The 57,671-nt window shown below is 71.7% G+C and carries 49 protein-coding genes (2 of these 49 running past the window's edge); 26 read left to right on the top strand and 23 right to left on the bottom strand.

Going from position 1 to position 57,671, the window contains the following annotated elements:
* From BLR04_RS02920 to BLR04_RS02910, 3 genes are all read left to right on the top strand, one after another.
* Window positions 1-270, top strand: partial view of an ROK family transcriptional regulator gene (locus tag BLR04_RS02920; RefSeq protein WP_090759210.1) — the final stretch only. The gene continues 879 nt to the left of window position 1, outside the view; the window shows 270 of its 1,149 coding nt (coding positions 880-1,149); the start codon falls outside the window, past its left edge; the stop codon is at window positions 268-270.
* A gap of 12 nt (window positions 271-282) precedes the next feature.
* Entirely contained in the window at window positions 283-945 is a 663-nt protein-coding gene (locus tag BLR04_RS02915; protein WP_090759208.1) for a M15 family metallopeptidase, read from the top strand.
* Between the two features lie 74 nt (window positions 946-1,019).
* Window positions 1,020-2,105, top strand: a complete 1,086-nt coding sequence (locus BLR04_RS02910; RefSeq protein ID WP_090759550.1) for a carboxylate-amine ligase — start codon at window positions 1,020-1,022, stop codon at window positions 2,103-2,105.
* A gap of 136 nt (window positions 2,106-2,241) precedes the next feature.
* Here BLR04_RS02910 and BLR04_RS02905 read toward each other — a convergent pair whose 3' ends face one another.
* The 10 genes from BLR04_RS02905 to BLR04_RS02860 all read right to left on the bottom strand — a co-directional run bounded on the left by BLR04_RS02905 (window position 2,242) and on the right by BLR04_RS02860 (window position 19,356).
* Window positions 2,242-4,026, bottom strand: coding sequence for a gamma-glutamyltransferase family protein (locus tag BLR04_RS02905; protein WP_218128708.1), 1,785 nt, complete (start codon window positions 4,024-4,026; stop codon window positions 2,242-2,244).
* Between the two features lie 50 nt (window positions 4,027-4,076).
* Entirely contained in the window at window positions 4,077-5,045 is a 969-nt protein-coding gene (locus BLR04_RS42550; protein WP_342672253.1) for an ABC transporter ATP-binding protein, read from the bottom strand.
* On the bottom strand, window positions 5,042-6,007 hold the full coding sequence (locus BLR04_RS42545) for an ABC transporter ATP-binding protein (protein WP_090759204.1): 966 nt from the start codon (window positions 6,005-6,007) through the stop codon (window positions 5,042-5,044). The genes BLR04_RS42550 and BLR04_RS42545 overlap by 4 nt, the downstream gene beginning before the upstream one ends.
* Window positions 6,004-6,861: an ABC transporter permease gene (locus tag BLR04_RS02890; protein ID WP_090759202.1), complete on the bottom strand. Its 858-nt coding sequence runs from the start codon at window positions 6,859-6,861 to the stop codon at window positions 6,004-6,006. The genes BLR04_RS42545 and BLR04_RS02890 overlap by 4 nt, the downstream gene beginning before the upstream one ends.
* A complete protein-coding gene (locus tag BLR04_RS02885) occupies window positions 6,854-7,813 on the bottom strand; it encodes an ABC transporter permease (RefSeq protein WP_090759200.1) in 960 nt (319 codons plus the stop codon). Before BLR04_RS02885 ends, BLR04_RS02890 begins: the two co-directional genes overlap by 8 nt.
* On the bottom strand, window positions 7,813-9,432 hold the full coding sequence (locus BLR04_RS02880; protein ID WP_090759198.1) for an ABC transporter substrate-binding protein: 1,620 nt from the start codon (window positions 9,430-9,432) through the stop codon (window positions 7,813-7,815). Before BLR04_RS02880 ends, BLR04_RS02885 begins: the two co-directional genes overlap by 1 nt.
* Before the next feature lie 179 nt (window positions 9,433-9,611).
* Complete coding sequence (locus tag BLR04_RS02875; RefSeq protein WP_090759196.1) at window positions 9,612-10,274, bottom strand: GntR family transcriptional regulator; 663 nt, start codon at window positions 10,272-10,274, stop codon at window positions 9,612-9,614.
* Between the two features lie 221 nt (window positions 10,275-10,495).
* The gene (locus tag BLR04_RS02870; RefSeq protein ID WP_143021939.1) at window positions 10,496-12,286 is read right to left on the bottom strand and encodes a hypothetical protein; all 1,791 of its coding nucleotides are present in this window, start codon (window positions 12,284-12,286) and stop codon (window positions 10,496-10,498) included.
* A complete protein-coding gene (locus BLR04_RS02865) occupies window positions 12,277-13,026 on the bottom strand; it encodes an ABC transporter ATP-binding protein (protein WP_090759191.1) in 750 nt (249 codons plus the stop codon). Before BLR04_RS02865 ends, BLR04_RS02870 begins: the two co-directional genes overlap by 10 nt.
* 1,320 nt (window positions 13,027-14,346) lie before the next feature.
* Window positions 14,347-19,356 (bottom strand): ATP-dependent helicase, encoded by a 5,010-nt coding sequence (locus BLR04_RS02860; protein WP_090759189.1) that lies wholly within the window; start codon window positions 19,354-19,356, stop codon window positions 14,347-14,349.
* Between the two features lie 86 nt (window positions 19,357-19,442).
* On the opposite strand from BLR04_RS02860, the gene BLR04_RS02855 reads away from it, so the two are divergent.
* Complete coding sequence (locus tag BLR04_RS02855) at window positions 19,443-19,931, top strand: VOC family protein (RefSeq protein WP_090759187.1); 489 nt, start codon at window positions 19,443-19,445, stop codon at window positions 19,929-19,931.
* Window positions 19,932-20,172: 241 nt separating this feature from the next.
* Entirely contained in the window at window positions 20,173-20,367 is a 195-nt protein-coding gene (locus tag BLR04_RS02850; protein ID WP_090759185.1) for a DUF3046 domain-containing protein, read from the top strand.
* 10 nt (window positions 20,368-20,377) lie between these two features.
* On the opposite strand, the gene BLR04_RS02845 is transcribed toward BLR04_RS02850, so the two are convergent.
* Window positions 20,378-20,653 carry a hypothetical protein gene (locus BLR04_RS02845; protein ID WP_090759183.1) on the bottom strand — a complete coding sequence of 92 codons (276 nt, stop codon included), beginning with the start codon at window positions 20,651-20,653 and terminating at the stop codon, window positions 20,378-20,380.
* Between the two features lie 263 nt (window positions 20,654-20,916).
* Here BLR04_RS02845 and recA point away from each other — a divergent pair, with 263 nt between their 5' ends.
* The 3 genes from recA (at window position 20,917) to rny (ending at window position 25,898) form a co-directional block, all read left to right on the top strand.
* Window positions 20,917-22,005 carry a recombinase RecA gene (gene recA, locus BLR04_RS02840; RefSeq protein WP_090759181.1) on the top strand — a complete coding sequence of 363 codons (1,089 nt, stop codon included), beginning with the start codon at window positions 20,917-20,919 and terminating at the stop codon, window positions 22,003-22,005.
* A 971-nt stretch (window positions 22,006-22,976) separates the two neighbouring features.
* The gene (locus BLR04_RS02835) at window positions 22,977-23,453 is read left to right on the top strand and encodes a regulatory protein RecX (RefSeq protein WP_218128696.1); all 477 of its coding nucleotides are present in this window, start codon (window positions 22,977-22,979) and stop codon (window positions 23,451-23,453) included.
* A gap of 828 nt (window positions 23,454-24,281) precedes the next feature.
* On the top strand, window positions 24,282-25,898 hold the full coding sequence (gene rny, locus BLR04_RS02830) for a ribonuclease Y (protein WP_090759179.1): 1,617 nt from the start codon (window positions 24,282-24,284) through the stop codon (window positions 25,896-25,898).
* Between the two features lie 262 nt (window positions 25,899-26,160).
* On the opposite strand, the gene BLR04_RS02825 is transcribed toward rny, so the two are convergent.
* From BLR04_RS02825 to BLR04_RS02800, 6 genes are all read right to left on the bottom strand, one after another.
* A complete protein-coding gene (locus tag BLR04_RS02825; protein ID WP_090759178.1) occupies window positions 26,161-28,074 on the bottom strand; it encodes a S9 family peptidase in 1,914 nt (637 codons plus the stop codon).
* Window positions 28,075-28,112: 38 nt separating this feature from the next.
* Window positions 28,113-28,955, bottom strand: coding sequence for a glutamate ABC transporter substrate-binding protein (locus tag BLR04_RS02820; protein WP_245739975.1), 843 nt, complete (start codon window positions 28,953-28,955; stop codon window positions 28,113-28,115).
* A 139-nt stretch (window positions 28,956-29,094) separates the two neighbouring features.
* Window positions 29,095-30,006 (bottom strand): amino acid ABC transporter permease, encoded by a 912-nt coding sequence (locus tag BLR04_RS02815; protein ID WP_090759174.1) that lies wholly within the window; start codon window positions 30,004-30,006, stop codon window positions 29,095-29,097.
* Window positions 30,003-30,671, bottom strand: coding sequence for an amino acid ABC transporter permease (locus BLR04_RS02810; RefSeq protein WP_090759172.1), 669 nt, complete (start codon window positions 30,669-30,671; stop codon window positions 30,003-30,005). Before BLR04_RS02810 ends, BLR04_RS02815 begins: the two co-directional genes overlap by 4 nt.
* A 56-nt stretch (window positions 30,672-30,727) precedes the next feature.
* Window positions 30,728-31,600 carry a glutamate ABC transporter substrate-binding protein gene (locus tag BLR04_RS02805; protein ID WP_090759170.1) on the bottom strand — a complete coding sequence of 291 codons (873 nt, stop codon included), beginning with the start codon at window positions 31,598-31,600 and terminating at the stop codon, window positions 30,728-30,730.
* Window positions 31,601-31,618: 18 nt separating this feature from the next.
* The gene (locus BLR04_RS02800) at window positions 31,619-32,374 is read right to left on the bottom strand and encodes an amino acid ABC transporter ATP-binding protein (RefSeq protein WP_090759168.1); all 756 of its coding nucleotides are present in this window, start codon (window positions 32,372-32,374) and stop codon (window positions 31,619-31,621) included.
* 138 nt (window positions 32,375-32,512) lie between these two features.
* Here BLR04_RS02800 and miaB point away from each other — a divergent pair, with 138 nt between their 5' ends.
* Window positions 32,513-34,009, top strand: a complete 1,497-nt coding sequence (gene miaB, locus BLR04_RS02795) for a tRNA (N6-isopentenyl adenosine(37)-C2)-methylthiotransferase MiaB (RefSeq protein WP_090759166.1) — start codon at window positions 32,513-32,515, stop codon at window positions 34,007-34,009.
* 56 nt (window positions 34,010-34,065) lie between these two features.
* On the opposite strand, the gene BLR04_RS02790 is transcribed toward miaB, so the two are convergent.
* Complete coding sequence (locus BLR04_RS02790; protein WP_090759164.1) at window positions 34,066-34,386, bottom strand: hypothetical protein; 321 nt, start codon at window positions 34,384-34,386, stop codon at window positions 34,066-34,068.
* Between the two features lie 532 nt (window positions 34,387-34,918).
* Between BLR04_RS02790 and BLR04_RS02785 the strand changes: the two genes are divergently transcribed.
* The 3 genes from BLR04_RS02785 (at window position 34,919) to BLR04_RS02775 (ending at window position 37,357) form a co-directional block, all read left to right on the top strand.
* On the top strand, window positions 34,919-35,572 hold the full coding sequence (locus BLR04_RS02785; protein WP_143021938.1) for a hypothetical protein: 654 nt from the start codon (window positions 34,919-34,921) through the stop codon (window positions 35,570-35,572).
* A 97-nt stretch (window positions 35,573-35,669) separates the two neighbouring features.
* A complete protein-coding gene (locus BLR04_RS02780) occupies window positions 35,670-36,407 on the top strand; it encodes an isocitrate lyase/PEP mutase family protein (protein ID WP_090759160.1) in 738 nt (245 codons plus the stop codon).
* A gap of 299 nt (window positions 36,408-36,706) precedes the next feature.
* A complete protein-coding gene (locus BLR04_RS02775) occupies window positions 36,707-37,357 on the top strand; it encodes a class III extradiol ring-cleavage dioxygenase family protein (RefSeq protein ID WP_090759158.1) in 651 nt (216 codons plus the stop codon).
* On the opposite strand, the gene BLR04_RS02770 is transcribed toward BLR04_RS02775, so the two are convergent.
* Window positions 37,333-38,247 (bottom strand): ribonuclease Z, encoded by a 915-nt coding sequence (locus BLR04_RS02770; RefSeq protein WP_090759156.1) that lies wholly within the window; start codon window positions 38,245-38,247, stop codon window positions 37,333-37,335. The two genes, BLR04_RS02775 and BLR04_RS02770, sit on opposite strands and share 25 nt — an antisense overlap.
* A gap of 1 nt (window position 38,248) precedes the next feature.
* Here BLR04_RS02770 and BLR04_RS02765 point away from each other — a divergent pair, with 1 nt between their 5' ends.
* From BLR04_RS02765 to BLR04_RS02715, 11 genes are all read left to right on the top strand, one after another.
* Complete coding sequence (locus tag BLR04_RS02765; protein ID WP_090759154.1) at window positions 38,249-38,782, top strand: methylated-DNA--[protein]-cysteine S-methyltransferase; 534 nt, start codon at window positions 38,249-38,251, stop codon at window positions 38,780-38,782.
* 12 nt (window positions 38,783-38,794) lie between these two features.
* Window positions 38,795-39,700, top strand: coding sequence for a tRNA (adenosine(37)-N6)-dimethylallyltransferase MiaA (gene miaA / locus BLR04_RS02760; protein WP_090759152.1), 906 nt, complete (start codon window positions 38,795-38,797; stop codon window positions 39,698-39,700).
* A gap of 9 nt (window positions 39,701-39,709) precedes the next feature.
* Entirely contained in the window at window positions 39,710-40,522 is an 813-nt protein-coding gene (gene dapF, locus BLR04_RS02755) for a diaminopimelate epimerase (protein ID WP_090759150.1), read from the top strand.
* Window positions 40,523-40,573: 51 nt separating this feature from the next.
* Window positions 40,574-41,329 (top strand): SCO6745 family protein, encoded by a 756-nt coding sequence (locus BLR04_RS02750; protein WP_245739974.1) that lies wholly within the window; start codon window positions 40,574-40,576, stop codon window positions 41,327-41,329.
* The gene (locus BLR04_RS02745; RefSeq protein ID WP_090759148.1) at window positions 41,313-43,625 is read left to right on the top strand and encodes a hypothetical protein; all 2,313 of its coding nucleotides are present in this window, start codon (window positions 41,313-41,315) and stop codon (window positions 43,623-43,625) included. The genes BLR04_RS02750 and BLR04_RS02745 overlap by 17 nt, the downstream gene beginning before the upstream one ends.
* A 1-nt stretch (window position 43,626) precedes the next feature.
* Complete coding sequence (locus tag BLR04_RS02740; protein WP_090759146.1) at window positions 43,627-44,385, top strand: SDR family NAD(P)-dependent oxidoreductase; 759 nt, start codon at window positions 43,627-43,629, stop codon at window positions 44,383-44,385.
* A 232-nt stretch (window positions 44,386-44,617) separates the two neighbouring features.
* Window positions 44,618-47,068 (top strand): GcvT family protein, encoded by a 2,451-nt coding sequence (locus BLR04_RS02735; RefSeq protein WP_090759144.1) that lies wholly within the window; start codon window positions 44,618-44,620, stop codon window positions 47,066-47,068.
* Window positions 47,065-48,267, top strand: a complete 1,203-nt coding sequence (locus tag BLR04_RS02730; RefSeq protein ID WP_090759142.1) for a sarcosine oxidase subunit beta family protein — start codon at window positions 47,065-47,067, stop codon at window positions 48,265-48,267. The genes BLR04_RS02735 and BLR04_RS02730 overlap by 4 nt, the downstream gene beginning before the upstream one ends.
* Window positions 48,267-48,509, top strand: coding sequence for a sarcosine oxidase subunit delta (locus BLR04_RS02725; protein WP_090759140.1), 243 nt, complete (start codon window positions 48,267-48,269; stop codon window positions 48,507-48,509). Before BLR04_RS02730 ends, BLR04_RS02725 begins: the two co-directional genes overlap by 1 nt.
* Entirely contained in the window at window positions 48,506-51,637 is a 3,132-nt protein-coding gene (locus BLR04_RS02720; RefSeq protein ID WP_090759138.1) for a 2Fe-2S iron-sulfur cluster-binding protein, read from the top strand. The genes BLR04_RS02725 and BLR04_RS02720 overlap by 4 nt, the downstream gene beginning before the upstream one ends.
* 63 nt (window positions 51,638-51,700) lie before the next feature.
* On the top strand, window positions 51,701-52,372 hold the full coding sequence (locus BLR04_RS02715; protein WP_245739973.1) for an HNH endonuclease family protein: 672 nt from the start codon (window positions 51,701-51,703) through the stop codon (window positions 52,370-52,372).
* A 55-nt stretch (window positions 52,373-52,427) separates the two neighbouring features.
* On the opposite strand, the gene BLR04_RS02710 is transcribed toward BLR04_RS02715, so the two are convergent.
* A complete protein-coding gene (locus BLR04_RS02710) occupies window positions 52,428-52,811 on the bottom strand; it encodes a PepSY domain-containing protein (protein WP_090759137.1) in 384 nt (127 codons plus the stop codon).
* Between the two features lie 189 nt (window positions 52,812-53,000).
* Here BLR04_RS02710 and BLR04_RS02705 point away from each other — a divergent pair, with 189 nt between their 5' ends.
* Window positions 53,001-54,161, top strand: a complete 1,161-nt coding sequence (locus BLR04_RS02705) for an NAD(P)/FAD-dependent oxidoreductase (protein WP_176902902.1) — start codon at window positions 53,001-53,003, stop codon at window positions 54,159-54,161.
* Window positions 54,162-54,208: 47 nt separating this feature from the next.
* The gene (locus tag BLR04_RS02700; protein ID WP_176902901.1) at window positions 54,209-55,093 is read left to right on the top strand and encodes an RNA polymerase sigma-70 factor; all 885 of its coding nucleotides are present in this window, start codon (window positions 54,209-54,211) and stop codon (window positions 55,091-55,093) included.
* A gap of 1 nt (window position 55,094) precedes the next feature.
* On the opposite strand, the gene BLR04_RS02695 is transcribed toward BLR04_RS02700, so the two are convergent.
* A complete protein-coding gene (locus tag BLR04_RS02695; protein WP_090759132.1) occupies window positions 55,095-56,336 on the bottom strand; it encodes a sensor histidine kinase in 1,242 nt (413 codons plus the stop codon).
* On the bottom strand, window positions 56,333-57,010 hold the full coding sequence (locus BLR04_RS02690; RefSeq protein WP_090759130.1) for a response regulator transcription factor: 678 nt from the start codon (window positions 57,008-57,010) through the stop codon (window positions 56,333-56,335). The genes BLR04_RS02695 and BLR04_RS02690 overlap by 4 nt, the downstream gene beginning before the upstream one ends.
* Before the next feature lie 93 nt (window positions 57,011-57,103).
* Between BLR04_RS02690 and BLR04_RS02685 the strand changes: the two genes are divergently transcribed.
* Window positions 57,104-57,523, top strand: a complete 420-nt coding sequence (locus BLR04_RS02685; RefSeq protein WP_090759128.1) for a hypothetical protein — start codon at window positions 57,104-57,106, stop codon at window positions 57,521-57,523.
* Window positions 57,524-57,529: 6 nt separating this feature from the next.
* On the opposite strand, the gene BLR04_RS02680 is transcribed toward BLR04_RS02685, so the two are convergent.
* On the bottom strand, window positions 57,530-57,671 hold the 3' end of the coding sequence (locus BLR04_RS02680; protein ID WP_090759126.1) for a hypothetical protein. It continues 1,775 nt past the right edge of the window; the window shows 142 of its 1,917 coding nt (coding positions 1,776-1,917); its start codon lies off the right edge, out of view; the stop codon is at window positions 57,530-57,532.

Here is a 57,671-nt window from a genome sequence, read left to right as displayed (position 1 = left end):
GGCTTCCTCGACGAGGTGGCCGCGCGGCTCGCCGTGGGGGCCGCGGCCGTGGCCGTCGTGCTCGATCCCGGGCTCATCGTGCTCAGCGGCGAGGTCGGCCGCGCGGGCGGCGAGCGGCTGGCCGCGAAGGTGGAGGAGGCGGTGGCCCGCGTGTGCCCGAGCAGGCCCGCCGTCGTCACGACCCGCGTGGACGGCAACCCGGTGCTGCGCGGAGCGCTGGTCGCGGCGCTGGGACAGGCCCGCGAGCAGGTCTTCTCCGACACTGTGTGAGAATCCTTGCCCATGTGGAGCTCCCCGAACGACGTCGTGCTGATCTCCGACCCCCGTGTGACCTCGATCCCGGTGCAGGAGTGCGGCGAACCCCTGGCGGACGTGCGCGGACGGCTGCGCGTGGACACGCGGCTCGCCGACGACGCGGGCGCCTACGCGCACCTGCGGGCCGGTCTGCTGAGCCGCCTCGAGCACGCCGAGAGCCTGCTGCCCGACGGCTACCACCTGCTCGTCGTCGAGGGCTACCGCCCGATCGCCACGCAGCGCGACATCTTCGAGGGCTACCGCGCCGAGCTGCTCGCGACGTACCCCGAGATGACGGAGGCCGAATCGCACGTCGCGGCCAGCCGTTACGTCTCCCCGGTCGAGGTCGCCCCGCACACCGCGGGCGCCGCCGTCGACCTCACCCTGTGCTCGCCGGACGGCGTCGAGTACGACATGGGCACGCAGGTCAACGACAACCCGGAGCAGAGCGACGGAGCCTGCTACACCGGCGCCCCCGGCATCTCCGACGACGCCCGCGCCCACCGCAAGCTGCTCGCCGCCGCCCTCGAGCCGGCCGGCCTGGTCAACTACCCGACCGAGTGGTGGCACTGGTCGTACGGCGACCGTTACTGGGCCATGGTCACCGGCGCGCGCCACGCCGTCTACGGGCCCGTGGAGCTCACCGGCTGACCAGGTTCCCCCACACCGCCGCACGGGCACCAAACCTCCGTACGGAGAGTTCCGGACTCCCCTGCGAGGTGGACATGGTTCCGCTCATCGGGATCGAGGAGGAATACCTCGTCGTCGATCCCCGCACCCGCCACGTATCCCCCCGGGCGGCCGACGTGCTGGCCGCCGCCGCGGGCGTGCTGGACGTGGTTCACGAGATCACCCGATTCCAGGTGGAGGCCCGCACGCCGCCCTCCGCCGACCTCGGCGAACTGGGCGCGCAGCTGCGCGCCCTGAGGAAGGAGGTTTCGAGCGCGGCCCGCTCGTGCGGCCTGGCCGTCGTCGCCTGCGGCATGCCCGTCCTCGGTGACGTGATGCCGCCGCCGCTCACCGACGACGACCGCTACCTGCAAGGACGCGTGCTCTACGGCGCGCTGCAGGACGAGATCAGCATCTGCGCCCTGCACGTGCACGTCGACGTGCCCGACCCCGAGCACGCCGTCTACGTCGGCAACCATCTGCGGCCCTGGCTGCCGACCCTGATCGCCCTCGCCGCCAACTCACCGTTCTTCGCCGGCCGCGACACCGGGTACGCGTCCTGGCGGGTGATCAGCTGGGGGCGCTGGCCGGTCTCCGGGGCGCCGCCCTACTTCCCGTCCTACGGGGCGTACGAGGTGGCGGTGCGGTCGCTGGCGGAGTCGGGCGTGCTGCTCGACTCCAAGTCGGTCTACTGGGACGCCCGTCCGTCGCCCAATCTCCCGACGGTGGAGGTCAGGGTGGCCGACGTGCCGCTCGACGTGGCCGACAGCCTCACCCTGATCGGGCTCACCCGCGCACTCGTGATGACGGCTCTGGAGGCCGTCGCGCGGGGCGATCGGGGGATGCCCGTCCCGCAGGAGGTCCTGCGCGCCGCCTACTGGCGGGCGGCCCGCGACGGGCTGCAGGGCGACGGCCTCGACGTACGCCACGGGACGCGCGTCCCGGCCGCGGTGCTGGCCGGGCGTCTTCTGGAGCACGTACGGCCGGCGCTGGCGGAGGCGGGCGACCTGGCGTACGTCCAGGAGGGCCTCGACCGGCTGCTGCGCGCCGGGTCGGGAGCCGCGCGCCAGCGACGGGCCTACGCCAGGGATCACGACCTCACCGAGGTCGTGGACGATCTGATCACGGCCACCGTCGCCTGACCAGGGCGACCGGCACCAGGCCCAGGCGAGGGCCAGGCCGGGGCGAGAACCCCGGCGCGAGAGATGGGCCAGGCGGGTGCCGAGGAAGCCGCCCGCCGGGCTTGGCCGGATCCCGGCCCCCACCCCACGTGAACGGTCAGCGGCCGACGGCGTACCCCTGCGAACCGCGCGGGTTGGCCGCCGCCTTGAGGAAGTCGCCGTCCCTGGCCACGGCGCTCAGCCGGCCGAGCGACCATGACTCCTGCACCTCCACCTCGTGCCCACGGCGGCGCAGCTCGGCGACGACGGCGGCGTCCACGCGGTCCTCGACGTGCAGCACGCCGGGACGGGAACCGCGCGGGTAGAACGAGCTCGGGAAGTGCTCCGTGTGGAACATCGGCGCGTCGACGGCCTCCTGCAGGTTGCGCTTGCCGTGCACGACCGACAGGAAGAAGTTGACGCTCCACTGGTCCTGCTGGTCGCCGCCCGGCGTGCCGAACGCCAGCCACGGACGGCCGTCCCTGAGCGCGAACGACGGCGACAGCGTCGTGCGCGGACGCGCGCCGGGACGCAGCGAGCCGGGCAGGCCGTCCTGCAGCCAGAACATCTGTGCCCGCGTGCCGAGGCAGAAGCCCAGCTCGGGAACGGTGGGGGAGCTCTGCAGCCAGCCGCCGCTGGGCGTGGCGGAGACCATGTTGCCGAACCGGTCGACGACGTCGACGTGGCAGGTGTCGCCCTTGACGGTGCCGTCGGAGGAGATCACCTGCTCGCCGGTGTCCACCCGTCCCACCGTGGGCTCGCCGACCCCCTGCGGGGCCCGCGCGCCGGACAGGCCTGGCGCGCCAGGGATCGTGGCCGGGTCGGGGTAGACGGGCAGCCGCGGCGCCCGCCCGCCAGGGGCTCCTGGACGCAGTTCGAGGCTGGCCTCGGCGCCGATCAGCCGCCGCCGCTCGTCGGTGTAGGACGCGTCCAGCAGGTCCGCTATGGGCACCTCGGTGTCGCCGTACCAGGCCTCACGGTCGGCGAAGGCCAGCTTGGCCGCCTCGGTGACCGTGTGGATCCAGTCGGCGCTGAGGTGGCCCATCGCGCCGAGGTCGTGACCCGACAGCAGGGCGAGCTGCTGCAGGAACACCGGCCCCTGGCCCCACGGGCCCGTCTTGCACACGGTGTGGCCGCGGTAGTCGAACGTCAGCGGCTCCTCGACGCCGGCCCGCCAGTTCGCCAGGTCGTCGCCCGTGAGCAGGCCGCCGTGCACCTCGCCCGAGCTGTCGCGCCAGGCCGTCTTCTGGCAGAACTCGGCGATCGCCTCGGCGACGAACCCCTCGTACCAGGCCTTCCTGGCGGCTTCGAGCTGGCCCTCGCGGGTGCTCGACGCGGCCTCGGCCTCGGCGACCAGCCGCCGGTACGTCCGCGCCAGCACCGGGTTGGCCAGCTTGCTGCCGGCCGCGGGGACGTTGCCGCCGGGCAGCCAGGTGGCGGCCGACGTGCTCCAGTCGTCGGTGAACAGGTCCTTGACCGACTCGATCGTGGTGGAGACCCGCTCCAGCACCGGCACGCCGTGCTCGGCGTAGTGGATCACGGGCGCCAGCACGTCGGCCAGCGACCAGGTGCCCCACCGCTCCAGCATCAGCATCCAGCCGCCGAACGCCCCGGGCACGGTGGCCGCCAGCAGACCGGTGCCGGGAACGAGGTCGAGGCCCAGCTCGGTGAAGCGCTCGATGGTGGCCGCGGACGGAGCGACGCCCTGCCCGGACACGACCGACACCTTCTGGTCGGCCTCGCTCCACAGCAGGATCGGCACCTCGCCGCCGGGACCGTTCAGGTGCGGCTCGGCGACCTGCAGCACGAATCCCGCGGCGACCGCCGCGTCGAAGGCGTTGCCGCCCCGCTCCAGAACGCTCATGCCGGTGGCGGAGGCCAGCCAGTGCGTGCTCGCGACCATACCGAAGTCACCCGACAGCTCGGGCCTGGTGGTGAACAAGATCTCTCCTTCTATCGGGTCGCGGCCGCGTCGGGGACGCGATCCGCCGTTACCAGGTGGCACGCGGCCGGATGGCCGTTGCCACGCGGGTCGTGCAAGGCCGGTTCGACGCTACGACACTCGTCGTAGGCCAGCGGGCACCGGGTGTGGAACCGGCAGCCGGAGGGCGGGTCGAGCGGGCTCGGCACGTCACCGCCGAGCACGATGCGGCGCCGTTCGCGCTGCCTGACCGGGTCGGCCACGGGCGCGGCCGACAGCAGGGCCTGCGTGTACGGGTGCCGCGGCCCGGCGAAGATCTCCTCCGTCGGGCCCGACTCGACGATCCGGCCGAGGTACATGACGGCGATCCGGTCGGCCAGGAACTCCACCACCGACAGGTCATGGGTGATGAACAGGCACGAGAACCCCATGTCCTTCTGCAGGTCGGTGATCAGGTTGAGCACCGACGCCTGCACCGACACGTCCAGCGCCGACACCGGCTCGTCCGCGACGACCAGTTTGGGCTCCAGGATCAGCGCGCGGGCCAGCCCCACGCGCTGCCGCTGCCCGCCGGACAGCTCGTGCGGGAAGCGCGAGCGCATCTCCTGGCGCAGCCCCACCTTCTCCAGCATCTCGGACACCCGCCGGGAGGTCTCGCGGCGGTCGGCCACCTTGTGCCGCAGCAGCGGCTCGCCGACGATCCGCTCGATCGTGAAGCGCGGGTTGAGCGAGGAGTAGGGGTCCTGGAAGACCATGTGGACGTCGCGCCGCAGCGGGCGCAGCGCCCGCCGCGACAGGTGGGTGATGTCGCGACCGCCCAGCTCGATCGTGCCCGAGGTGGGCTCGGTGAGCCGCAGCACGCACTTGCCGACCGTCGACTTGCCGCTGCCCGACTCGCCGACCAGCCCGAGCACCTCGCCCTCGCCGATCTCCAGCGACAGGCCGTCCACGGCGCGTACGGGGCCGTAGTGCTTGACCAGGTTGTCGATCTTCAGGATCACGACTGACCTCCGGGGTGGAAGCAGGCCGCCAGATGCTCCTCGCCCTGGCGGACGAGCGGGGGCCTGGACATGCGGCAGTCGGTCTGGACGCGCGGGCAGCGGTCGTGGAAGGCGCACTCGTCCGGGTCGGACAGCGGCGAGGGCACCATGCCGGGGATCTCCGCCAGCCGCCCGTCCACCGCCGCGGACGGCAGCGCGTTCATCAGCCCCAGCGTGTACGGGTGCCGCGGCGCGGCGAACAGCTCCGCCACCGTGGCCTGCTCGACGGCCCGCCCGGCGTACATGACGACGGCGCGGTCGGCGATGTCGGCCACCACGCCGAGGTCGTGCGTGATGAGGATGATCGCCGTGCCCAGCCGGTCGCGCAGGTCGCGGAAGACGTCGAGCACGCCCGCCTGGATCGTCACGTCGAGCGCCGTGGTGGGCTCGTCGGCGATCAGCACCCGCGGCTGGCAGGCCACCGCGATGGCGATCATCACGCGCTGCCGCATGCCGCCGGACAGCTGGTGCGGGTACTCCTTCATGCGCCGCGCCGCGGCCGGGATGCCGACCAGCTCCAGCAGCTCGGTCGCGCGCCTGTCGGCGTCCCTCCTGGACAGTTTCTCGTGGCGGCGCAGCACCTCGGCGATCTGGTAGCCGACGGTGAACGACGGGTTCAGCGACGTCATCGGCTCCTGGAAGACGACCGAGACCGACTTGCCGCGGACCTGCCGCATCTCGGCCTCGGGCAGCGTGGTCAGCTCACGGCCGTCCAGCTTCACCGAGCCCGACAGCCGCGTCGTGTCGGGCGGCAGGAGCCGCGGCACCGACATCGCGGTGACCGACTTGCCGCAGCCCGACTCGCCGCACAGCGCCAGGATCTCGCCCTCGTCCAGGGTGAGCGAGATGTCCCTGACCGCCTGCACGAGGCCGTCCTCGGTGTCGAAACCGACGCTCAGGTCGGTGATCTCCAGCAGGCTCACGGGCCACTCCTCGGGTCCAGTACGTCGCGCAGCCCGTCGCCCAGCAGGTTGAAGCCGAGCGTGGCCAGGGCGATCATCACGCCCGGCCAGATGGCCAGCCAGGGCGCGTCGCCGAGGTACTGCTGCGCGGTCGTCAGCATCACGCCCCACGACGGCGTCGGCGGCTGCACGCCGAGGCCGAGGAAGGACAGCGTCGACTCGCCGATGATCGCCGTCGGGATCGCGACCGTGGCCTGCACGATGAGCGGGCTGGCGCAGTTGGGGAGCACGTACCGGAAGATGATGTGCGCGTCGCCCGCGCCGTCGGCGACGGCGGCGGCCACGTAGTCCATCTCCCTGATCGCGAGCACCTCGCCGCGGGTGATCCGGATGACGGCGGGCAGCTGGGCGAAGCCGAGCGCCAGCACCACGCCCTTCAGCGAAGGTCCGATGATCGCCGCCAGGCCTACGGCGAACACCAGGAACGGGAACGCGAGCGTCACGTCCACCAGGCGCATCACGATCGGGTCCAGCCAGCGCCGGTAGAACCCGGCGACCAGCCCGATCGGGATGCCGACGGCCATGGCCAGAGCCGTGGAGAGCACCCCCGCCTGGAGCGAGACCTGAGCGCCGTGCGCGATGCGGGCGAAGGCGTCGCGGCCGAGGTCGTCGGTGCCCATCGGGTGCGCCGCCGACGGCGGCGCGAGCGTGGCGAGGTAGTCCTGCTGCGCCGGGTCGCCCGTCACGAGCGGGCCGACCAGCGCCAGCAGCAGGAACCCGGCCACGAGGACGAGCCCGGTCATCGGCATCGGCCGCCGCCGGAAGCGCCGCCACATCCTGGCGCGCCGGAGCGGCACGGCGATTGCGTCAGTCATGGCGTGCCCCCGAGAGCCTGATCCGCGGGTTGAGGAAGGCGTAGGCGACGTCGACCAGCAGGTTGACCAGGACGTATCCGGCGACAGTGACCAGCACCACCGCCTGGATGACCGGGTAGTTCCTGGTCAGCACCGCGTCCACGGTGAGCTTGCCGAAGCCCGGGATGACGAAGATCTGCTCGGTCACCACCGCGCCGCTGATGAGCGCGCCCAGCTGCAGGCCGAGGACGGTCACCACGGTCGTCAGGCTGTTGCGCAACGCGTGCGCGCCCACGACCTTGGTCTCCGACAGGCCCTTGGAACGTGCCGTCCGTACGTAGTCGGCCGACAGCGCGCCCAGCATGGCCGAACGGGTCTGCCGCATGAGGATCGCCGCGAAGCCGGCGCCGAGCACGAGCGAGGGCAGGATCATCCGCTGCAGGTTCTGCGCCGGGTCCTCGCTGAACGGGACGTAGCCCGAGGCGGGCAGCACGCGCCAGGTCACCGCGAACAGCAGGATGCCGAGCAGGCCGAGCCAGAAGTGCGGCACCGAGAGGCCGGCGAGGCCGAACCCGGTGGCCACGTAGTCGGCGGTCCTGCCGCGCCGGACGGCCGCCACGATGCCCGCGCCCACGCCGATGACGATCGCGACGAGCATGGCGAGTGCCGACAGCTCCAGCGTCACGGGGAGCCGCTGGGCGATGATGTCGATCACCGGCAGCTGGTCCTGCGTGGAACGGCCGAAGTTGCCGGTCAGGGTCTGGGTGACGTAGTCGAGGTACTGCGCGGGCAGCGGCTTGTCCAGGCCGAACTCCTGGCGGATCGCGGCCACCACGGCGGGCGACGCCTCGTCGCCCGCCATGACGGTGGCCGGGTCGCCGGGCAGCGCCCTGATCCCCAGGAAGATCAGGACGCTGCCCATGAACAGCACGATGACCGCCGACCCGCAACGCCGAAGGATGAACCAGAGCATTACGCGGTGAATCCGGCCGTCACGAAGCGGGGCAGGCCGTCCTTGAAGTACTGCACGCCGGCGACGTTCTTGGCCGTGCCCAGGTAGTACTTGCTGTGGTACAGGTACAGGACGCTGCGCACCTGCTGGATCTTCGCCATGGCCGAGCCGTAGAGCTCGGTGCGCTTGGCGAGGTCCGTCTCGGCGGCGGCTTGCTTGATCGGGTCGTCGACGCCCGGCTCGGACATGCCGCCGTAGTTGTTGCTGCCGCCGGTGGTGACGATGTTGGTCAGGTTGCCGTCCGGGTCCACGCGGCCCGACCAGCCGAGCAGCATGACGTCGAACTTGCCGGCGCGGCCCGCGTCGAGCGTGGTGACGAACTCGGCGGTCTGCACGCTCACCTCGAAGCCGACCTCCTTGGTCATCTGCTGGATGACCTGCGCCAGGCGGATGTTCGTGGCGTCGTTCGGGGAGGTCAGCGTGACCTTGATCGGCGTCGGCACGCCGGAGGCCTGGACGAGCTGCTTGGCCTTGGCGACGTCACGCTTGGGGCACTGCAGGTCCTTCGGCCGGTACGGGCTGTCGACCGGCACGGGGAGGCAGTCGGGCTCGTACAGGCCGTTGTACACGGTCTTGTTGATCACGTCGCGGTCGAGCGCCAGCTCGAACGCCTCACGCAGCTCAGGGCTCTTGCCCAGCGGAGTGTCCACCTCGCCGTACTTCTCGGTGGAGCCGCTGACGTTGCCGACGTTGATCTGCATGCCGTAGTAGCCGAGCCCGCCGCCGGCGACGACGGCCAGGTTGGGGTCGTCCTGCACGCCCTTGACCGTGGTCGTGGCGAGCTGGTCGGCCACCTGCACGTCGCCCGACTTCAGGTTCGCGGCGCGGACGTTGGGGTCGACGATGATTTTGTATACGAGCTTGTCGAGCTTGACCTTGGCGGCGTCGTAGTAGTCGGCCGCCTTCTCCAGCGCGATCTCACTGCCGGAGGTGCGGCTCGCGAACTTGAACGGGCCCACGCACACCGGGTTCGCGCCGAAGTTGTCGCCCTCGGCGTCCAGGGCCTTCGGCGACATGATCATGCCGGCGCGGTCGGCGAGCTGCGCGGTGAGCGGCGTGAACGCCTGCGTCAGGGTGAGCCGTACCGTGGCCGGGTCGACGACGGTGACGTCGGAGACCGCGGCGAGGTCGGCCTGGCGGGCCGACTTCTCCCACGTACGGTGGCGGTCGATCGACTTCTTGACCGCCTCGGCGTCCATGGTGGTGCCGTCGTTGAACTTCAGACCCTCACGAATCTTGATCGTCACCTCCTTGCCGTCGTCGGACAGCTCGGGCATGGCCGCGGCGAGCTGGGGGACGAGTGTCGAGGACGCGTCGATGTCGTAGAGCTTCTCGCACATGTTCGCGAACACCTCGCGGCCCACCAGCGTGGTGGAACTGCTCGGGTCGAGTGCGTCCGGATCGGCGTTGAGCGCCACGTTGAGCGTTCCGCCGGCCTTGACCGGCCGGTTGTCGGCCGAGGCGTCTGCTATGGAAGGAGGGGCCGTGGGCGTGGTGCTCGAACTGCCGCCGCCGCCGCAAGCCGCCAGGGCGAGAGGAAGTGTGGCGAGAACCGCAACGAGCCTGGGGGACGGTCTCATTCTGGCCTCCGTAGAAGGGTTTAGGAGACTGTATACAAGACCTCACATTTCACTGGCGTTTCATAGCGCTATGTTGTTATCTGAGCGTTTTCTAATCGTTCGGGTGGTTCACCGGGCGCGGCCTGCCTTTGATGCCGGGTGGCTCACCGGGCACGGCCGGTTTCTGACCGTCGGCCGGCTTACCGGGCGCGGCCGGTTTCGGCGAGGAACGACCGGCGGGCCGCCGCGACGTGCGCGACGGCGCGCGCCTGCGCCTCGTCCTCGTCGCCCGCGGCGACCGCCTCGCACAGGCTCAGGTGCTCCGACCAGGAGTCGCCCTTGCGCGCGGCGGCGGTCCGGTTGAAGACCCACTGCGCCCGCTGCAGCATCGGCTTCATCATGAGCGTCAGGTACGAGTTGCCCGCCGCCTCGGCGACGGCCAGGTGGAAATCGGTGTTGTAGTCGGCGACCTGCTCCAGCCGCCCGGCCTCGACGGCCTCCCTGGCCTGCTCCAGCACCCGGCGCAGCCGGTCGGCGGCGGCGGGGCTGCGCTTGCGGGCCGCGAGGCGCGCCGCCAGGCCCTCGACCGCGATGCGCACGTCGAAGAGCTCCTCGGCCTCCTCGACCGACAGCACCGCGACGGTCGCGCCGATCCGGGGGACGACCTGGACGAACCCCTCGGTGGACAGGATTCTGATCGACTCGCGTACCGGGTTGCGCGAGACGCCGAGCGCCGCCGCCAGCCTGTCCTCCACCAACCGTTCGCCCTGACCCAGCTCGCCTGACAGGATGCGGCGGCGAAGCTCGGCGGTGACCTCGTCGCGCAAGGTCTGGTGGGACGCGCCCAACGTCATATCGCTCATAAGGGCACTAATCGTATACAGCGCCCGCACCACCAGCGCCCGCCCACCACCTCCACCGCCGGCCCGGCGCCCGTCCACGCGGGTCCCGGGACGCGAGGACCTGGCGAGTGCTCGCGCGGTTCCCGGGAGGCGAGGATCCGTGTGGCGAGCACTCGCGCGGTGCCCTGGATGTCAGGACCCCTGCGGGAAGTGCCCGCGCGGGCGCGTCGCGCCGGCTTGTCCTATGGTGCGGCCTCCTGAGGCTCTTCACGGGCCTCAGCCCGGGCGCCGGCGGCCTGCTTCTTCGCCTGACGCCAGAGCAGGAACCCTGTCGTGTACATGCCCAGGCCGAGCAGCACCATCACGATCGCCGTGGGCCAGCGCAGCGCCGGCGGCATGTGCGTGGCGAGGAACCAGGTGTGCCCGAGCTGCCCGTCGGACAGCATCGTCATCGCCACGACGCCCTGCGGTATGAGCGGGATCGCGCCGAGTGTGATGCAGACCATCACGATGAACTCGCGCGGCTTCGACATCTTCGGCATCGCGAACGAGGACTTCCCGGTGATGCTTCCCGGACGCCGCCCCGTACGCATGACCTGGAGCAGCTCCGCCCCCCTGGCCGTCAGCCGCCGCTCCGCCAGCAGTCCGAACCCCCAGTAACACAGCACACCGGTGGCCACCCCGACCGGCACGCCCCACCAGCCGAACATCGCCGCGACCGTCACGGCCGGCGCCGCGCTGCACGCCACCAGGAGGAGCATGAGGTACGCCATCCCGGTCAGGCTGCCCTCGTCCTCGGAGGTCCGCAGCGGGTTGCCGCCGCGGTTGCGGGGATCGATGCCGGGGACGAGCCCGTACACCGAGACCAGCAGCACCAGCCCCGCCCCGCCGCCGAGCAGTGCCGGCGTCGCCGACAGGACCAGCGGCCACGGACCACCCGTGACCAGCGTGAACGCCACCGTCAGCAGCACGGCGACCGGCCCCACCGCCGCCAGCCAGGCCAGCTGCCGACCTCGTACGTCGGACGCGCCGGGCGTCAGCAGGGTGAGCCAGTGGGCGGTGCCGTCGGTGCCGTACGTGTTGGCGGACAGCGACGCCGCCATCGCGATGAAGATCGGCCCGGCGAGCGGCAGCATGTCGGGGATCCCCAGCGCGAGCGGCGCGGCGGCGAAGCACACACCGTACGTCAGCGCGAAGGCCATCTGATGGGTGCGCACCAGGTCACGGGTCCACGTACGTAGCTCCTTCGCGATCACCGCCTGCCGCGCCGTCGCCGCCCGCATCGGCCTGCGGCCCCGGGTCGAGGGCCGGTCAGCCCCCGTACGCCGGGTCAGCAACGCCGCCCACGCCCCCAGCAGCAGCACGATCAGCACGGCCATCGCGACCAGCGCCAGGAGGTTGCCCTCGACCGCCAGCAGCCCCCACCCGGACGGCAGGTAGCGGACGAACTCGGGGATCTGGCCGCCCTGGCCGAGAGCCACCGCGAAGACCCAGCCCTGTCCGAGGATCGCGAGGATCACCCCGTTGATCACGCCCGCGCCGATCGCCCCGACCCTGGAACCGAGCGCCACGCCGAGCAGCGCCACCGCGACCCTCGACAGCAGGACGAACACGGCCAGCTGCAACACCATCGCGGGCACGGCCACGACCACCCCCACGACGCCTTCCCGCGTCCCGGCGACCACCAGCCCCGCCAGGGCGAGCAGGCTGACCACCGGAGCGACGCCGATGAACGCCGCCGTCAGCAGCCCGGCCGCGAGCCGGTACGGGCGCAGCCCGATGGCCGAGAAGAACTCGGGGCGCAGCGACTCGTCGCCACCTCCGGAGAAGACCGGGCCGATGATCCATCCGAGCATCCAGACCGCGTACGCGGCCGGCAGCCAGTCACCGTCGAGGAAGGCCAGGTAAACGGTGCCGCCCGCGATCAGGACACCGAGCACGCCCGCCGACGACATCGTGCTGCCCTGCGGACCCTTGACCGCGTGGCGCAGGATCGCCAGCTTCATCTGGACCAGCGTCATCACTACAGCCATGACAACCCCTTGGCGGCCGTGGAACCCGAACCGACCAGCTCGACGAACCTGTCCTCCAGCGTCGCCGCGCCGCGTACGTCCTCCAGCGTGCCCGCGGCCGCCACCCGGCCCTTGTCGATCACGCCGACGTGGTCGCACAGCTGCTCCACCAGCGCCATCACGTGGCTGGACAGCACGATCGAGCCGCCGCCCTCGACGAACCCGCGCAGGATCCCCTTGATGGTCGCCGCCGACACCGGGTCGACCGCCTCGAACGGCTCGTCCAGCACCAGCAGCCGAGGCGCGTGCAGCAGCGCCGTGGCCAGGCCGATCTTCTTGCGCATGCCGGTCGAGTACTCGATCACCAGGGTCTTCTCGGCTCCCTCCAGCTCGAGCACCGACAGCAGTTCCGTGGCGCGTTCGGTCACCACCTCTTTTTTCAGCCCGCGCAACAGCCCGAGATACGTCAGCACCTCGCGCCCGGTGAGCCGCTCCGGCATCGCCATCCCGTCGGGCAGGACGCCGACGAGCTGCTTGGCCGTCGCCGGGTCGGACCACACGTCCGCCCCGAAGATGCGCGCCGTCCCGGCATCGGGACGCAGCAGTCCCACCGCCATGGACAGCGTGGTCGTCTTGCCCGCGCCGTTCTGCCCGACCAGCCCGTAGAACGAGCCCTGCGGCACGGTCAATGTGACACGGTCGACAGCGACCTTCTCCCCGTAGGCCTTCACCAGGCCGTTGATCTCCAGAGCCGCAGTCATGGGTTGTCTCCTGGTCGCGATGGTCGGAGGGACGACCGCCTCACGGCCGACCGGCTCAAGCGGTCACCCGCGCCTCGTAGCACGGGGCCGATCACCCCACACCCGGCCCTGAACCGACCACGAACGATCGAAGGCCTGCCGTGGACGGTCGTGGGGCGTCGTGCATGGTGGTGCTTGCCGAGGATGACCGCGGGCGTGCCGTGGGCGGTCAGGCGATTGTCATGGACGGTTGTGCGGATGTCGCAGCCGGTCGTGGACCGCCGTGCACGATGGCGCGACTGCCGAGGATGCCCGCGAGCACGTCGTGGGCGCTCGTGCATTGCCGTGGATGCCTGCGGGGTCGCCGCGGCTGGTCGCGGGAACGCCGCCCGTGGTCGGTGGGAACGCCGCGAGTGGACGTGGGCATGCCGTGTCGCGAAGGTAGCGACCCACCGCGCCCGCCGCGCCTCCGAGTACGCGTCGGCTTCCGTTCCGCGACGCCGGGCGTGGTGGTGGGAGTGCGCTCTTTCGAAGGCCGTGACCCACTCGGCCCGCCGCGCCTCGAAGTATGCGTCGGCTTTCGTGGTGGGACGCCGCGGGTGGTGGTGGGAGCGCGGTGGCGGGTCGTGGGCGTGTGGCGTTGGGAGGGTCGCGAACCTCTCGGCCGCAGCTTCCGTGCCACTTCGGAGTGTGTCTCGACTTCCCCGGCCCGCCGGCGCACGGACCCGGGCGGATCGGGCTCGCGGTAACGCCCGTGACGACTGCCAGGACAGGCTACGAGGGTCGACGCCCGCGACGCTTAACGCGGCTGGACCCGCCACGAGGCCGCCGACGTCGGCGGCGCGGCAGCGAGACGTCGATGGCACCGTCGATCCGCCCTCCGCTGATGACCACTCCAGTCACGGCGTGGACCAGCCGTGCGACGTGCCTGTGCCGTCGGACGCCTCTCGGGCGAACGCCCCGGGGTCTGACGCCACGCCTAGTAACATAACGATCATTCAGTTGCTGCGTAAGCCCTATTTTTCTTTCCTTGTCCGGCCTCCCGCACAGCCCTGGCCGCCGCCTGCGTTGCCCATCGGCCGTCACAGCCCTATGGGGCCCGGCTGCCAGGACCACACGTCGCAGGGCCACCGCCAGGCAACGCCGAAGACGGCCCTGGGAAGACAACTCCCGGGTGCCACAGGCGACGGCGGAGCCGCACGACACGCGAAGCCCCGCGCACGTCCACGGTCACGGTCCGGTAGCCGTCGGCGGCCCGGCACATGCACCGCACGCGGCGGGTCCACCCCCCGGGATCACGCACGCCGTACGTCCGTCGTTCCACTCGGGTGTGTGTTGCGATCAGGCGCGTAGGCGCAGGCCACGAGGTGTGGGGTGGAAGCCGGCCGCCTCCAGTGCCGCCGCCAGCGGGGAGTCGACGATCGGGGCGCCGTCGGCCCGCTCCACCGTCAGTTTGCCCAGCGCCCCGTCACGTACGGCCAGCGCCAGCGCGTCCACAGCGGGCTGCAACCGCTCACCGTCGGTGAACGACAGCAGCGTCTTGCCGCCACGCTCGACGTAGAGCACCAGGTGGCCATCCACGAGCACCACGAGCGAACCGGCTTTCCTCCCAGGCTTGTGCCCGACCTCGCCGGGATGCTGCGGCCATGACAGCGCGGCCCCGTACGGACTGGCAGGGTCAGCCGCCGCCAGCACCACAGCCCGCCTCCCGCCATCACCCGGCCCACCCCTGCGCCGCTCACCACGCCCTTCAGTCACTCCACTTCCGAGCCCGCCACCAGCCCCACTGCCGAACCGGTTTCCGGCCCTGTCGCCAGGCAGCCCGCTTCCGAATCGGTCTCCAGTCCTGTCACCAGACAGGCCGCCTCCGAACCGGCCTTCGGCCCTGTCGCCAGACAACCCGCCTCCGCGCCGATCTCCCGTCCTGTCACCGAATGGGTCACCAGGCCCGCTGCCGAACCGGTCTTCGGGCCTGTCGCCGAATCGGTCACCGAGCCCGCCACCAGGCTCGTTGCCGAACCGGTTCCCGAACCCGTCATCTGCACTGGCACCGGCACCATGCCCGCCACCGGACCGCCCACCCAATGCGTCGCCGAGCGGGTCGTGGGCCTCGTCGCCGTAAGGGGCGTCGTACCCGGCGGCGCCTCCTGGCGGCAGGCCGTAGGCGTCGGGAGCAGCAGGTGAGCTCGCGGGCTGAGAGCCGGGTGCGATGCTCGGGGCCATGGCGCGCATGCGGTCCACCGCCCCCGGCAGCGCGAACTGCGCCCCGCCGAGCCCCTCCACGAAGTAGCCCCGACGGCACCTGCCGCTCTCCTCGTACGCCCGCAACACCTGGTAGATGGGCGTGAACCCGCCAGGCAGCCGCTCGGACGTCACCGCACCCCTGGTCACCACCCCGTGCCGTTCCAGGAGCACCTCAGCCTGTGCGTGCGCCCGCTGGGTGGCGTCGGCGGCCGGCTCGGGCAGCAGCCACCAACGCCCCGCCACGGTCGGCGGCCCGCTCCGGCTCGGCAGCACGGCCCGGCGCCGCCGCGTCACGGACGGCCGGTGCGCGGGCCGTCCGGTGCCGAGCGTCGCGCGCAGCGGCGCCAGCGTGTCGCCCGACACCCGGCCCGCCCACACCAGGTCCCACAGGGCGGACACCAGCGTCGCGTCGTCGAGCGAGCCGGCCAGGTCGGAGAGCCCACGGAAGAACAGCGCCCCGCCCGCGCCGAGCAACTCCAGCACGCGCTCGTGCACCGGCGTCATCGTGATCTCGGCCGGGTCGGGCATCAACAGCGGCGCCGTGTCGGCGAAGTAGAGCGACACCCAGCCGTCGCCACCGGGCAGCGAACCCTGCCCCACCCACATCACCTCGCCCGACGAGGTCAGCTCGTCGAGCAGCGCCGGATGGTATCCGGGCACCCGCGAGGGCAGCACCAGCGTCTCCAGCGCCGAGGCGGGCACCGCGGCGCCCTGCAGTTGCTCGATGGAACGGACCAGCGCGTCCATCGCCCGCGCCGAACCGATCGCCCCCCGCGCCGGCGCACCCCCGTCGGCGCCGGTGATGCCGTGCCAGGCGGGCAGGAACCGGGCGAGCGTCTCCGGGGCGACGGGCTCCACCTCCTTGCGGAGCCGGGCCAGCGACCGGCGGCGCAGCATCCGCAGCACACCCGCGTCGCACCACTCCTCGCCCCGCCCGCCGGGCCGGAACTCGCCGTTGACGACCCGCCCGGTCGCCGCCAGCCGCCGCAGCGTGTCGGTCACCACGGCCACGCCCAGCCCGAACCGGGCGGCGGCCGTCGAGGCGTGGAACGGCCCGCGCGTGCGGGCGTGCCGAGCCACAAGGTCGGCCAGCGGGTCGGGCACCGGCTCCAGGAACACGTGCGGAACCCCCACCGGCGGCGGGACGCCGAGCGCGTCGCGCATGCGGGCCGCGTCCTCGATCGCCGCCCATTGCTCCTGCCCCGCGACGCGCACCCGGATCGCCCGTCGCGCGCGTTCGAGCTCCGCCAGCCAGGCCGGATCGCCCCCGCGTACGCTCACGTCGGGCACCAGCAGCGGACCGTGGGAACGCAGCAGGTCGGCGAGGTCTTCCGCATCGCGCAGCGGCCGGTCGAGCCGGGCCAGCTCGCGCTCGCTGTCGGAGATCACGTCGGGGTCGAGCAGCTCGCGCAGATCGGCCTGGCCGAGCAGCTCCGCCAGCAGCGTCGTGTCGAGCGCCAGGGCCTGCGCGCGGCGCTCGGCCAGCGGTGCGTCGCCCTCGTACATGAAGGCGCCCACGTAGTGGAACAGCAGCGAGGTCGCGAACGGCGAGGCCTGCGAGGTCTCCACCTCCACCACCCGCACCCGGCGCGCGGCGATGTCACGCATGAGCTGCACCAGCCCAGGGACGTCGAAGACGTCCTGCAGGCACTCGCGCATCGTCTCCAGCACGATCGGGAACGACGCGTACTGCGACGCCACGCCCAGCAGGTGTGCGGCCCGCTGTCGTTGCTGCCACAGCGGGCTGCGCCGGCCGGGCACGCGGCGCGGCAGCAGCAGAGCCCGCCCCGCGCACTCGCGGAACCGGGAGGCGAACAGCGCGGAGCCGCCGAGTTCCTCGGTGACGATCTGCTCGATCTCTTCGGCGTCGAACGCCGCCACGTCGGTGGGCGGTTCGGCCAGCGTGTCGGGGATGCGCAGCACGATGCCGTCGTCGGAATGGACGGCCTGCACGTCGAGGCCGTAGCGCTCGTGCAGCCGCCGGTTGATCGCCAGCGCCCACGGGGCGTGCACCCGCGCGCCATAGGGGGAGTGGATCACCACGCGCCAGTCGCCCAGCTCGTCGTGGAAACGCTCGACCAGCAGCGTGCGGTCGTCGGGGACGTAGCCCGTGGCCTCGCGCTGCTCCCGAAGGTAGGCCAGCAGGTTGCCGGCGGCGTACTCGTCGAGCCCGGCCGCCTGGATGCGTTCGGTCGAGTCCTGTTTGGCCTGCTCGCGCAGGAACTGCCCGATCGCCCGCCCGAGCTCGGCCGGGCGGCCGGGCGTGTCGCCGTGCCAGAACGGCAGCTTGCCCGGCTGACCCGGGGCGGGGGAGACGAGCACCCGGTCGGCCGTGATGTCCTCGATGCGCCAGGAGGTCGCGCCCAGCACGAACACGTCGCCCACACGCGACTCGTAGACCATCTCCTCGTCGAGCTCGCCCACCCGGGACGCGCGCTCCCCGACCAGGAACACGCCGAACAGCCCGCGATCGGGGATCGTGCCGCCGTTGGTGACCGCCAGCCGCTGCGCACCGGGACGCCCCCGCAGGGTGCCGGTGACGCGATCCCACACGATGCGCGGGCGCAGCTCGGCGAACTCTTCGCTCGGATAACGCCCGGCCAGCATGTCGAGCGTGGCCTCCAGCGCGCTCCTCGGCAGCGTGGCGTACGGGGCCGCGCGCCTGACCACCGCCTCGAGGTCGTCGACCGTCCACTCGTCGAGCGACGTCATCGCGACGATCTGCTGGGCGAGCACGTCGAGCGGATTGCGCGGATAGCGCAACTCCTCGATCAAGCCGCTCTTCATCCGCTCGGCCACCACCGCCGTCTGCACCAGGTCGCCCCGGTATTTCGGGAAGATGACGCCCTTGGACACCGCGCCCACCTGATGGCCCGCCCGGCCGATGCGCTGCAGCCCGCTGGCCACGCTCGGCGGCGCCTCCACGCAGGCGACCAGGTCGACCGCGCCCATGTCGATGCCGAGCTCCAGGCTGGACGTCGCGACGACGGCGGGCAGCCGGCCGGACTTGAGCGCCTCCTCGATCTGCGCCCGTTCCTCCTTGGACACCGAGCCGTGGTGGGCGCGGACGATCTCCGTCACCACGCCCCTGCTCGCCCCCGCCTGCGCCATCACCTCGGCGGGTGGTCGTTGCGGCGCACCGGTCTCCCAGATCGACAGGTCGACGGCCTCACCGGCCGCGCCCCGGTCGTACGCGAGCTCGTTGAGACGCGTGCACAGCCGCTCGGCCAGCCGCCGCGAGTTGGCGAACACGATCGTGGAGCTGTGGGACTCGATCAGGTCGAACAGGCGCTCTTCGACATGGGGCCAGATCGACCGGTTGGCGGGCTCGGGTGTGAGCTCCTCGCCGTCAGCGGGCGGCCCCGCCTGCATCTCCGTCATGTCTTCGACGGGGACGACGACCTCGACCTCGATCTGCTTGTCGGACGGCGGCTGCACGACCGTGGCGGGCCGCGCCCCGCCCAGGAACGTCGCCACCTCGCTCACCGGCCGGACGGTCGCCGACAGCCCCACCCGCTGCGCCGGCCTGTCGAGCAGCGCGTCGAGCCGTTCGAGGGTGAGGGCGAGGTGGGCGCCGCGCTTGGTGGCCGCGACGGCGTGCACCTCGTCGACGATCACCGTCTCGACCGCGTGCAACGCCTCGCGCGCCTGGCTGGTGAGCAGCAGGAACAGCGACTCAGGGGTGGTGATGAGGATGTCGGACGGCTTGGCCGCGAACCGCCTGCGGTCTTCTGCGGGGGTGTCGCCCGAGCGGATCGCCACCGAGATCTCCGGCACCGGCAGCCCCAGCCGCCGCGCGGTCTGCTTCAGCCCGGCCAGCGGTGCGCGCAGGTTGCGTTCGACGTCGACCGCGAGCGCCTTCAGCGGCGAGACGTAGAGCACGCGGGTGCCCTTCCGCTCGCCGTCGGCGGGGGCGGCGGCCAGCCGGTCGAGCGACCACAGGAACGCCGCCAGCGTCTTGCCCGACCCCGTGGGCGCCACGACGAGCGTGTTGTCGCCGCGCGCGATCGACTCCCACGCCCCCTCCTGGGCGGCCGTGGGAGCCTCGAAGGCGCCGGCGAACCATTGCCTGGTCACCTGGCTGAAGTGGTCGAGCGAGCTCACCAGGCCATACTGCCTCGCGCCACCGACAGAAAACGCTTCGCCCTGGTCGCGGGCGGTTGAGGCAGGGCTCGTGCGGACATACAGCTGCCGTGACGACCGACCGAGCGGCCACCGACGCCCGCCGTACCGACATCAAGCAGCGCCACGTCTTAACGCACCGGCCCTCCAGCAGCGCCCGCGGCCTGCACCACGTGGCCTTGATCTGCTCCGACGCCGAGCGGACCATCAGGTTCTACCAGGAACTCCTGGAGTTCCCGCTCACCGAGGTCATCGAGAACCCCGACCACAGCGGCTCCAGCCGCTTCTTCTTCGACGCCGGCAGCGGCAACCTGCTCGCGTTCGTCGACTTCCCCGGGATCGACCTCGAACCGTACCGCGAGGTGCTGGGAGGGCTCCACCACGTCGTGATCTCGGTCGATCCCGCGACATGGGAGCGGCTGCGCGGGAAGCTGGAGGCGGCCGGCGTGCCGCACCAGGTGGAAAGCGGCGCCTCCCTCCACTTCAAGGACCCCGACGGCGCCCGGCTGGAACTGCTCGCCGACCATCTCGGTGAGATGCACGGCGCACGGGTGCTGTGACCCCTAGCGCCGTGACGGCCTGCGCGTCCGGGGTTTGCCCGCACGGGGTTGCTGTCTGATGCCCGCGTGCCGCTCGGCGCGTTCCGCCTTCTCCTTCTGTACGGCGAGCCGCAGAAGTTTCGATAAGCGGCGGCTTCTGGCTCTGTTCGCCTTCGTCTCAGGCGTCTTCGGGGGTGAAGACTTGGGGGTCTTTGGCATGGGGATGTCCTACCCACCCTCCGGGCGATTCCATACTTGAGCCATGCGCCTGACCGAGTTCTGGAGACGGATGAACGCCCACTTCGGTGAGACGTACGCGGAGTCGTGGGCTCGTGACTACGTGCTGGCCCCCTTGGGCGGGCGCACGGTCGTCCAGGCGCTCGCCGATGGAGAGAACGCCAAGACGGTGTGGCGCGCGGTCTGCCAGGTGGAGGACGTCTCGTCGAAGCTTCGTTGATCAGGCCGGGTCACTCGGGCAGGGCGGGGTCGAGCACCTGGCGCAACGTGGCGGCGGTGCGCTGCGGGTCGTCGGCGGTGTCCTGCCCGTCGGGAGACCACAGGAACTGCCATCCACGGCTCGACGGAGTGGCGAAAATGATCGTCTGGCGGCCCGAGTGGGGGTGCCAGACCCACAGCACCGGATCGTCGCCCCCGACGAGGCGGCCGACCAGCCCGTGCTCGGGGAGCAGCTCGGCGAGGGTCTCCAGCCGTGCGCGCCGTTCCCCGGTGTAGCCGCTCCCCACGTGCCGCCTCCCCGTGTCGCCCTCCAGTGAGTCTCCCCAGCTCACGGAGCCTGACAACACGTCCTGGCGGCCGCTTCCGCCGCCCCTCGGGCGTACGGTGGGAGCCGCCGGTGGTGACCTGCGTGTTCCCGCTGTGATCGAACAGCCGTTCGGCTAGGATGGGCGGAGTCGGCCACGTCTTCCCCGGCTGCGACGAAAAATGTCGGTGGCAGGCCGTAGTTTTCACCCGACTGATTCGACCACGACCCTCAGGGGGAGTTCCCATGGCTATCAACGACCGCGAGAAGGCCCTCGAAACCGCGCTCGCCCAGATCGAGCGGCAGTTCGGCAAGGGCTCTGTCATGAGACTGGGCGACGACGCCCGAGCCCCCATCGAGGTGGTCCCCACCGGGTCGATCTCCCTCGACGTCGCCCTCGGCATCGGCGGCCTCCCGCGCGGGCGCATCGTCGAGATCTACGGCCCCGAGTCCTCCGGTAAGACCACCATCGCCCTGCACGCGGTGGCCAACGCCCAGCGGGCCGGCGGCATCGCCGCGTTCATCGACGCCGAGCACGCCCTCGACCCCGAGTACGCCAAGAAGCTCGGCGTCGACACCGACGCCCTGCTGGTCTCCCAGCCCGACACCGGTGAGCAGGCGCTCGAGATCGCCGACATGCTGATCAGGTCCGGCGCCGTCGACATCATCGTCATCGACTCGGTGGCGGCCCTGGTGCCCAAGGCCGAGATCGAGGGCGAGATGGGCGACAGCCACGTCGGCCTCCAGGCCAGGCTCATGTCCCAGGCCCTGCGCAAGATCGCCGGTGCCCTCAACAGCACCGGCACCACCGCGATCTTCATCAACCAGCTCCGCGAGAAGATCGGCGTCATGTTCGGCAGCCCCGAGACCACGACCGGTGGTAAGGCGCTGAAGTTCTACGCCTCCGTCCGGATGGACATCCGCCGTATCGAGACGCTCAAGGACGGCACCGAGGCGGTCGGCAACCGCACCCGGGTCAAGGTCGTCAAGAACAAGATGGCCCCGCCCTTCCGCGTCGCCGACTTCGACATCCTCTACGGGGTGGGCATCTCCCGCGAGGGCGGCCTCATCGACATGGGCGTGGAGCACGGCTTCGTCCGTAAGTCCGGCGCCTGGTACACGTACGAGGGCGACCAGCTCGGCCAGGGCAAGGAGAACGCCCGTAACTTCCTGAAGAACCACCCCGACATGGCCAACGAGATCGAGAAGAAGATCAAGGACAAGCTGGGCGTGGGCCCGCGTGTCGACGCTCCCGCCGAGGCCGCCCCGGCTCCGGCGCCGGCAACCTCCTCCGGCCGTGGCTCGAAGTCCACGCCGAAGCCGGGTGACGTCTGATCGCCTGACGCATGAGCAGCACAGACCGCCCACAGTCCCCCCGCCTCCCCGACCGGGGCGGCGTCCCATCCCCCGCAGCAGGCGGGCGCGACCTGGCTCGATCGTCCGTGGACGGCTGGCCGTCGGCAGACGAGTGGCGCGAACAACGCATTCGCATGCGAGCGGAGGCGTCCGCCGCCACTTCCGAAGAGCCGTCGCCCGCCGCCCCTTCCGATAAGCCGTCGCCCGCCCTCGCTGCTGACCCGGAAGAGGTAGATGCGGTGGCCTTCGTTGGGGCCGGGACGGCCTCGCCTGAGGCGGCATCAGCTGGCCCGGGCGGCGACGAGGTCGCGGACGATCCCTCCGGACGTGAGCCTGCGGAAGGCGACGGCGCGCGTCCGGGAAGCGACTGGCATTCCGAGGTCCTGGCCGGCAGCAGCTGGTTCGCGGCCGATGCCGATCACGCCACCGGCCAGGGCGACGACGAGCCAGGCAGGGCAGGTGCGGAGAGTCGGCCGAGATCATCCGGCGGGCGCGTGCGGGCTCGCGACGGCAGGCGTCGCGTGGGCGGGCGCGCGGCCGACGATGTCGGTACGGATGCTGATGACAGCGCGAGGCGTACGACGTGGGGACGCTCTGCGGCAGGTGAGTTCCTGGCAGAGGGGCGTTCCACCGCAGGGGAGGTTCCCCGGGAAGGGGAGGGGTTCCTCGCTGACGACCCTTTCCGGGCCGAGGGCCGTTCCCGGGCGGAAGGGCGCTCCCGTGCTGAGGGCCGTTCCAGGGCCGGTGGGCGGTCCCGATCGGGGCGTTCTCGGGCTGAGGGGCGTTCCACCCCCGAGGATGTTGCAGGGGAGGGATTCCGTGAAGGGGAGGGGTTCCTGGCTGAGGGGGGTTCCCGGGCGGGGCGTTCTTGGGTAGAGGGGCGTGCCGGAGCGGGAGGGGCCAGAGCCGAACGGCGGCCGCGCTCCGGTGGTGAGGCGGACCCGGAGGCCGTGGCGCGGAACATCTGCTTGCGGCTGCTGACGATGGCCCCGAAGACGCGTGCCCAGCTCGCCGAGGCGTTGCGCAAGAGGGACGTGCCGGAGGAGGTCGCGGAGGCGGTGCTCGGCCGGTTCTCGGAGCTCGGCCTGATCGACGACGAGGCGTTCGCGGCGGCCTGGGTCGATTCCCGGCACCACGGGCGAGGGCTGGCGAAGCGAGCCCTGGCGGCTGAGTTGCGCCGTCGGGGTGTCGACAACGAGACCGTCAGCGAAGCGGTGGAGCGGTTGGATCCCGACCAGGAAGTGGAGACAGCCCGGCGGCTGGTCGAACGCAAACTCGCCGCCACCCGATCCCTCGACCCGAAGGTCCGCACACGCCGCCTTGCGGGCATGCTCGCCCGCAAGGGCTACCCATCCGGCCTGGCCTTCCGCGTCATTCGTGAGGCATTGGAACAAGAGGGCATCGAAATGGAAGAGGACTTCGAATAAGCGATTGCCGTTGCTAGCAGGGGCCTCGCCCTCGGCGCCCGCGCTGGGGGAAGTTCGTTGCCGCCCGCTGCTCTTCCCTCAACGTCGATGGGCCGCTTCTCCCGCTCGGTGAGGGTCCGCAACGTGGGCCGCAGGTCGCTACGCCGATGCGTACCGCTTCTCCTGTTTGGTGAGGGTCCGCAATGTGGTGGCGGTGGGTTGCGTTGCGAGCTGTGGCCGCCCGGCTGAGGTGTGACGCCGTCGCGCCCTATGGACGGCGGCCCGGCCCTCGGTGCGTGAGTTCGGCGTTTTCGCTGCGTGTTTTGGGTGCTTCTGGGCTGGCTATGGGTCTTTAGGTTGTTTCGAGATGTGCTTGGTCGGTCTTTGGTTTGCCCTTCGAAAGGTCGCTCGGGGTGAGGGTGTGGGCGCGAAATGAGTGGTGTGGGCGGGGAGTGGTGTCGTACAGGGGATGTCGGGGTTTGGTGGGGGCCGTCGGTGGTGTTTTTGGTGCTGTCGGGGGATATCGGGCGTAAAGGTGGGAGTCAAGTACGTTAGACACGCTTGATAACCCGTTTGCTTGCTCGTGACCTGTTCGACGCATAACCTCGACGGCAGTGAGGAGTTACTCCGCGCAGCGCGGATTGCCATACCGGTGAACGACGGACGAGTGAGCTTGGTTGACCGAGGCGGGCGAGGTGTCGGCTTTCACGGCCGAGGCCGGGTTCGGTCTTGGTCTGGCACCGATTCCGGCGATGACGCCGACCGGGATGTCCGCGGCGCGCCTGTGACCCCTCCTGTTCTTGTGGTCGCGTTATGACCTGTTGACGACGCGAGGAGGGCGGGGCGCACATGGGGCCGCTGGTCGTGGTGCTGATGGTGGCGGTGCTCGTGCTCACGTTCGGGATGATCGTCGCCCTTCTCGTCGTCGTACGGCGCACCTCGGGTGGCGTGCCGGGTCCGGCCGAACCGTCCCCCGAGCAGTTGGAAGCCGTCCACGAGGAGCTTGAGCAGGCGCGTGAGGAGGCGCTGGAGATCCGCAGCAAGGCGGAGTCCGACGCCGAGGAGATCCTGCGCAGGTCGGCGGGCGCGGCCGAGAGCGCCGCGCAGCTGCGGAGAGAGGTCGAGGAGGAGAGCCGCACCCTCAAGTCCGAGCTCAAGGAGCTACGGGCCGACCTCGAACGCCGTGAGGCCCGACTGGCCGAGCGTGAGCAGCGGCTCGACGAAGAGGCCCGGCGGCAGTCCGAACGCGACAGGAAGCTGGCCGAGACCGAGATCGAACTGGCCGGGCGCCGCGAGGAGCTGCTGCAGGCAGAGGAGGAGCGGCGGGCCGTCCTGCAGCGGGTGGCCGGGCTCACCGCCGACCAGGCCAAGGCAGAGCTGGTCAGGGAGATCGAGTACCAGGCCAAGCGTGAGGCCGCGCTGATCATCAGGGAGATCGAGGGCGAAGCCCGCAAGGAGGGCGAGAAGCGGGCCACGAAGATCGTGACGCTCGCGGTGCAGCGGCTGGCGGCGGAGCAGACGGCCGAGTCGGTCGTCAGCGTGCTGCATCTGCCCGGCGACGAGATGAAGGGGCGCATCATCGGGCGTGAGGGGCGCAACATCCGCGCCTTCGAGTCCACGACCGGGGTGAACCTCATCATCGATGACACGCCCGAGGCGGTGTTGCTGTCGTGCTTCGACCCGGTCCGCAGGGAGACGGCGCGGCTCACGCTGGAGAAGCTGGTGCTCGACGGCCGCATCCATCCGCAGCGCATCGAGGAGGCGTACGACCGCAGCCGCCAGGAGGTGCAGGACCTGTGCGCGCGGGCAGGCGAGGACGCGCTCGTCGAGCTGGGCATCACCGACATGCACCCCGAGCTGACGCTGCTGCTGGGGCAACTGCGCTACCGCACCTCGTACGGGCAGAACGTGCTCAGGCACCTCGTCGAGTCCGCCCATATCGCCGGCATCATGGCGGCGGAGCTGAAGCTGGACGTGCCGCTGCTGAAGCGCTGTGCCCTGCTCCACGACATCGGCAAGGCGCTCACGCACGAGGTCGAGGGCAGCCATGCCCTGATCGGCGCCGAGATCGCCCGTCGCTACGGCGAGGAGGAGGACGTGGTGCACGCCATCGAGGCGCACCACAACGAGGTCGAGGTCCGTACCGTCGAAGCGGTGCTCACCCAGGCCGCCGACGCGATCAGCGGCAGCCGTCCTGGCGCTCGGCGGGAGTCCCTGGAGGCGTACGTCAAGCGGTTGGAGCGGCTGGAGCAGATCGCGCAGTCGTACGAGGGCGTGGACAAGGTGTTCGCCATGCAGGCCGGACGGGAGATCCGCGTCATGGTCAGGCCTGACGCGATCGACGACATCCAGGCGCAGGTGATCGCCCGCGACGTGGCCAAGCAGGTGGAGGAGGAGCTCACCTATCCGGGTCAGATTCGCATCACGGTGGTCCGGGAGTCGAGGGCCACGGAGTTCGCCCGCTAGCCACCCGCGCCGGACGAGCCGGGCGGGAATCAGCTGTGCAGACTCGGGCGGAGTCGGCTGGGCGAACTCGGTCGAGCTGGGCTGGGTGGGCTCGGCTGGGTCGGGTGGGCGGGACTCGGTCGGCATGGGCTGGGTGGGCACGCCGCCCCTACGCCGCCACGCCCGGCGGCGAGGTGGTCTGCGCCAACCTGAAGGACCAGCGGCTGTACCTCCTCGGTCGCTCGGTTGGAGTCGGGGAGTGCCAGGGGCGGGGTTCTTGGCGTCAGAAGATCTGCTGGTAGAAGGCCAGTTCGGCGGCCAGGGCGGCGGCACGGGTCTCCGTGCGGCGGAAGCCGTGCGACTCGCCCTCGAAGGCGAGGTACGTGCACGGTACGCCGCGGTCGGACAGCGCCTCGGCGAACGCCTCCGACTGCTCCGGCGGCACGACGGGGTCGTCGAGTCCCTGCAGGAGCAGCATGGGGCAGGTCACGCCGTCGACCAGGTTGAGGGGTTCGCGGCCGGCGTACACCTGCGCGTTCTCCGGCCCCACCAGCCACTCGACGTAGCGCGACTCGAAGTCGTGGGTGTGGGCGGCCAGCGGGGCGAGCGCACTGACACCGTAGTAGGAGACGCCCCCGGCGAACGCGTCGGAGCGGCAGCAGGCCGCCATCACGGTCCAGCCGCCGGCACTGCCGCCGCGTACGGCGATCTTCGTGGGATCGGCGAGTCCTTCTGCGGCCAGCCAGCGGGCGGCGGCGACGACGTCCTCGACGTCGACCACGCCCCACTGGCCTTTCAGCCGTTCGCGGTAGGCACGGCCGTAGCCGGTGGAGCCGCCGTAGTTGACGTCGAGCACGCCGATGCCTCGCGAGGTGAGGAACGCCTTCTCCAGGTCGAGGCCGGTGGTGGCGTGTCCGGTGGGCCCGCCGTGCACGAAGATCACGTAGGGCGACTTGCCCTCCTCGACGGCCGCGGCGTACGGCGGGTAGCGGAACGCGTGGATCTCCCCCCGCTCAAGCTCTTCAGACGCGGCAGTCACGTCGTGCGCGGGCCGTCGGAGCTCCACGCGGCCCGCCGGCGCGCGGTCTTCGGGTGTGCGGTCGCCGGTGCGGAGGATGCGTACGGATGTGGCGGGTGGGAGGTAGGCCGGATCGGGGAGCGCGACGAGGGGGGTGTTGAGGGTGTGGTGCGTGGCGGTGGTCGTGTCGACGGTCACCACCGAGCGTGGGGCCGTGGGCGCGTACGCGATGCCGACGACCGACGTTCCGGCGGCGGTCAGGGACGCGTCCCAGCCGGAGTAGGGCAGGTCGAGGTCGGTGAGCGAGCCCGACGCGGGGTCGAGGACGCCGAGTCGCAGGTCGCCGCGGCCGTGCAGGACCGCGAGCCGCCCGTCGGGCAGCACGGTGTACGGGGCCCCGCCCAGCGTCCAGGGCGGCGAGGTGAACTCCTCCTCCGCCGGGTGCAGCGCGCGCAGGCCGTCACCGTGCAGGCCGATCTCGTACAGGTTCCACCAGCCGGAGGCGTCGGAGATCAGGTAGAGGCCGGCGTCGCCGTTCCAGGCCGGGGCCAGCACCGACTCGGACGGGCCGCCCTTGAGGGTCCGCGAGCCGCCGCCGTCGAGGGACAGGACGCGCAGCTCGGTGCCGTCCCAGGGCATGCGGGGGTGGTTCCAGCAGACGTACGCGAGGTGCCGCCCGTCGGGGGAGAGCGAGGGGGAGGCGTAGAAATCGGACCCGGTCACCCGTTCGCGCACGTCGCCGCCGTCGAGCGGGACCGACACGATCGCCCGGCTCACCCTGCCGCCGTTGCCGTGGTGTTCGCGCACGCACCACACCTGGCCGTCGCGCACCAGCAGGTCGGCGTAGCGGGAGCCTTCGGGCGTGAGCGGGCGCGGTTCGCTGTCGTCGCCGAGGAGGTACAGCCGCTGGTCCTTCAGGTTGGCGAAGACCACCTCGCCGCCGGGCGTGACGGCGTAGGGGCGGCCGCCGTACTCGTGCACCCGGGTGCGCGCCGACCACGGGGCGGGCAGCAGCTCGCGGACGCCGTCGGGGCCGCTGCGCATGATGGTGGTGCGTCCGCCCTCGTCGGGGCGGTCCTCTGCCCACCACACCCGTCCGTCGCGGGCCGTGGGCCAGGCCGGGCGCGTGCCGGAGCTTGCCACGTCTGTCGTGGTGATGGGGGAGGGCCAGAAGGGCATACTCGCATCCTGCCCGAAGATCCGGGGGAACGCGGGGGTCAGCGGCAGCTCCGGAGGCGGGGCATGGACGTGGGCAGGTCGAGCCCAGTCTTGCCGAACCATTTGCGCAGCAGCCGCGTCGCGGTGCCGTCCCGCCACATGCTGGTGATCGCCTGGTTGACGGCCTCGCAGGTGGCGAGGTCGCCCTTCCTGATGCCGACGCCGTAGTACTCGATGGAGACGGGGTCGTTGAGCAGCCGGAACTTGCCCGGATCCTGGTCGGCGTACCCCGCGAGCACGAAGCTCTCGGTGCTGACCGCGTCGAGCCGGCCGGCGGCGAGCTTGCGTACGCAGTCGGAGTAGTTGCTGGCCTTGACGAGCGTGGCCGGCAGGTCCAGCAGGCCGTCGGGCGGCGGGTCGGTGATGCGCCGGTAGGAGTTGGAACCCTCGGCCAGGCAGATGCGCTTGCCCGCGAGGTCGGACGTGCTGGTGATGCGGCGGTCGTCGGCGCGCACCAGCGTGTCCTGAGGGCTGATCACGTACGGGCCCGCGAACGTCACCCGCGTCGTGCGGGCGGGCGTGATGCTGTAGGAGGCGACGACCAGGTCGACGGTGCCGTTCTGGAGCAACGCCTCACGCTGCGACGACGCGGACTCGCGCCAGGTGATCTTGACCTGGCCGCCGGCGAGGCGGCCGACGATGTAGCGGGCGACGTCCACGTCGAAGCCCTGCGGCGCGGAGAAGCCCGCTTTCCAGCCGATGCCCGGCTGGTCCCACTTGGTGCCGATCACGGCCGTGCGGGTGTGTCTGATCTTCTCGGCGGCGGAAGTGTACGAGGTGACGTCGTCGCACGCCGACAGGGCCAGCACCATGACGAGTCCCGCGTACGCAGCCCCCCGCATGCCTCCCCGACCTCTCATCTTGCGGGCAGGCTACCCACCGGTGACATCCGGAAAGTTCGCCATAAAGAAGGCAAGGGTCTTTTTTGGGGAAATATGGACGTTCGGGGCGGCGGGCGAAGTCTGCCCACCGCCCCTACGGTCAGTCGGCGCCGCTGTCGGGGGGGACGCCCCCGCCCTTGGCTCCCAGGCCCGCCGCCACGCCCGCGGCGTTGGGCGGCGCGACCGGGGCGGCGGCGGTCTTGCGACTGCGCCGGCTGCGGCCTTCGAGCCACGTGGCGAAGTAGCTCAGCGCCATGTTGAGCGCCACGTAGATGATGCCGATGACGATGGCCGCCGGGATCAGCGAGCCGAAGAACACCGCCGGCAGGATCTTGAACCCGGTGTTGAGCAGGTCGACGTAGGCGATGATGTAGCCGAGCGCGGTGTCCTTGAGCAACACCACGAGCTGGCTGACGATCGCCGGCATCATCGCCGTGACGGCCTGCGGCAGCAGCACCAGCCGCATCACCTGGTTCTTGCGCATGCCCACCGCGTACGCGGCCTCGGACTGCCCCTTGGCCACCGACAGCACGCCGGCCCTGACGACCTCCGCCAGCACCGAGCCGTTGTAGAGCATCAGGCCGAGGACGACCGCCATGAACGCGTAGTCGCCGCCGCCCATGAGCATCGGGGCCAGGTAGAAGATGAAGAAGATCAGCAGCAGCAGCGGGATCGAGCGGAACACCTCGACCACCGCGCCGGCCGGGATGCGGACCCAGGCGTGGTCGGAGAGCCGCGCCAGGCCGAACACCGCGCCGAAGACCAGCGCGAGCACCGCGGCGACGGCCGCCGCCTCGAGCGTGCCGATGAGGCCCGGGATGATGTACAGCTCCCAGGTGTGCCACTCGAGGAACGGCTGCCAGATCTTGCCTTCCCACTGGCCCTTGGCGTCGAAGCCGGTGTAGATGCCGTACAGGACGGCCGCGACGAGCAGGACGCCGATGACGGTGAGCGCGTGGTTGCGCAGCCGTCCGCGGGGCCCGGGGGCGTCGAAGAGGACGGAGGCGCTCATCGGGCCACCGCCAGACGCCGCGACAGCCAGCCGGTGAAGAAGCCGATCGGCATGGTCAGCACCATGAAACCGACCACGATGCCGAGGAAGATCGGGATGGACGCGCCGGTCGTGTCGAACGCCTCCTTCATCTCGGCCGCCGAGTCGGCGACGAAACCGCCCGCGGTCGCGACCGTGGTGTTCTTGATCATGGCGATCATGACGCTGCCGAGCGGCGCCACGACCGTGCGGAACGCCTGCGGCAAGATGATCATCCGCAGGGACTGCATGAACGTCAGCCCGATCGCGCGGGCGGCCTCGGCCTGGCCCAGGGGAACGGTGTTGATGCCCGCGCGCAGCGCCTCGCACACGAACGCCGCGGTGTAGGCCGACAGGCCCATCGCGACGATCCAGAACGAGTTGGTCCGCGGCGTCTCGGAGAAGACCAGGCCGAGCTGGTCGCTCAGGCCCAGCGCCGAGAACGCCAGCACCAGCGTGAGCGGAGTGTTACGCACCACGTTGACGTAGACGGTGCCGGCCGCGCGCAGGACCGGCGTGGGGGACACCCGCATCGCCACCAGGATCGTGCCGAGGATCAAGGAGGCGACCGCGGCCACGAGCGAGAGTTTGACGTTGTTCAGGAACCCCTCGGCGAGGTTGGGGCCGTACGTGATTAGGTCGTCCATCGTGCTCCACCACATAGAGCGGCGGCGGCCGGTGCTCCGGCCGCCGCCTCAGGTGATCAGGCGCAGCCCTCGGCCGTCGGGGCGGTCTCCGACACCTTCAGACCCTGGATGCCGCCGAACCACTTCTCGAGCAGCGTCTTCATGGTGCCGTCGTCCCACAGGGCCTTCACCGCGGTGTTGACGGCCTCGCAGGTCTTGGTGTCGCCCTTCTTCAGGCCGACGCCGTACTTCTCGTCGGTGAAGCCCTGGCCGAGCACCTTGAAGTTGCCGCCGGCCTGCTTGGCGAAGCCCGCCAGGATCAGGTCGTCGGTGGTGACCGCGTCGAGGTTGCTGCCGTTGAGCTTCTGCACGCACTCGGAGTAGTTGGCCGCGTCGACGGTGGAGGCGTCGAGGTCGAGCTCGCCGTCCGGGGGCGGGTCGGTGATGCGCCGGTAGGAGTTGGAGCCGGCGGCCTTGCAGATGCGCTTGCCCACGAGGTCCTGCGGGGCGTTGATGGAGGTGTCGTCCGCGCGGACCATCACGTCCTGGTGAGCCACCACGTACGGGCCACCGAAGGTGACCTTCTGCTTGCGCTCCTCGGTGATGGAGTACGTGGCGAAGATGATGTCGACCGTGCCGTTGGCGAGGAACGGCTCACGGTTGGAGGAGGCCGACTCCTTCCACGTGACCGTGACGTCCTTGCCGCCGTTCATCTGCTTCAGCACGGCCTTGGCCACGTCGACGTCAAAACCTTCGGGCTCGGCGCCCGTCTTGAGGCCCAGGCTCGGCTGGTCCCACTTGGTGCCCACGACGATCGTCGCGCCACCGGCGATCTTGTCGGCCACTGTGGCGTAGTCGCCTCCGCCACCGCTGCCGCCGCTGCCGCAGGCGGCCAGGCCGGCGGCCAGAGCCGCCATCGAGAGCACTGCTCCCACTCGACGCATGTGCATGTGTACCTGCCTCAATCTTCAGTGCGTGAGGATCTTCGAAAGGAAGTCACGCGCTCGGTCGGTCTGCGCGTTGGTGAAGAACTCGTCGGGGGTGTTCTCCTCCACGATCTGGCCGTCGGCCATGAAGACCACGCGGTTGGCGGCTCGCCGGGCGAACCCCATCTCGTGTGTGACGACCATCATGGTCATCCCGTCACGCGCCAGCCCGATCATGACATCGAGCACCTCCTGCACCATCTCGGGGTCAAGTGCGGAGGTCGGCTCGTCGAACAGGATCATTTTCGGTTCCATGGCCAGCGCTCTCGCGATCGCGACGCGCTGCTGCTGACCGCCGGAGAGCTGGGCCGGGTACTTGTCAGCCTGCGCCGCGATGCCCACCCGTTCGAGCAGTTCCATCGCCCGCTTGTCGGCGGCGTCCTTCGCGGTGCCGCGCACCTTGATGGGGCCGAGGGTGACGTTCTGCCGGATGGTCTTGTGAGCGAAGAGGTTGAACGACTGGAAGACCATGCCGACCTCGGACCGCAACCTGGCCAACGCCTTGCCTTCGGCGGGCAGGACCTTCCCGTCGAAGATGATCTGCCCGTCGCTGATCGTCTCCAGCCGGTTGATCGTGCGGCACAGCGTGGACTTACCGCCGCCGGAAGGGCCGATGACGACCAGGACCTCGCCACGGGAGACCGTCAGGTTGATGTCCTTCAGGACGTGGAGCGACCCGAAGTGCTTGTTGACGTTCTCCAACCGAACGAGGGGAGTGGCGTCTCCGTTCTCCGTCATGGAACGAAACGGTAGAGGGCGTTAAGACGCTGGTCACTAACCGAGCGGTACCGATCCGATCACATCGGGCCACCAAGCTGGCCTTTTGGAACGGTGAGGGTCGTCCCAAGCCCGACTGCGACTACCCTTGAACCTGCCATGACTGTGACCCAGGAGGGCGCCCGCACCTACGAAGTGCGCACATACGGGTGCCAGATGAACGTGCACGACTCCGAGCGGCTGTCGGGCCTGCTCGAGGACGCCGGTTACGTCCCCGCCGCCGACGGTGACACGGCCGACGTGGTCGTGTTCAACACGTGCGCCGTGCGGGAGAACGCCGACAACCGCCTGTACGGCAACCTCGGCCATCTTCGCCCCGCCAAGGTGCGCAACCCCGGCATGCAGATCGCCGTGGGCGGCTGCCTGGCGCAGAAGGACCAGGGCGAGATCGTCCGCAAGGCGCCGTGGGTCGACGTGGTGTTCGGCACCCACAACATCGGCTCGCTGCCGGTGCTGCTGGAGCGGGCCCGCATCGAGGGCGAGGCGCAGGTCGAGCTGAAAGAGTCGCTCGAGACCTTCCCCTCGACGCTGCCCACCAGGCGCGAGTCGCCGTACGCCGCCTGGGTGGCCATCTCGGTCGGGTGCAACAACACCTGCACGTTCTGCATCGTGCCGTCGCTGCGTGGCAAGGAGAAGGACCGCCGTCCCGGCGACGTCCTCTCCGAGGTCCGCACGCTGGTCGAGCAGGGCGTCCTCGAGGTGACGCTGCTCGGCCAGAACGTCAACACCTACGGCGTCGAGTTCGGCGACCGGCTGGCGTTCGGCAAGCTGCTGCGCGCCTGCGGCGACATCGACGGCCTCGAGCGGGTGCGGTTCACCTCGCCCCACCCCGCCGCCTTCACCGACGACGTGATCGCCGCCATGGCCGAGACACCCAACGTCATGCACCAGCTGCACATGCCGCTGCAGTCGGGCTCCGACCGCGTGCTGCGCGCCATGCGGCGCTCCTACCGCGCCGAGCGCTACCTCGGCATCATCGAGCGCGTACGCGCCGCGATGCCCGACGCCGCCATCTCGACCGACATCATCGTGGGCTTCCCCGGCGAGACCGAGGACGACTTCCAGCAGACGCTGGAGGTGGTCCGGCAGAGCCGGTTCGCCAACGCCTTCACGTTCCAGTACTCCATCCGGCCGGGCACGCCCGCGGCCACCATGGACGACCAGGTGCCCAAGGAGGTCGTGCAGGAGCGCTACGAGCGGCTCGTGGCCCTGCAGGAGGAGATTTCCTGGGAGGAGAACAAGAAGCAGGTCGGCCGCACGCTGGAGGTCCTGGTCGCCGAGGGCGAGGGGCGCAAGGACGAGGCCACCAGTCGCCTGTCCGGGCGGGCGCCCGACAACCGCCTCGTGCACTTCGCGGTGGGTGACGCGACGCCGCGGCCGGGCGACATGGTCACGACCGAGGTGACGTACGCCGCGCCGCACCACCTGGTGGCCGACGGGCCGCTGCTCGCGGTCCGGCGCACGCGGGCCGGCGACGCCTGGGAGGCGCGTCAGGGCAAGAGCGCCCCGCAGGGCGCGGGCGTCCTGCTGGGCATGCCCGCCATCGGGCGTCCTGAGCCGTCCACCGTGGTGGTGGACGGCTGCTCGGCCCACTGACACGTGCTGCGAGGGCGGTCTCCGGGTTCCCGGGGCCGCCCTTCGTCGTGCCGGGGTCAGCGCGTGAGGCGCTCCAGGAACGTGTGACAGGCGCCGCGGCGGAAGTCGTGGAACGTGGCGCACGGATCGGGGAGACCCCGGCGCGGCAGCGTCCGTGGCCGTACGGCGCGGCGCTCGTCGCGGGCGGGGCGCTCCTGCACGGTGCGGCGCTCGGCGTCGCGGGGACGCTCGCGCACCGACGGCGGTTCTGGGGAGCCCTGCGGGCGGGGAACGGGCGGACGGTCCTTCAGCGGCCGCGCGGGGCGCCGCCCGTCGTCCGCCCTCGGCGCGACCACCGGCTCCGCCGCCACGGACGGGACGACGGCGACCGGCGGCACCGGCCTGATCCATGGGCCCAGGGTGTGAGGCCGCCCGGGCCACGGGGGCGGCAGCGGACCCCGTACCAGGTCCGGGGTGGGCGCGGCCGGGACGGCGAGCGCCCGAGCCGTGGGCGTGGTCTCGGGGAGTGCCCGAGCCGAGGGCGCTGTCTCGGCGAGCGCCCGCGTCGGAGGTGCGGCCTGGCGGGTCGCGGTCGGTGTCCATTCCGGCGCTGACAGCGGCCTCGCCGGTGATTTGGAGATCGGGAGAAACGGAGTTTCCTGATCGATTTCCGGTGATCTTTCGGAGGAACGTTCCGGGGAGCCGTTGAATGCCAGGAATATCCCGAGCATCGCGGTGACGAGTACCCCGGCTGCTCCGGCCGCGGGTGCCAGGCGGGCGCGGCTACCTGGGCGAATGGATCTATGGGGGGACAAGTCGTAATTCCTTCGTGATTGTTGTGCGAGCATTCCGCCTTTGCGGCTAGTCTGGTCCATCACCCGCGGAAGCCGGCGAGCTTTCCCCGATACGACCGCAGGGAGCGGCACCACCATGCGAGATCCGATGGACCCCGATCGGCACGAGATCCTGACCGGTCCCGGAGACACTCTTCTCGATCGCCGCACAGAAACCGCGAGGCGCAAGAAGAGCACCAACAAGACCCTCCTCATCGTGCTGGGCGCCTTCCTCGCGGTGCTGGTGGCCGGCGGCGTCGGCTACACGCTCGCCGGCGGCTCCGGGCAGGCGGCCCAGCCCGGCGGCGGCGCTCCGGAGTCCTCGCAGGGCACCGACGACTCAGCAACGGGCGAGGACACGGCCAACTCCACGGGTGACTCCGACGACGCCAAGAACGGCGGCACGGAGAACAACGGCACGGAGAACAACGGCACGGAGAACGACGGCGCGAAGAACGACGGCCTGGGCGGCGATGACGCCACGATGGGCGACGTGACCGACGCCGGGACGGGCGGCGGCGACACCACCGCGGCGAGCGGCTCGAACGGCAAGAACTCCACGGGCTCCTCGGGTTCCACCGGCTCCAAGGGCTCCACCGGCTCCTCGGGCTCCGAGCAGGCCGGCGGCGGCAAGAAGCCGACCACGCCCACCACGAAGCCGTCGCAGCCGACCGACGACGCCCCCGCCGACAACCCCGCCGACGGTCCCGCGGGCGAACTCGCCGGTCAGTGCGCCGTCAGCGGGTGCTGACGTCCCCTCATCGAGCGACGGGGGCCGTCAAGTGGCTTCCCGATAACGGCTGCTATTGGCCCTACGCGCAGGCCACCGCGCTCTCTACCGTCGGGGCATGACGACTGACAGAGCGGCCACGATGCGCGCGCTGCACGTACCGGGAAAACCCCTGGTCCTGCCCAACGTCTGGGACGCCGCCTCGGCCCGCGCCGTACGCGACGCCGGGTTCCCCGCGGTGGCCACCGGCAGCGCCGCCGTCGCGCGCGTGCTCGGCTACGACGACGGCGAACAGACGCCGGTCGCCGAGATGCTGGCCGCCGTCACCAGGGTGGCCAGGGCGGTGGACGTGCCCGTCACCGCCGACCTCGAGCGCGGCTACGGGCTCCGACCGGCCGAGCTCGCCGAACGCCTGGCCGAGACCGGGGCCGTCGGCCTCAACCTCGAGGACACCGACCCGCGCACCGGCGAACTCGTCGACCCGGGCGCGCAGGCGGACTACCTAGCGGGCGTGCGAGCGGCAGGGCCAGAACTGGTGATCAACGCCAGGGTGGACGTCCACGTGCACGGGAACGCCTCGTACGCGGAGACCGTACGGCGGGCACGGCGCTACCTGGAGGCGGGGGCCGACTGCGTGTACCCGATCTTCCTCGCCGACGAGGACGAGATCAGGACGCTGGTCGCCGAGCTGGGCCGGCCGGTCAACATCCTCGCCCGGCCCGGCGCTCCGGACCTGTCCCGGCTCGCGGAGCTGGGGGTGGCCAGGATCAGCTTCGGCAGCGGCATCCACAACCGCGTCCACGCCCACGCCGAAAAACTCCTCGCCGACCTCCACGCGGGCGCCACCCCCTTCTGACCGCCTCTGCGAACGCGCGGGGGCGCGCGCCTCACGAACGCGCGGGACGAGGGTCTCGCGAGTGTGCGGGGCGTGCGCCTTGCGAGCGTGTGGGGCGTGGGTCTCGCGAGTGTGCGGGGCGTGCGGCTTGCGAGCGTGTGGGGCGTGGGTCTCGGGAGTGTGCGGGGCGAGCGCGCAGGGGCACGTGGGGCGTGGGTCTCGTGGACGGGCGGGGTGCGCGTCTCGTGTGGTCCCCGGGGCCGGTTCCGGCGCGGGGCTCGGGTGTGGAGTCGGTTCGCGGGAGTCGTACGCTTGCGCACGTGCTTGTCGCCGCGGCCGTCTGTCCGCCAACCCCGCTGGTCGTGTTCCGGATGCCCGACCTTCGTTCCACCGCCCGCACGGCGATCGCCGCCCTCACCGCGGCGCGGCCCGACGTGCTCATCGTGGTGGGCGGCGCCGAGTCCACGGAGGCGTACGACGGCGCTGCGGCGGGCACCCTGAGTCCCTGGGGCGTGCACCTCACCGCGGGCAGGGGCGAGCCCGTGCTCCCGCTGTCGCTGACCGTGGGGCGCCTGCTCCTGGAGGACTCCGCCCCCGACCGGCTGCGATCGGTGGCCTTCGACGCGTCCGCCGACGACTGCGGGAAGCTGGGGGAGGAGCTCGGGGCGACCGCCGCCCGGGTGGCGCTGCTCGTCATGGCCGACGGGTCGGCCTGCCTCGGCACCCGCGCCCCCGGCCGCTACGACGACGCGGCGGCGCCGTTCAACGCCGGTCTCGGTACCGCGATCGCCGCCGGCGACCCGGCGCCGCTCGCCGCGCTCGACCCGGCTCTGGCCGACCGCCTGTGGGTGAGCGGCCGCGCCGCCCTGCAGGTGCTCGCGGGCGCGGCCGGCGACCGTACGTACGAAGGCCGCCTGCTGGCGGAGACGGCCCCCTACGGGGTCGGCTACTTCGTCGGTACGTGGACCTGACGCCGAGGCACCGGGATCGTCATCAGGTCGCGGGCGAGCAGCACCTCGCCGGCGTAGCTGCGCCGTACCTCCTCGAAGAAAGAAGGTTCGTCGGCGAAGCCGTACCGCTCGGAGAAGTGGGTCAGCACCAGGCGGCGCGCACCCGACTCGGCGGCCACCGCGCCCGCCTCGAACGCCGTCAGGTGCCCGTACTCCTTGGCCAGAGCGCTCTCCGCGGACAGGAACGTCGACTCGATCACCAGCAGGTCGACCCCGTCGGCCAGCTCGTACACGGCGTCGCAGAGCCTGGTGTCCATGATGAACGCCATGCTCTGCCCGGGTCGCGGCGCGCTGCACTGGTCGAGCGTGACCCCGCGGACGGAACCGGTGCGCTGGAGCTCGCCGACCTCCGCGCCGCGGATGCCGTGGGCGGCCAGCCGGTCGGGAAGCATGCGCCGTCCGTCGGGCTCCTGCAGCCGGTAACCGTACGAGTCGACGGGGTGCGACAGGCGGCGCGCGGTCAGCGGACCGACGCCGGCCACGCCGCCGGCGACGGGATGCTCCTCGATGACGTCGGTGTCGACGAACGCGGTCGCGTGCCGCAGCCGCCGCCAGTAGGTCTCGCCGGAGGCGGGGAAGACGGCCCGCACCGGGTGCCTGACCTTGTCGCGGGCGATGCGCTGGACGACGCCCGGCACGCCCAGGCAGTGGTCGCCGTGGAAGTGGGTGACGCAGATCCAGTGGACGTCGTGCGCGCTCAGCCCCGCGAGCGCCATCTGCCGCTGGGTGCCCTCACCCGGGTCGAACAGATAGCCCTGCCCGTCCCATCGCACCAGGTAGCCGTTGTGGTTACGGTGGCGTGTGGGCACCGCGCCGGCGGTGCCGAGGACGACGAGTTCACGCGAGGACATCATGGCTCCCCTGGACGACAACCCGCAGGGCACCGTCGCGTACGCCGAGGTGGCGACGCCGGTCGGGCCGTTCACGCTGGCGGTCACGGAGGCCGGGATCGTCGCGTCGGGCTGGGGTTCGAAAGAGCGGCAGGTCGATCGCCTGGGCCTGGCTGAGGTCCATGACACGGATCGTACGGCTTGCGCCGTGGCTGAGCTGAATGCTTATTTCGCCGGAGAACTGAAGGAGTTCACGACACCGATCGACTGGCGGCTGATGTCAGGTACGCGGCTGCGTGTGCTGCAGGCGCTCCACCGCGTCCCGTACGGCACCGCGGTGACGTACGGCGAGCTGGCGCGGCTGAGCGGCACCGGCGTGCCCGCCCGCGGCATCGGCTCGATCATGGGCTCCAACCCGATCCCGATCATCGTGCCGTGTCACCGCGTGGTGGCGGGCAGCGGTCTGGGCGGGTTCAGCGGCGGGGAGGGCGTCGAGACGAAGCGCCGGCTGCTCACCCACGAGGGCTATCTGCAACCGACACTGCTCGACCTCTAGCAGACTTGGGGTGTGCGCCAGCAGCCAGTCATCGCCGTCGTGGGTCCCACGGCGGCCGGGAAGTCCGATCTCGCCGTCGACATCGCCCTGCGTCTGGGCGGTGAGTGCGTCAACGCCGACTCCATGCAGCTCTACCGCGGCATGGACGTCGGCACGGCCAAGCTCACCCCCGCCGAGATGCGCGGCGTCCCCCACCACCTGTTCGACATCTGGGACGTGACGGTCACCGCCAGCGTGGCCGAGTACCAGAAGCTCGCCAGGGCCGTCATCGACGCGGTCGACGTGCCCGTCCTGGTCGGCGGCAGCGGCCTGTACGTGCGGGCGGCCATCGACGACCTGGAGTTCCCCGGCACCGACCCCGAGATCAGGGCCCGCCTGGAGGCCGAGCTGGCCCGCACCGGCCCCGGCCCCTTGTTCGAGCGCCTGCGCGAGCGCGACCCGGCCGCCGCCGCCGTCATCCTGCCGAGCAACGGGCGGCGCATCGTCCGGGCGCTGGAGGTGATCGAGCTGTCGGGGCGGCCGTTCACGGCCACCATGCCGACGTACGAGGCCGTCTACCCGAGCGTCCAGATCGGGCTGGAGGTGCCGAGACCCGAGCTGGACGACCGCATCGCCCTGCGCGTCGAGCGCATGTGGGCGGCAGGCCTGGTCGACGAGGTGCGGGCGCTCCTCGATCGGGGGCTGGCCGAGGGCCGCACGGCCGGCAGGGCCCTCGGGTACGCGCAGGTCATCCGCTTCCTGCAGGGGGAGTGGAGCGAGGAGCAGGCGTTCGAGGAGACGGTGCGCCTGACGCGGCGCTTCGCCCGCCGCCAGGAGTCGTGGTTCCGCAGGGACCCTCGGGTGTGCTGGTTGCCGTACGACGCCCCGGACCTTCTGGAGAGATCCCTCGCGCAAATCTCCGGACACCCTTGTGGATAAACTCGTAAAATGCGCTTTCTCAAGGGGCACGGCACCGAGAACGACTTCGTCATCCTGCCTGATCCCGACGGGGTGGTCGACGTCTCGGCCGCGCTTGTCGCCCAGATCTGTGACAGGAGAGCCGGTATCGGGGCCGACGGCGTGCTTCGGGTGGTGCGTACGAAGCAGAGCCCCGAGGTGGCCGAACAGGCCTCGGCGGCCGAGTGGTTCATGGACTACCGCAACTCCGACGGCAGCGTGGCCGAGATGTGCGGCAACGGGACGCGCGTCTTCGCGCGCTACCTGATCGACGCCGGGCTGGAGAACGCGACGGAGTTCGGGGTGGCGACGCGGGGCGGCGTGCGCCGGGTCCGCGTCGAGGACAACGGAGACATCGCCGTCGACATGGGCAAGCCCGTCGTGCTCGGCGAGAGCGTGGCGTACGTCGGCGGCGTCGAATATCCGGGCGTCCACGTCAACGTGGGCAACCCCCATCTGGCCTGCGCCATCGGCGATCCGGTCGCCCAGCTCGACCTCAACCACCAGCCGGGCTTCGACCCGGGTGTCTACCCGGCGGGCGTCAACATCGAGCTGTTCAACCCGGTCGGCACCAGCCGCGCCGTCATGCGGGTCTTCGAGCGCGGCTCGGGCGAGACCCGGTCCTGCGGCACGGGCGCGGTGGCCACGGCGGTCGCCGCCGCGAGGCTGTCGGGCGACACCCTCGGCACGTGGACGATCGAGGTGCTGGGCGGCACGCTGACCGTCACGCTCGACGAGGACACGAGCTACCTGGCCGGTCCTGCCGTCCTCGTGGCCCGCGGCGAACTGCTGCTTGCAGAATGATGTTCTGACGGGGGATGCTGGGCCCCACTTCTCGTACGCGAGGGAGCGGGCATGGCGGATCCACGGGACACCGCGGTGGCGGTCAAGGGTCCCATCGGGCGGTACGGCGGCGGGTTCATGATCTCGCGGGAGATCAAGGCCGTCTGCGACGAGCATGGACTCGGCGCCAAGGAGTTCTACTTCCGGGGCCGCTGCGGCGTCCTCGGCGAGTGCGACGCCGACGTGGTCGCCTCCGTCGCCGTCTTCTTCCCTCCTGACCACGTCAGGCGCAGCTGGGAGGGCGGCCGCAAGCTCCCCGTCGACCAGGCCGTCGAGCTGTACGCCGAGGCGTGCGGCGCGTGGGCCCGGCGCAAGCTCGGCGACCACGACGGCTGCGCCAGGATCGCCGAACTGCTCCAGCCGGTCGTCGAGCAGGCCTCGCCGGTCGGGGCGCCGCTGTTCGCCGGATGGCGGGCGGTCCCGCTGCCCGCCGACGCGCCCGGCCGCGCCGTCCAGCTCATGCATGTCGTACGCGAGCTGCGCGGCGGCCTGCACGCCAACGCCGTGATCGCCGCGGGCCTGCACCCGCTGGACGCGACGCTCGCCGCCGAGCACGACGCCACCCCGTTCGGGCAGACGACGGGCGAGCAGATCGCCCGGTTCTTCACCTGGCCGGAGCCTTACGCGAAGCCCGCTCCCGAGGTCGTGGCGCGCCGCGCCGAGGTGGAGGAGACCACCGACACCCTCATGGCCGAGGTGTTCTCCGTGCTCACCGACAGCGAATCGGACGAGCTGATAGAGCTTCTGCGTTTTGGGCACGCGCATTGACCTGGCAGACTGGCTGCCCATGGACGTGGACATCTGGGCCTGGGTCGGCGACACCCAGCAGCAGCTTTCCGAGGCGGGCAACGTGGGCCTCGCCATGGCGCTGGGAGACCTTCCCGCACAGGCTTACGAGGGCCGATACCCGCAGCTCGACGTGATGGCGCCGGCCATAGCGCAGCAGGCGGAGGCTCTGGAGCTGCCCTGGCTCGAGTTCTACGCCCGCTACTGGCACCTGGTCGGCCGCCTCGGCGACCGCGCCCAGGGCGCGGTGGCCGTCAACGACGCGGAGCAACTGCTGGCGTTCGCCCAGCGCGAAGACGTGCGTGACTGCCCGGCCGCCCCGGCGGCGATCGAGGCCCTCGCCGTCGCGTGGGCCAACACCGACGGTCCCGGCTACGCCGCCCAGCGCCTGGAGGCGCTCGGCCCGGCCATCGAGGCGACCAGCCCCGAGCACCCCGCCTTCGCCGGCCTCGTGACGCAGTACATCGCGGCCCTGATCGACGCGGGCCGGCCGGAGGAGGCCGTCACCTACGCCGAGTCCGCCGTCGAGCGGCTCGGGGTGGCCGGGCGCGAGCCCAGCTGGGAGCTCGGCGCCGAGCGCGCCCGCGGGCTGCTGCGCGCCGGGCGGACCGACGACGCGCTCGCCGCGCTGCAGGCCGCGGCCGACTTCAAGCCCGACGACCCGGTGGCCAAGCCCTACCGCGACGGCGTGCGCCGGGCCCTGATCCTCGCCACGCTCGGCCGCATCTCCGAGGCCGTCGACGCGCTGCCCGACCTCGACGTGGTCGGCGAGCACCCGCGCGTGTTCGTGGAGTGGACGCAGGCCGTGGCCAAGCTGGCCGACTCCGCGCAGATCACCAACACCTGGCAGCTCGGCCGCGTGGTGCGCCAGTGGATCGACTACTTCGGCATGATGGGCTGCTACCGCGCCCGCGTCGAGCTGGCGCTGGTCGCGGGTGACCTCGCCCTCGGCCGCCAGGGCGTGTGGCAGGCCCGGCTGCTGGCCGGCCTGGCCGAGTCCGGTACGGCCGAGCTGCGCGAGACCGATGACCTGGCCGAGCGCGTCACCGCGCTGCGGGCCGCCGCCGACGCCACCACCGAGCCCGCCTCCCCAGGTCCGGTGGAGGAGCGGGTCGGTCTCTTCGACGCCGCCGACGGCTTCAACGCCGACCCCGAGAAGTGGGTGGGCTGGCTCGCCCCGCTGTCAGGGAAAGACCTCGAGGCCACCCGCCGCCACACCACGACGCTCGGTTTCCTCGGCTTCCCGGCCGCCGGCGCCGACATCTACTGGAAGCTGCTGGTCGACACGGGCGACATCGCGACGGCAGATGCCGAGGACGTCGCCTACCTGACCACGCTGCTCATCGAGGCCCGCCAGGACGAGCGGCTGGAGCAGATGGCCGCGATGCTGCCGCACGCGGCCCAGCACGTCGCCCTCGCCCGCCTCTACAGCGCCCGCGAGCGCTGGCAGGAGGCCCTCGACGCCGCCGAGCACGCCGTCTCGGCCGGTGCCGGGGTCGAGTCCCGCCGCCTGCTGTCCGGGGCCGCGCAGCAGCTCGACCACAACGGCAGGGCCGCCGAGGTGCTGGCCGAGGTGCTTGACGAGCTGGCCGACGAGGACGTCTGGCGCATGATCGTCATGGCCACCTCGGCGGAAGACTGGGACCTCGTCCGCAAGGGCGCGGCCAAGCTGGGCATGCCGCTGAAGTCCAACGAAGGCCCGATCGAAGAGGAGATGGGCCTGATCCGGCTCGTCCTCCCGGCACCCGACGGCGGTCAGCGCCAGGTGCTGTCGATCCGCACCGGTCCCGCCACCGCCCGGCTCGCCCTGCCGCAGCCGCGCGGCATGGACTACAACGCGGGCGACCTGGTCGTGTTCGACCCGCAGCTGCTGGAGCCCGTCCCCGACGACCCGAAGGAGCAGCAGAACTTCGTGCCGCCGTTCGCGGCGGTGCGTATCCTGCGGCCGGGCGGCTACACCAGCTACTTCTTCGACGGCGCCGCGCCGAGCGAGGAGGACTGGGCCGAGTTCACCGAGGTCATGGCCGAGCGCGGCTGGCCGATGTGGGTCTACAGCGACGAGAACTACACGATCAACCACCCGAGCACCGGTGAGCCGCTGCCGGGTGTGTTCGGCTGGGTCGCGGTGCCGCCCAACGTGACGGCCGCCGAGGTCGACGCCCTGCTCGACGACGCCACCGAGCGCTGGTCGCACCCGCTGGCCTGGCTCGACCTGGCCCGCGAGATCGGCGTCGAGGTCGAGCGGCACGAGCGCATCGTGAAGGAATACGGGCTCTGAGGTGCTCGCGCGCTTCGGTCTCGACGGCAAGGTGGCCATCGTCACCGGAGCGTCCTCCGGGCTGGGCGTCGCCTTCGCCCGGGAGTTCGCCGAGGCGGGAGCCGACGTCGTGATCGGCGCCCGCCGCGCCGACCGGCTCGACGAGACCCGGCGGCTGGTCGAGGAGACCGGCCGCCGGTGCCTGCCGGTGCCCGCCGACGTGGCGCGGCCGGAAGACTGCGACGCGCTGGTGGCCGCCGCCGTCGAGGCTTTCGGGCAGGTCGACGTCCTGGTCAACAACGCCGGCATCGGTACGGCGGTGCCCGCGCTGCGCGAGACGCCCGAGGAGTTCCGCCGGGTCGTCGACGTCAACCTGCACGGCACCTACTGGATGGCGCAGGCGTGCGCCAGGGTGATGTCGCCCGGCTCCTCGATCGTCAACATCGGCAGCGTGCTCGCCGAGACCACGGCGGAGCTGCCGCAGGCCGCCTACACCGCCTCCAAGGCCGCCGTGTCCGGGCTCACGCGCGACCTGGCGCAGCAGTGGACGCTGCGGCGCGGCATCCGGGTCAACTGTCTGGAGCCCGGGTTCTTCGCCTCCGAGATGACCGATCAGTACAAGCCCGGCTATCTCGAGCGGATGACCGATGCCCGGGTGCCCATGAAGCGGCTCGGCGACCCGGCCGAGCTGGTGGCCGCCGCGGTCTTCCTGGCCAGTGACGCGGCGTCGTACATCACCGGGGTGACGCTGCCGGTCGATGGTGGCCTGCTCCTCACCTGAGCCGAGCCTGCCGCCCACTCACCGGAGCCCCCACCCCCCGCGAGCCTGAGCTCCACCCCCGGGTCTGAGCTCCGCCCCCCGGTCTGAGTTCCGCCTCCCCGCGCGCCTGATCCTCGCGGCAGGGTTCTCGTACGGCCGAATGTTGATCACTCTTGTTCCCGGGGTGTCCCGCGCTCTATGGTCGTTGCGTAGTCCGGTGCGCGTTGCGTATCAAGGAACAACCGGAGGCGCCATGAGTCGGCCCCGTTTGGTGATCGTTGGTGCGGGCATCGTCGGCTGCGCGTTGGCGGACGAGCTCACACAGCGGGGCTGGACAGACGTCACCGTCGTCGACCAGGGGCCGCTCTTCGCCGCGGGCGGGTCCAGCTCGCACGCGCCCGGCCTGGTCTTCCAGACGAACCCGTCGAAGACGATGACCGAGTTCGCCGCGTACACCGTGCGCAAGTACACCGACCTCGGCGACTCCTGCTTCCGTCAGGTCGGCGGCCTGGAGGTGGCCACCACCCCGGAACGGCTGACCGACCTGCACCGCAAGCTCGGCTGGGCCGAGTCGTGGGGCGTCGAGGCGAGTCTGCTCGACGGCGACGAGTGCGCGCGCCTGTGGCCGCTGCTCGACCGGGGCAAGGTGCTCGGCGGCCTTCACGTGCGCTCCGACGGCCTCGCCTCGGCGGTCACCTGCGGCGCGACGCAGGCGGAGCGGGCGATGGAGCGCGGGGCCAGGTTCCTGCCCGGCCATACGGTGGTGGGCATCGAGCAGCGCGGCGGGCGCGTCACCGGGGTCTCGGTCGTGACGTCCGAGGGGCACCGGACGATCCCGGCCGACGTGGTGGTGTGCGCGGCGGGCTTCTGGGGGCCCTCGATCGGCGCGATGGCCGGGCTCACCGTGCCGCTGCTGCCGCTGGCCCACCAGTACGCCATGACCGGGCCGCTGGCGCCCCAGCCGGAGGGCCCGATCCTGCGCCACCAGGACCGCGACCTGTACTTCCGCCGGCACGGCGACCACATCGGCATCGGCTCGTACGCCCACCGCCCCATGCCGGTCGGGCAGCACGAGATCGGCCCCAAGGGCACCACGATGCCGTCGGTGCAGGCGTTCACCGAGGAGGACTTCGAGCCGGCCTGGCGCGACGCCGTCGAGCTGCTGCCGGCCCTCGCCGAGTCCAAGTACGAGGACGGCATCAACGGTGTCTTCTCCTTCACCCCCGACGGCTTCCCGCTGATCGGCGAGGCTCCTGAGCTCGACGGGTTCTGGCTGGCCGAGGCCGTCTGGGTGACCCACTCGGCGGGCGTCGCCCGCGCGGTGGCCGAGGTGCTGGTGGACGGACGCTCCACGGTCGACCTGCACGAGTGCGAGCTCAGCAGGTTCGAGCAGGCGCAGCTGTCGCCGGCGTTCGTCGAGGAGCGGGGCAAGCAGAACTTCGTCGAGGTCTACGACATCATCCATCCGCTGCAGCCGATGGAGTCGCCGCGTCCGCTGCGGATCAGCCCGTTCCACGTCCGGCAGCGGGAGCTCGGCGCGAGCTTCCTGGAGTCGGCAGGATGGGAGCGTCCGCACTGGTTCGAGCGGAACGTCCCGCTGCTGGAGGACCTCGTACGCAGGCGCAGGGACGAGTACGCGGACGTCCCGGAGGAGGCCGCGGGGTTCGCCGCGGAGCCGCTGCTCGGGATGGCGCAGCGGGACGCGTGGGCGGGCCGCTACTGGTCGCCGGTCGCCGCGGCGGAGTCGTGGGCCACGAGGGAGCGGGTCGCGCTCTACGACATGACCCCGCTCAAGCGGATCGAGGTCAGCGGGCCGGGGGCGGCGGCGTTCCTGCAGCGGATGACGACGAACAACGTCGACAAGAAGCCCGGTTCGGTCACGTACACGCTGATGCTGGACATCGCGGGCGGCATCCGGTCCGACCTCACGGTGGCGCGGCTGGACGAGGAGACGTTCCAGGTCGGCGCGAACGGCAATCTCGACCTCGAGTGGCTGACCCGGCACGCGCCGGGTGGGGTGCGGGTGCGCGACCTGACGCCCGGCACCTGTTGCGTCGGCGTGTGGGGGCCGCAGGCCCGGGAGCTGGTGCAGGGGCTCACGGATCTCGACATGTCCCACGAAGGCTTCCGGTACTTCACCTGCAAACGCGGATATGTCGGGCATGTGCCGGTGCTCGCCATGCGGGTCTCGTACGTGGGTGAACTCGGCTGGGAGCTCTACACCACGGCCGACATGGGGCTCAAGCTCTGGGACACCCTCTGGGCCCCGGGGCTCGCGGTCGCCGGCGGGCGGGCCGCCTTCAACAGTCTGCGCCTGGAGAAGGGCTACCGGCTCTGGGGCGTCGACATGACGACCGAGCACAACCCGTACGAGGCGGGGCTGGGCTTCGCCGTCCGCGCCGACAAGGACTTCGTCGGGCGCGACGCCCTGAACGAGGACGTCACCCGCAAGCTGGTGCCGCTGCTGTCCACCGAGGTGGTCATGGGCAAGGAGCCGGTACGGCACGCGGGCCGCACGGTCGGCTACGTGACGAGCGCCGCCTACGGTCACACGATCCACCGCCCCGTCGCGTACGCGTGGCTGCCGATCGAGCTCACCGAACCCGGAACACACGTGGACATCTCCTACTTCGGCCGCCGCGTGCCCGCGGAGGTCGCCGCCGAGCCCCTGTACGACCCCGGGATGGAGAAGATCAGGCGTTGAGCCACCCCGACTTCCTCTGGCGCAACCCCGACCCGAGGCCCGCCTACGACGTGGTGATCGTCGGCGGCGGCGGGCACGGTCTGGCCACCGCGTACTACCTGGCCAAGAACCACGGCATCACGAACGTCGCCGTCCTGGAGCGCGGCTGGCTCGCGGGCGGCAACATGGCCCGCAACACCACGATCATCCGCTCCAACTACCTGTGGGACGAGAGCGCCGCCATCTACGAGCACTCACTCAAGCTGTGGGAGGGCCTGAGCGAGGAGCTCGACTACGACCTGCAGTTCAGCCAGCGTGGCGTGCTCAACCTCGCGCACAACCTGAGCGACGTGCGCGAGGGCCGGCGGCGGGTGAACGCCAACCAGCTCAACGGTGTCGACGCCGAATGGCTCGACCCCGACGAGGTGAAGAAGTTCTGCCCGATACTCAACGTCTCCGACCGGGCCCGCTACCCCGTCATGGGCGCCACCCTGCAGCGCCGCGCCGGCATCGCCAAGCACGACCACGTGGCCTGGGCCCTCGCCAGGGCGGCCGACGCGTACGGGGTCGACCTCATTCAGGGCTGCGAGGTCACCGGGTTCGAGATCACCGGCGGCCGGGTGACGGCGGTCGAGACCTCGCGCGGGCGTATCGCGGCGGGGAAGGTCGCGCTCGCCGCGGCCGGGCACACCTCCGTGCTCGCCGAGCGGGCCGGGATCCGGCTGCCGCTGCAGTCGCACCCGCTGCAGGCACTGGTGTCGGAGCTGCTGGAGCCGGTGCTCGACTGCGTGGTCATGTCGAACGCCGTCCACGTGTACGTCAGCCAGGCGCACAAGGGCGAGCTCGTCATGGGGGCGGGCATCGACGCGTACAACTCCTACGGGCAGCGGGGCGGTGTGCACGTGATCGAGGCCCAGATGGCGGCGGCGCTGGAGCTGTTCCCGATCTTCAGCCGGGTGCGCGTGCTGCGGACGTGGGCCGGCATCGTGGACGTCTCCCCGGACGCCTCGCCCGTCATCGGCCCCACCCCCGTCGAGGGCCTGTACGTCAACGCGGGCTGGGGCACCGGCGGCTTCAAGGCCACCCCGGGCTCCGGCTGGGTGTACGCCGACACGCTCGCCCACGACCGGCCGCATCCGCTGGCCGAACCGTTCGGGCTGGAGCGGTTCACCACAGGGGCGCTCATCGACGAGCACGGCGCGGCGGCGGTGGCGCACTGATGCTGCTCATCGAATGCCCGCACTGCGGCCCGCGCGACGAGAACGAGTTCCACTACGGCGGCCAGGCCGGGATCGCCTACCCCACCGGCGAGGTCACGGACGCGGAATGGGCCGCGTACGTGTTCCTGCGCGACAACCCCAAGGGCTGGTTCCGCGAGCGCTGGTTCCACGTGCACGGCTGCCGCACCTGGTTCGCCGCCGAGCGCCACACGGTCACCCACGAGATCAGGACTCTCCCATGAGATTCACCTTCGACGGCCGGGAGCTGCACGGCGAGCCCGGCGACACGCTGGCGGCCGCGTTGCTGCGCAACGGCGTGCGCGTGGTGGGCCACAGCGTCGACCTGGGCAGGCCGCGCGGCGTCTTCAGCGCCGGCTCCGAGGAGCCGAACGCCCTGGTGCGCGTGGGCGCCGACCCGATGCTCGCGGCCACCACCGTCGAGCTGTACGACGGGCTGGAGGCGTGGAGCCTGCGGGGCAAGGGCCGGGTCTCCCTCGACGACGTGGACGAGCGCCGCTGCGACAAGGGCTACCTGCACTGCGACGTGCTGGTGGTCGGCGGCGGACCCGCCGGGCTGGCCGCCGCGTCCGCGGCGGGGCGGGCGGGCGCTCGGGTGATCCTCGTGGACGAGCAGCCCAGGCTCGGCGGCGACCTGCTGAACAGCCGCCTGCTGCTGGACGGCGCCCCCGCGCTCGACTGGGTCGACGCGCTCGACCTGCCGGGCCGCGTGCTCACCCGCACGACCGCCGTCGGCTACTACGACCACAACTACGTGGTGGCGGTCGAGCGGCGCGAGCGCGGCGATCGGCTGTGGCACCTGCGCGCCCGCCGGGTCGTCCTGGCGACCGGGGCGCACGAGCGGTCGCTCGCCTTCCCCGGCAACGACCGGCCTGGCGTGATGCTGGCCTCGGCCGCCCGAACCTACGCCAACCGCTACGGTGTGCGGCCCGGCAGCCGCGCGGTCGTCCTCGCCTGCGCCGACTCCGGGTACGAGGCCGCCCGCGACCTGCGGGCCTCCGGCGTGGAGGTGGCCGCGATCGTCGACCCACGTCCCGAGGGTCTCGAACCGGGCACGCTGGCCGGCCACGTGGTAACCGGCACGACCGCCGACACCGAGGGCGTCCTCACCGGCGTGTTCGTACGTGATCTCGCCGGGCGGGACGACCGGCTCATCGAGGCCGACCTGCTGGCCGTGGCCGGCGGCTGGAACCCGGCCGTGCACCTGTTCAGCCAGTCGCAGGGACGCGTCACATTCGACGGGCACCTGCAGGCCTTCGTCCCCGACGTCCCGGCCCAGGCGCAGCGGTCCGCCGGGGCCTGCCGGGGCCTGTACGGCACCCGCGAGGCCATCGCCGACGGCCACGCCGCAGGAGCGGAGGCCGCCGCGCTCGCGCTCGGCACGACGGTCGCGGCGGACGGGTTCCGGGTGCCCGGGTGCGACGAGCCCGCCCTGCGGCCGCCCGCGGCGCTGTGGCACGTCGAGAGCACCTCGCCCGAGCCGGCCTTCGCCGACCTGCACCGCGACGTGACCGTGGCCGACCTCGCCCGCGCGACCGGCGCAGGGATGCGCTCGGTCGAGCACGTCAAGCGCTACACCACCGCAGGGACGGGCGCCGACCAGGGCAAGACGTCCGGCGCGGTGGTCGTCGGCGTCATGTCGGCCCTCCTCGGGGCCGTGCCCGGCCAGGTCGGCACCACCACGTTCCGGCCGCCGTACACGCCGGTGCCGTTCGCGACGCTCGCCGGACGCGACCGCGGCGCGCTGTCCGACCCCGTGCGGACGACCGCCATGCACGACTCCCACGTTGCCCGCGGGGCGGTGTTCGAGGACGTCGGCCAGTGGAAGCGTCCCCGCTACTTCCCGCTGGACGGCGAGTCGATGGAGGCCGCCGTGCTGCGCGAGTGCCGCGCGGCCCGCACGTCCGTGGCGGCCATGGACGCCTCGACCCTCGGCAAGATCGACATCAGGGGCGCCGACGCGGGCGAGTTCCTCGACCGCGTCTACACGAACATGTTCTCCACCCTCGCCGTCGGAGCCTGCCGGTACGGGCTGCTGTGCCGGGCTGACGGGATGGTCTTCGACGACGGCACGACCACGAGGCTCGCCGACGACCGCTACCTCATGACCACGACCACGGGCAACGCCGCCGCGGTGCTCGACTGGCTGGAGGAGTGGCGGCAGACGGAGTGGCCCGGCCTGGACGTGTCGTTCACGTCGGTGACCGACCACTGGGCGACCGTCGTCGTCGCGGGCCCCCGCGCCCGGCAGGTCGTCGCGGCCGTCGCGCCGGACGCGGTCGACCTGGCGTTCATGCGGTACGCACCCGCCGACGTGCTGGGCGTGCCCGGCCGGGTGTTCCGGATCAGCTTCTCCGGCGAGCTGGCCTACGAGGTCAACGTGCCGTGGGCGTACGGCAGGGCGCTGTGGGAGGCGGTGCTGGAGCTCGGCGGGGTGCCGTACGGGACGGAGACCATGCACGTGCTGCGGGCCGAGAAGGGGTTCGCGATCGTCGGCCAGGAGACCGACGGCACGGTCACCCCGCACGATCTCGGCATGTCCTGGATCGTCTCACCGCGCAAGCCCGACTTCGTGGGCAAACGTTCCTACTCCCGCCCCGACACCGCCCGGACGGACCGCAAGCGCCTGGTGGGCCTGCTGCCCGACGACCCCGCCTTCCTCGTGGAGGAGGGCGCACAGCTCGTGAACGCGGGCGGGCCGATGCTCGGGCACGTGACGTCCAGCTACGCCAGTGACGTGCTCGGGCGGACGTTCGCGCTCGCCCTGGCGCGCGAGGTCGCGCCCGGCGACCGGCTGACGGCGGTGTCCGGGGGAGCGGCGCACGGCGTCACCGTCGTGGACCCCGTCTTCTACGACAAGGAGAACGCCCGCCGCGACGGCGACCCGCTGGAGGGCGCGCCGCCTCCGTACGCGGGCGAGGTGCGCGCGGAGAGCCCGGCCGCCGCCTTCGCCGCCCGCTTCGAGCGGGCCGGCGGCCAGGCGGTGACGCTGCGGGAGGTGCCGTTCGAGCCGATGTGGGAGGTCCGGGGGGACGACCCAGGCGTGGGGCTGCGGCTCGGTCCGTCGTGGTGGCTCGTCACCGGCGACGCCACACCGCGACCCGGCTGGGTGGACGTCTCCGGCCAGCGCACGGTCCTGGAGCTGTCCGGGCCGTCGGCCGAGGACGTCCTGATCACCGGCTGCCCCCTCGACCTGCACCCGTCGGTCTTCCCCGGCCACGCGCAGACCCTGCTGGGCAGGACCTCGGTCGTCCTGGAACGCCGGGAGCCCGGCCGCTACCGGGTGTACGTCAGGTCGTCGTTCGCGCGGTACCTGGCGGAATGGCTGCTCGACGCGATCGACGCGTTGTAAGTCCTTTAGGTGGGCATTACCTAGACTTGACGGTCTCTGGTGCCGGGAAGTCTGGGAGTGGGCGTGCGGGTACGGGCGTACATGGCCGGTGTGGCCGCGGTGGCGATGCTGACCGGGTGTGGCGGGCTCGACCTTCAGTCCGGCGGCGCGCAGACCGCGGCCAAGCCCGACTCGGCCGCGGTCGCCGACGCCCGCGACAAGCTCGACGGGCTCGACGTCAAAGGGCGAGCCCCCAAGACCGGCTTCGACCGCGACGAGTTCGGCCCCGCCTGGGCCGACGTCGACCGCAACGGCTGCGACACCCGCAACGACATCCTCAAGCGAGACCTGGACGAGGAGACCTTCAAGCCGGGCACGCACGACTGCATCGTGCTGACCGGCACCCTGCAGGACCCGTACGGGGGCAAGACCATCGACTTCGAGCGCGGCCAGACCACCAGCTCGAAGGTGCAGATCGACCACCTGGTGCCGCTGTCGGACGCCTGGCAGAAGGGCGCGCAGCAGTGGTCGGCGGCCAAGCGCAAGGAGTTCGCCAACGACCCGCTCAACCTCCTGGCCGTGGACGGGCCGCTCAACGGCCAGAAGAGCGACTCCGACGCCGCCACCTGGCTGCCGCCGCGCAGGTCGTACTGGTGCGCGTACATCGCCCGCCAGGTCGACGTGAAGGCGAAGTACGGCGTCTGGGTCACCTCCGCCGAGAAGGACGCGATGCGACGCATCCTCGACGACTGCTGACGCGCTCGGCGCCGGCCCGCCATGAGGCGGCGGGCCGGCGGGGGCTCACGGAGGATCAGTCGTCGTCGTGGTCGTGGCCGCGATCGTCACGGTCGGCGCGGTGGGTCTCCTGCTTGACGACCCGGCCGGTGGCCGCGTCGATGTCGATCTCGTGCCGTTGCGTGCCCGCGGTCAGCTCGACCTCCCACACGTCGGGGCGGGTGCCCCGGCGGTCGAGGTCGAGCTCGCTGACCCAGGCGTTCCTTACCGTCCGCTGGGCGATCTCGATGGCCCGCACGGCCGAGACCCTGGGCTGCGGTCCGGCGAGGGTCGTCGTGAACGTGATGGTGCCGGGTGAGACGGCGGTGTCGGTCGTGGCGGCGGCATAGGCGGCGCTGCCGCCTCCGGCCAGCAGGACGATCCCGGCAGTGGCGAAGATGAGCTTCCTCGTGATCTGCATGCCCCCACGAAACCGCGACCCCCGGTAACCGCGCGCTAAGCGACGGTTAAGCCCCGCTCCCGGTCGCACTCAGAGGTGCGGGAAGTCATGTGACGTGGTTCACACCGTGACCTGTCACGCGGGGTGCGGGCCACTTGTCCCATGGACGTCACCGGAGCAGAAACCGGTGTCCGACCTCGGGAGAACGCAATGAACGACCACCACCGCGTCGTCGTCCTCGGTGCAGGCTACTCGGGCATGTTCAGTGCCGTCAGGCTGGCCCACCGCACCCGCAGGAGCGGTGTGCGGATCACGCTGGTCAACCCGTCGAGCCGGTTCGTCGAGCGGCTGCGGATGCACCAGATCGCAGCCGGGCAGGAGCTGGCCGACCATCAGATCCCCGACCTGCTCGACGGGACCGGCGTCACGTTCGTGCAGGGCGCGGCCACCGCCCTCGACCCAGAAGCGCGGCGGATCACCGTCGACGGCGCCGGGACCCTCGAGTACGACACGCTCGTCTACGCGCTGGGCAGCTCGCCCGACACCGGCCAGGTTCCCGGCGCCGACACCCACACGTTCACCCTCGGCTCCCCGAAGACCGCCGGCCGGTTCGCCGAGCGGCTCACCGAGATCGACGCCGGCGGCACCGTCATCGTCTGTGGCGGCGGCCTGACCGGCATCGAGGCGGCCACCGAGATCGCCGAGAGTCACCCCGACCTGAACGTCACGCTGATCAGCTCGGACGAGCCCGGCCGCATGATGGGCGCCAAGGCGCGTGCCCACCTCTTCCGCGCGCTGGAACGCCTCGGCATCACCCTCGTGACCGGCGCCCGTGTCACCAAGGTGCTGCGTGCGGCCGTCGAACTGGCCGACGGCCGGCTCCTCCACTTCGACGCCTGCCTGTGGACCACCGGCGTCAAGGTGTCGCCGCTCGCCGCCGACGCCGGGATCGCCACCGACGACCGCGGCCTCGTCCTGGTCGACGCCACGCTGCGATCAGTGTCGCATCCGGAGATCCACGCCGTCGGCGACGCCGCGGCGATCCGCATGGCCTGGGGGCGGATCCACGGAACCTGTCAGAGCGGCCTGCCCACCGCCCAGTACACCGCCGACACCATCGCGCGGCTGCTGCGCGGCAGAGCCGTCAAGCCGTTCCGCTTCGGGTACTTCCATCAACCGGTCAGCCTCGGCCGCCGGGACGCGGTCATCCAGTTCACCCACGCCGACGACACCCCTGTCCGCCTGCACCTCACCGGACGGGCCGCCGTCGTGTACAAGGAACTGGTCAGCGGCAGCCCCCTCCAGACCTACCGGCTCAGCAAGCACCTCAACGTCACGACCATCGTCTCCAGAGGCGGACGTGGGGCATGACGGTCGAGGCATTGCCCTGCGGGTGGCGACGCAGCGACCATGGCGTGATGGACGGCAGGCCAGAGCAGGACCCGTACATCGAACACCGGCGGCTGCTGTTCGCCACCGCCTATCGCATGCTGGGCAGCGTCGCCGACGCAGAGGACGTCCTCCAGGACGCCTGGGTCGCCTGGAGCACCGCCGACCGCGACGCGGTCCACCACCCCAAGGCCTACCTTGTGCGAACGGTCACCAACCTGTCGCTGAACCGCCTCACCTCGGCGCGGGCCACGCGCGAGACCTACGTCGGCCCGTGGCTGCCGGAACCGCTGCTGACCTCACCCGACATCGCGACGGAGACCGAACTCGCCGACACCGTCTCCCTCGCGATGATGGTCGTCCTGGAGACCCTCAGCCCTGTCGAACGCGCCGTCTTCATGCTCCGCGAGGTCTTCGGCTACTCGCACGCCGAGATCGCCGAGACCCTCGGACGCCCCGAGCCGACGGTCCGCCAGATCGCCCACCGCGCCCGGCGGCACGTCCAGGCCCGCCGCCCCCGGTTCGACGCCGACGAGGCGCGGCGCCGGCAGGTCACCGCGCGGTTCATGAGGGCCTGCGCCGGCGGCGACGTGAACGCCGTGATGGAACTGCTGGCCCCTGACGTCACCGCCTGGTCCGACGGCGGCGGCAAGGTCACCGCCGCCCGCCGCCCAGTGCACGGCGTCGACCACGTCGCGCGCTGGATCGTGGGCTTCCTGGCCAAGCCCGCACTGGCCGGCCTGACCATGGAGCCCGCCGTCATCAACGGTGAGCTCGGCCTCCTGGCCACGCTCGACGGCCACACCGTCGGCGCCCTGTCGTTCGACCTCGACGGCGGCCACATCGCGAATCTGCGCCTGCAGGTCAACCCCGACAAGCTCAGTGGCCTCACCTCCGTCAACGGCCTGGTGTAGTTCACGGGCCGCCGAGGAGGACCTCGACGTGGGCGCCTCTTCCGGCGGGCGGTGTCGAGACCGACAGGCTGCCGCCCGACGACTCCGCGGTGCGCCGGGCGATGTCGAGGCCGAGTCCCGTCGAGTCGCCCCCGCTGATGCCCCGCTCCAGCAGCGCCGCCTCGAACCCCGGCCCCGTGTCGGAGACGGACAGCAGGGCCCCTGCGGGCCGTGGCTCCAGCCGTACGGCCATCGAGACGCCTTCCGGGGTGTGCGCGAAGACGTTGCCGAGCAGCGCGTCCACGCACGCGGCCAGTTCCTCGGCGCCGACGGGGACAGGAAGCGGGCCGTCCGGCAGGCTGACCGACACCTCCCGCCCCTGGTCCTCGGCCAGCACCGACCAGAACCGCACGCGCTCGCGCACCACGCCGGCGGCGTCGCACGAACCGCGGCCGGCGGAGCGGTGGCGGGCCTCCGTGATGACCGTGCTCACCGCCCGCTCCAGCGCGTCTGCCCGGGCCTGGAGCCGCGCCGCCTCCTCGGGGTCGCGCAGCGACTCGGCGTCCAGCCGCAGGCCCGTCAGCGGCGTGCGCAGGCGGTGCGACAGGTCCGCCACCGACTCCCGTTCGGCGGCCAGCAGCTCGTCGATGCGGTCGGCCAGGTGGTTGAGCGCGAGCGCCACGGAACGCACCTCGGGCGGCCCGCCCGGCTCCGCGCGCGCGGTCAGGTCGCCGCCCGCGAGCCGGTGCGAGACCCGCGCCAGCCCGTCGACCGGGCGTGTCACCGCCAGCGCCAGCCGGTCGGCGAGGACGATGCCCAGCACGACGAGCGCGAGCCCCAGGACCAGCAGCGCCGCCCAGGTCTCCGGCACGCCCCGCATGAGCTCGGCGTCCGGCACGAACACCCTGATGACGGCCGTTCCGCCGGGTGACTGCGCCGAGACGAGCACCTCCCTGCCGCCGGCGGCCCGCGCGGTGACGCTGCGTCCCGTCGCGGCCAGCCGTACGGCGTCGGAACGGGGAGCGGCCGCGCCGACCGTGCCCCCGTCGGGCAGGAACACCGTCACCGGGCGGGCCACCTGCTCGACGGCGAGCGCCAGGTCGGGCGTCCCCACCGCGACCGCGACGGACTCGGCGGCCGCGGTGGCCCGGCTCATCGCGCCGTTCTCGGCCACGGCGCGGATCAGCAGCGCCATCGGCACCAGCAGCGCGATCAGCACGAGCGACGTCGTCGCCGCGACGAGCCAGGCCAGCCACCGCCTCACGACGGCTCCACCAGCTTGACGCCGACGCCGCGCACCGTGTGCAGGTAGCGGGGCTCGGCGGCGGTCTCGCCGAGTTTCCTGCGCAGCCACGACAGGTGCACGTCCACGGTCTTGTCGGCGCCCCCGTACGGCAGCTGCCAGACCTCCGTCAGCAGCTCCCGCTTCGTGACCACCTCGCCGGGACGCGCGGCCAGGTAGTGCAGCACGTCGAACTCGCGCGGCGTCAGGTCGAGCGCGGCGCCGTCGAGCGTTGCGGTACGGGCCCGCGGGTCCACCCGCAGCGCGCCCACCGCCAGCGGCTCGGGCGCCGCCCCTCCCACCCGCCGCAGCACGGCCCGTACGCGCGCGTCGAGCTGCGCCGCGCTGAACGGCTTGACCACGTAGTCGTCGGCGCCGGCGTCGAGGACCGGCACCATCTCGGCGTCGCCGTCGCGGGCGGTCGCCACGATGACCGGAACCCGGCTCACCGCCCGCAGCATGCGCAGGAGCTCCACCCCGTCGAGGTCCGGCAGCCCCAGGTCGAGCACCACCAGGTCGGGACGGTCGCGCACCGCGAACCGCAGCCCGTCCATCGCCGTCGGGGACGAGGAGACGGCATGGCCGAACTCCCGCAGCCCGCGGCTGAGCGCCGTACGGATCGCCACGTCGTCCTCGATGAGCAGGATGTCAGCCATATACGAGAACGTAGACCCAGGACGACCTCGCCGGGCCCCTTCTTATCGTGGTCTTAACCCGGCCTTAGCGGTCGATGGGGGAGGGTAGGTCCGATGAAGCGACTCGTCCTGGCCTGGGCCGTGACCGCGGCCGTCGCCACCGCCATCGCGGTGGCGGTGATCGGCTCGCTCGGCAACGGCCTCACCGGCACGTCCACCCACGTGCTCAGCGGTGAAGAGGTGCGCGCGGCCCTCGCCACGGTGACCGCCCGCGCCGTCGTGACCCCGAGCGCCACGCCGTCGCCGACGTCGCAGGACACCCTGCTCCGCAGCAAGGGCGGGACGGTGATCGCCTCCTGCGACGGCGACCGGGTCACGCTGCGCTCGTGGAGCCCGTCCCAGGGGTACTCGGTCGACAGCGTCAAGCCGGGGCCGGCGCGCGAGGCGAAGGTCGAGTTCGAGCCCGACGAGGGCGAGGACGTCGAACTGACGATCTTCTGCGTGTCCGGCCGGCCCGAGGCGCGCGTCCACTGACGGCGCTCATGGCGCCTGCGCGCCCAGCGCCGCCTTCGTCAGCTCGGCCTGGCGGCGGATCTGTCCCATGACGATGGGGTTGACCCCCTTGGCCTGGAACGTGGCCACCATCCGGTCGAGCACCGCGTTCGCCCGCCCGAGGTCGCCC

The sequence above is a fragment of the Nonomuraea maritima genome, from assembly GCF_900100395.1.
Classification (GTDB): domain Bacteria; phylum Actinomycetota; class Actinomycetes; order Streptosporangiales; family Streptosporangiaceae; genus Nonomuraea; species Nonomuraea maritima.
The sequence above is the reverse complement of the archived record's forward strand: the minus strand, read 5'-3'. Positions and strand labels throughout refer to the sequence as shown.

Bases quoted from the DNA above. Each gene is read 5' to 3' on its own strand.
- BLR04_RS02915 (WP_090759208.1), top strand. From the start codon at position 283: ATGTGGAGCTCCCCGAACGACGTCGTGCTGATCTCCGACCCCCGTGTG.
- BLR04_RS02910 (WP_090759550.1), top strand. From the start codon at position 1,020: ATGGTTCCGCTCATCGGGATCGAGGAGGAATACCTCGTCGTCGATCCC.
- BLR04_RS02905 (WP_218128708.1), bottom strand. From the start codon at position 4,026: ATGGTCGCGAGCACGCACTGGCTGGCCTCCGCCACCGGCATGAGCGTT.
- BLR04_RS02890 (WP_090759202.1), bottom strand. From the start codon at position 6,861: ATGACTGACGCAATCGCCGTGCCGCTCCGGCGCGCCAGGATGTGGCGG.
- BLR04_RS02885 (WP_090759200.1), bottom strand. From the start codon at position 7,813: ATGCTCTGGTTCATCCTTCGGCGTTGCGGGTCGGCGGTCATCGTGCTG.
- BLR04_RS02880 (WP_090759198.1), bottom strand. From the start codon at position 9,432: ATGAGACCGTCCCCCAGGCTCGTTGCGGTTCTCGCCACACTTCCTCTC.
- BLR04_RS02875 (WP_090759196.1), bottom strand. From the start codon at position 10,274: ATGAGCGATATGACGTTGGGCGCGTCCCACCAGACCTTGCGCGACGAG.
- BLR04_RS02870 (WP_143021939.1), bottom strand. From the start codon at position 12,286: ATGGCTGTAGTGATGACGCTGGTCCAGATGAAGCTGGCGATCCTGCGC.
- BLR04_RS02865 (WP_090759191.1), bottom strand. From the start codon at position 13,026: ATGACTGCGGCTCTGGAGATCAACGGCCTGGTGAAGGCCTACGGGGAG.
- BLR04_RS02850 (WP_090759185.1), top strand. From the start codon at position 20,173: ATGCGCCTGACCGAGTTCTGGAGACGGATGAACGCCCACTTCGGTGAG.
- recA (WP_090759181.1), top strand. From the start codon at position 20,917: ATGGCTATCAACGACCGCGAGAAGGCCCTCGAAACCGCGCTCGCCCAG.
- rny (WP_090759179.1), top strand. From the start codon at position 24,282: ATGGGGCCGCTGGTCGTGGTGCTGATGGTGGCGGTGCTCGTGCTCACG.
- BLR04_RS02825 (WP_090759178.1), bottom strand. From the start codon at position 28,074: ATGCCCTTCTGGCCCTCCCCCATCACCACGACAGACGTGGCAAGCTCC.
- BLR04_RS02820 (WP_245739975.1), bottom strand. From the start codon at position 28,955: ATGCGGGGGGCTGCGTACGCGGGACTCGTCATGGTGCTGGCCCTGTCG.
- BLR04_RS02815 (WP_090759174.1), bottom strand. From the start codon at position 30,006: ATGAGCGCCTCCGTCCTCTTCGACGCCCCCGGGCCCCGCGGACGGCTG.
- BLR04_RS02810 (WP_090759172.1), bottom strand. From the start codon at position 30,671: ATGGACGACCTAATCACGTACGGCCCCAACCTCGCCGAGGGGTTCCTG.
- BLR04_RS02805 (WP_090759170.1), bottom strand. From the start codon at position 31,600: ATGCACATGCGTCGAGTGGGAGCAGTGCTCTCGATGGCGGCTCTGGCC.
- BLR04_RS02800 (WP_090759168.1), bottom strand. From the start codon at position 32,374: ATGACGGAGAACGGAGACGCCACTCCCCTCGTTCGGTTGGAGAACGTC.
- miaB (WP_090759166.1), top strand. From the start codon at position 32,513: ATGACTGTGACCCAGGAGGGCGCCCGCACCTACGAAGTGCGCACATAC.
- BLR04_RS02785 (WP_143021938.1), top strand. From the start codon at position 34,919: ATGCGAGATCCGATGGACCCCGATCGGCACGAGATCCTGACCGGTCCC.
- BLR04_RS02780 (WP_090759160.1), top strand. From the start codon at position 35,670: ATGACGACTGACAGAGCGGCCACGATGCGCGCGCTGCACGTACCGGGA.
- BLR04_RS02770 (WP_090759156.1), bottom strand. From the start codon at position 38,247: ATGTCCTCGCGTGAACTCGTCGTCCTCGGCACCGCCGGCGCGGTGCCC.
- BLR04_RS02765 (WP_090759154.1), top strand. From the start codon at position 38,249: ATGGCTCCCCTGGACGACAACCCGCAGGGCACCGTCGCGTACGCCGAG.
- dapF (WP_090759150.1), top strand. From the start codon at position 39,710: ATGCGCTTTCTCAAGGGGCACGGCACCGAGAACGACTTCGTCATCCTG.
- BLR04_RS02750 (WP_245739974.1), top strand. From the start codon at position 40,574: ATGGCGGATCCACGGGACACCGCGGTGGCGGTCAAGGGTCCCATCGGG.
- BLR04_RS02735 (WP_090759144.1), top strand. From the start codon at position 44,618: ATGAGTCGGCCCCGTTTGGTGATCGTTGGTGCGGGCATCGTCGGCTGC.
- BLR04_RS02725 (WP_090759140.1), top strand. From the start codon at position 48,267: ATGCTGCTCATCGAATGCCCGCACTGCGGCCCGCGCGACGAGAACGAG.
- BLR04_RS02720 (WP_090759138.1), top strand. From the start codon at position 48,506: ATGAGATTCACCTTCGACGGCCGGGAGCTGCACGGCGAGCCCGGCGAC.
- BLR04_RS02710 (WP_090759137.1), bottom strand. From the start codon at position 52,811: ATGCAGATCACGAGGAAGCTCATCTTCGCCACTGCCGGGATCGTCCTG.
- BLR04_RS02705 (WP_176902902.1), top strand. From the start codon at position 53,001: ATGAACGACCACCACCGCGTCGTCGTCCTCGGTGCAGGCTACTCGGGC.
- BLR04_RS02700 (WP_176902901.1), top strand. From the start codon at position 54,209: ATGGACGGCAGGCCAGAGCAGGACCCGTACATCGAACACCGGCGGCTG.
- BLR04_RS02690 (WP_090759130.1), bottom strand. From the start codon at position 57,010: ATGGCTGACATCCTGCTCATCGAGGACGACGTGGCGATCCGTACGGCG.
- BLR04_RS02685 (WP_090759128.1), top strand. From the start codon at position 57,104: ATGAAGCGACTCGTCCTGGCCTGGGCCGTGACCGCGGCCGTCGCCACC.